The organism is Frankia sp. CpI1-P (genome assembly GCF_001421075.1).
Classification (GTDB): domain Bacteria; phylum Actinomycetota; class Actinomycetes; order Frankiales; family Frankiaceae; genus Frankia; species Frankia torreyi.
Window position 1 is genome coordinate 91,971 of the sequence record NZ_LJJX01000007.1, and the last position, 56,504, is coordinate 148,474.

Sequence of the window (56,504 nt, forward strand, 5' to 3'; positions counted from 1 at the left end):
TCCCGTTCGCGCAGCGCCCGCCAGGCCGGCTCGACCAGCGCGCGCGCGGCCTCGAGGGTCCGCCCGGCCGGCGGCAGGTCGAACAGGTTCTCCAGGACCGAGTGCACGACGGTCCCGCGGCTGGCCGCCTCGCTCGGCGGTTCGGGCAGCCGGTCGATGACGCGGAATCGGTAGCGCAGCGGGCAGTTGACGAAGTCCGCCGCCCGCGACGGCGACAGCGACCCGATCAGCGGCCGCTCGGCATCCCGCGGCCCGCCCGGCGCTGCGGGGTCGACCGCCGGCACGGAAGCCTCGCTGGATGCCGCGGAACCAGGCGGCGGCGTCGTGGTCATGACCCGACCCTAGAACCCGCCACCGACAGTCCCGCGGGTCGGTCCCGGCCGGCGGCGAGGGACGTCCCCGGCGACGGTCCCGCCCTCGCCGGAGACCCCCGGCACCCNCGCTGGTCACAGGCGTNGACAGGGCCGGCAGACGCGGCCGGATCTGGTCCGTAGCATCGGTTCCATGACGGATCAGCACGGTGGCACCGGCTCGGATGCCCATGGCGGCACGGGTGGTGCGTCGCGNCATCCGGGTGAACGGCCGCCGGGGGTCGTCATCGGGCGCATTCGTGGCGTCCCGATCATGGTGTCGCCGCTTGCGTTGATCTTCGCCCTCCTGGTGGCCTACCTGCTCTCCGGCTCCATCCGGGACNGGCTNCCGACGGCGTCGGACGGCCAGGTCCTCGCGATGGCCACGGTGATCTCCGTCGGCTTCCTGCTCTCCCTGCTGGTCCACGAGATCGGCCACTGCCTGGCCGCCCTCGCCTTCGGCCACACCGTCCGTTCGGTGACGCTGCACGGGTTCGCCGGGTTCACCGAGTTCGAGCCCGAACCCCGCAGTCCCGGCCGCGAGTTCCTCATCGCCTTCGTCGGTCCGGCGGCCAACGGTCTGCTTGCCGGGCTGTGCTTCCTCGGCCTGCTCGGCATCGGCGACGACACCAANGTCGGGGTGGTGCTGCGCGATCTCGGGGTCATCAACCTGGCGCTGTTCGTGTTCAACCTGGCCCCCGGCGTGCCGTTGGACGGCGGGCGGGTGGTCATCGCCGCCGTGTGGGCGGTGACCGGGGACAAGCTGCGCGGGCTGCGGGCCGGCGCCTACGGCGGCTTCGTGGTGGCCGCGGGCATGGTCGTCTGGGGTACGACGATCTCCGGCGACAGCTTCGGCCTGTTCTACACGTATGCTCTGGCGGCGTTCCTGGCCTTCGCGGCCTTCCAGTCCTTGCGTGCGGCCCAGTTGCGCGGTCGGCTGCCGGGGCTGTCCGCCGGCCGGCTGGTGCGCCGGACGCTGCCCGTCGAGGGCGCCGTGCCGCTGGCCGAGGCGTTGCGGCGGGCCCAGGAGGTCGGCGCCACCGCCGTCGCGGTGATCGACCGAGACGGTAATCCCATCAAGATCATGAATGGCTCGGCGGTCGACGCGCTGCCCGAGCATCGGAGGCCGTGGATGTCCGTGGACGAGGTGAGTCGGGCGATCTCGCCCGGGATGGTGCTCGACGCCGACCTGGAGGGCGAGGACCTGCTCGCCGCCGTGCAGAGCATGCCCGCCTCGGAGTACCTGGTGCTGCAGCACGGCCGGCCGGTCGGTGTGCTCGCGATGGTCGACCTGGTCGCCCGCCTCGACCCGGCCGCCGCCGCGCGCATGGTGGCGCAGCGGTGACCGAGCCCGATCTTCGCCCCGGCCCCACCGGCGCGGCGCACCGCCGCGGGCCCTTCACCAAGGGCGACCGGGTGCAGCTCACCGACCCCAAGGGACGCAAGCACACCGTCGTCCTGGAACCGGGCAAGCAGTTCCACACCCACCGCGGCGCCGTCGAACACGACGCGCTGCTCGGCCGGCCCGAGGGCATCGTCGTCACCAGCACCGGCGGCACCGACTACCTGGCGCTGCGCCCCCTGCTCGTGGACTTCGTGCTGTCGATGCCCCGCGGGGCGACCGTGGTCTACCCCAAGGACGCGGCCCAGATCGTCACGTACGCGGACATCTTTCCGGGCGCGCGGGTGCTTGAGGCCGGCGTCGGCTCGGGCGCGCTGTCCTGCTCCCTGCTGCGCACCATCGGGGATGCCGGTCGGTTGATCTCCTACGAGCGGCGGGAGGACTTCGCCGCCATCGCCCAGCGCAACATCGAGACGTTCTTCGGCGGGCCGCATCCGGCGCACACGGTGATCGTCGGCGATCTGGCCGAGACGACCGAACGGGACGTCGACCGGGTCGTCCTCGACATGCTCGCGCCCTGGGACGTCGTGGACGCCGTCAGCGCGGCGCTCGTTCCCGGCGGGGTGGTCTGTGCCTACGTCGCCACGACGACGCAGTTGTCCCGGGTCGTGGAGGCCCTGCGGGCCCACGGCACGTTCGCCGAGCCCGCCGCGTGGGAGACGATGATGCGGGACTGGCATGTCGAGGGCCTTGCGGTCCGCCCCGGCCACCGCATGGTCGGCCACACGGGCTTCCTGGTCACCGCGCGTCGCCTCGCCGACGGGGTCACGCCTCCGGTCCGCCGTCGACGCCCGGCAAAGGGCGCCCTCGGGGATCCGGCCGGCGCGGATCCGGCCGAGGCGGGTGCCCTTCTCGCCGAGCCGGCCGCGACGGCCCTCGCCGGAGCTGCGCCCGAACCCGTCGTGGATGCGGTGCCCGAACCCGTCGTGGATGCGGTGCCCGAAGCCACGCGTGGGAGCTGACTCCACCAGCGACGTGGCGTACCCCCCAGAAGCCCCCTCTCGTCCTGCTGTCACCTTCCGTGACGTTAGGGGGTGTGGCTGAGGCGCGTCGCGAAGCGGGCTACGGCCCGTGCGCCAGCGGCGGATACGGGGAGAGCGCCTACCTGTTTCTTCTGGGGGGTTCGGCGTCCGATTCGTCCCCCCAGAAGGAACAGGTTGCCCCGTTCCCCTGCACACCCCCGCCTCGCGAGGCGGTGTGGAGGGGTGGCGGTGGGCCGTTCGATGGCGAGGCGGGTGCAGTCCGACATCACGCTTCGTCACCGAACGCGGGATGAGGAACTGGTGAGCGGCTGCACGAGGCCGAGCCGACCAGGCAGGCCCGGGGCCTGACCCGCGCGGACCAGGACACGCGGACCAGGAGAGGCCACGGCGGCCCCACGGTCGGGTCGATCGGGACCGAGGCGGCAGGGCGGTCGCAGTTGCAGAAGGCCAGTGACCTCTCGCCGCCCTTGGGGCGTCATCGACCTCCTGTAAACCCTCTCGCCGACGGAGGGGTCTCTCGCCGATGGAGGGGTCTCGTCGACGGGGGGTCTCTCGTCGACGGGGGGTCTCTTGCCGATGGAGAGGTCTCGCGGCGATGGAGGGGCTCGGCGTGATGGAGGCGTCAGCCGAGGGGGCCGCCGGCCTCCAGGGTGCCGTCCGGGCGTTCCACGTAGATGCACGTTCCCGGGCACTCGTCGGNCGCGTCGACGACCGCGTCCACGACGGGGAGGGGTACCGGCACGTACGCCCCGTCGGTCGTCTGGAGCTCGCCGGCGTCGTCCTTGACGTAGGCCAGCCCGTCGACGTCGAACTCGAAGATGCTGGGGGCGAGCTGGACGCACAGACCGTCGCCGGTGCAGGCGTTCTGGTCGACCCGCACGCGCAGGCCCGCCGAAACGCCCGGCTTCGCTGGAGTTGCCACAGGGCTCCGATCTTCTGTCACCATGGCACCGTAACCCGCTGTTTACGGCAAAGCCCGGTCGTCCTTGCGCGACCGGCCTGCCAGCGGCGGTCACAACGGTAGTGTGGGTGCGTCCCGGTCAGCACGGGGGNGGNGGAGGCGCAGTGTCCGGTCCCCGTTCGGGCTCTGGCTCCGGTGGGAGCACGGGTCGTCCAGGTGATGCCGAATCACGGCGGTCGGCGTACGAGAAGGAAGCACANGAGCTCACGACGCAGGTCGCCTTCCTGGAAGAGGAAGTGGCCATGCTGCGGCGTAGGTTGTCCGAATCGCCCAGGCAGGTCAGGGTGCTGGAGGAACGCCTCGCGGAGATACAGGCCGAGCTGTCGTCCGCCACGGGACAGAACGACAGACTCGTCGCCACTCTCCGGGAGGCGCGCGACCAGATCGTCACCCTGAAGGAGGAGGTCGACAGACTCGCGCAGCCGCCAAGCGGCTACGGGATCTTCGTCTTCCGGTATGACGACGGCACCGTCGACGTGTTCACTCAGGGCAGAAAGCTCCGGGTGACCGTGTCGCCGAGTGTCGACGTCGGCTCGCTCTCGCCCGGCCAGGAGGTCATGCTCAACGAGGCCCTCAACGTGGTCGAGGCGCGCTCGTTCGAGCGGCAGGGTGAGATTGTCCTGCTCAAGGAAGTCCTCGAAAGCGGTGACCGAGCACTGGTGATCGGTCACACCGACGAGGAGCGGGTGGTCATGCTGGCCCAACCGCTGCTCGACGGTCCGATCCGCGCGGGGGACTCGTTGTTGATCGAGCCCCGCTCCGGGTACGCCTTCGAGCGGGTCCCGAAGTCCGAGGTCGAGGAGCTTGTCCTCGAAGAGGTCCCGGACATCGGGTACGAGCAGATCGGCGGGTTGAAGAGTCAGATCGAGTCGATCCGCGACTCGGTGGAGCTGCCGTTCCTGTACAAGGAGCTCTACCGGGAGCATCAGCTCAAGCCGCCGAAGGGTGTGCTGCTCTACGGCCCACCCGGCTGCGGCAAGACGCTGATCGCGAAGGCGGTCGCCAACTCGTTGGCCAAGAAGGTCGAGGCGATCACCGGCCAGGGCAACGGCCGGGCCTTCTTCCTCAACATCAAGGGCCCCGAGCTGCTCAACAAGTTCGTCGGCGAGACCGAGCGGCAGATCCGGCTGGTGTTCCAGCGGGCGCGCGAGAAGGCGTCCGAGGGAATGCCGGTGATCGTGTTCTTCGACGAGATGGACTCGATCTTCCGGACCCGCGGCTCGGGTGTGTCCTCGGACGTGGAGAACACGATCGTTCCGCAGCTGCTCAGCGAGATCGACGGCGTCGAGCAGCTCGAGAACGTCATCGTGATCGGCGCGTCCAACCGCGAGGACATGATCGACCCGGCGATCCTGCGGCCGGGGCGGCTCGACGTCAAGATCAAGGTGGAGCGGCCCGACGCCGAAGCGGCCCGCGACATCTTCGCCAAGTACGTCGTGCCCAGCCTGCCGCTCTACCCGGAGGACCTCGCCGAGTTCGACGGCAATCGGGAGGCCACGGTCGCGGCGATGATCCAGCGCGTCGTCGAGCGGATGTACGCGGAGAGCGAGGAGAACCGTTTCCTCGAGGTGACCTACGCCAACGGCGACAAGGAGGTCCTGTACTTCAAGGACTTCAACTCGGGCGCGATGATCGAGAACATCGTCGCCCGCGCCAAGAAGATGGCGGTCAAGGCGCACATCGAGGGCGGCCTCAAGGGTCTGCGCATGCAGTACCTGCTCGCCGCGTGCCTGGACGAGTTCAAGGAGAACGAGGACCTGCCGAACACGACCAACCCGGACGACTGGGNCCGGATCTCCGGCAAGAAGGGCGAACGGATCGTCTACATCCGCACGCTCGTCACCGGAACGAAGGGCACCGAGGCCGGACGCTCCATCGACACCATCGCGAACACCGGCCAGTACCTGTAACGACCGGCGGAACACTCACCGCAGTTCCGTCGCGGTCGCGCTAGGTACGGCGACCGCGGCGGGGCGGCCTGCTCCGTACCGCGGCGCCCGGGACCGAGAAGGTTCCGGGCGCCGCGGCATGCGTGCGCCGAAAACCCGCCCAGTCCGCGGGGCCTGCGCCCGCCACGAGGGCTCTCACCGAGGCGCGCCGCCACCGGCATGGGCGACACCCGCGTGCCGGTCGCGCCGCGATCCGGGCCCGGCCCCGGGTGCCCCCGATCGGGGATCCCCGGGCCTCGGGAGGGTCCGGCTCGGGGGCTCGCCGCACCGATCCGCGTCGGGCGGAACGGGTCCGTGCGGACCGCCCAGAACAAACAAGGCGGACGTCCGGCCAACCGACCGCCCGCGCAGCACNTACGCTTGCAGAGTGAGCGCGCGCCGGATCATGGGAATCGAGACCGAGTACGGGGTGTCGGTGCCCGGTCAGCCGAACACCAACCAGATGTTGGCCTCGTCGTTGGTGGTGAACTCCTATGCCAACAGAACGTCGTCCTCGGGCAGCCGTGCCCGGTGGGACTTCGAGGAGGAGTCGCCGCTGCGGGACGCGCGAGGCTTCGAGCNCCCCCGGGAGCCGGCGGTCGACCCGAGCGCGCCGGCCAACGAGGACGACCTGGGCCTCGCCAACGTCATCCTGACCAACGGGGCGCGGCTCTACGTCGACCATGCCCATCCGGAGTTCTCCTCGCCCGAGGTCACCAACCCGCGTGACGTCGTGCTGTGGGACAAGGCCGGTGAACGGGTGATGGCGGAGGCGGCCCGCCGCGCCCTGACGGTGCCCGGCTCCAAGCCCGTGAACCTGTACAAGAACAACACCGACAACAAGGGCGTCTCCTACGGCTGCCACGAGAACTACCTCATGGCCCGGTCGACCCCGTTCGGGGAGATCGTCCGCAACCTCACCCCGTTCTTCGTCTCCCGCCAGGTCGTCTGCGGAGCCGGTCGGGTCGGCCTCGGCGTCGACAGCCGTGAGGCCGGCTTCCAGATCAGCCAGCGGGCGGACTTCTTCGAGGTCGAGGTGGGCCTCGAGACGACGCTGAAGCGTCCGATCATCAACACCCGCGACGAGCCGCACGCCGACCCGGAGAAGTACCGCCGGCTGCACGTCATCATCGGCGACGCGAACATGAGCGAGGTCGCCACCTACCTGAAGGTGGGGACGACGGCGCTGGTTCTCGCCATGATCGAGGACGGCTGGTTCAGTGTCGACCTGTCCGTGGACGGCCCGGTGGCCGCGCTGCGGGCGATCTCGCACGACCCCTCGCTCAAGCATCTCGTGACGCTGCGCGATGGTCGGAAGATGACCGGCGTGCAGTTGCAGATGGAGTACTTCGAGCAGGCCCGCAAGTACGTGGAGAACCGGTTCGGCTCGGACGTGGACCCGCAGACCGCCGACATCCTCTCCCGCTGGGAGTCGGTCCTCGGCCGCCTCGAGGTCGACCCGATGAGCTGCTCCCGGGAACTCGACTGGGTCGCCAAGCTGTCGATCCTGGAGGGGTACCGCTCGCGCGACGCCCTGGCCTGGGACTCGCCCCGCCTGGAGCTCGTCGACCTGCAGTACCACGACGTGCGGCCGGACAAGGGCCTGTACAACCGCCTCGTCGAGCGCGGCCGGTTCGATCTGGTCGTCAGCGAGGACGAGGTCACCAGGGCGATGACCGAGCCGCCGGAGGACACCCGGGCGTTCTTCCGCGGCCGCTGCCTCGCCCGCTACCCGCAGCAGGTCGCCGCGGCGTCGTGGGACTCGGTCATCTTCGACATCGGCCGGGATTCCCTGCAGCGGGTGCCGACCCTGGAGCCGTTGCGGGGGACCAGGGCGCACGTGGGCGAGCTGCTCGACCGCTGCGCCACCGCCGCGGACCTCGTCGACGCGCTGGCCGGCCGCTGAGCCCGACCGGCGGCGCTGGCCGCTCGCCGGGCCGCCTGGCGGCGCTGCCCGGTCGGTGAGCCGAGCGGCCCGTCCTGGCCCACCGTCGGGCCGAGTTGCTCCCCGGCTGACCTGCGCGCGTTGCGCCCTGGGCGGACGTCGCGACGAGACGGTCAGTTCGTGATGGAGTGGACCTCTCACCGATCCGTCTGATGGTGTCGGTGGGGCGGGATAGTGTCGCGCCAGGCGATCGAAGGAGGGCTTCATGGCCACCAGGGACAGCGGCGGCGGGCAGCAGCACACCAACCGGCAGGCCGACGAGGTCGAGGAGGTCGCGGCCGAGGGCAACGAGGCCAGCGACCTCAAGGAGCGGCACGAGAAGCTCTCCNAGGACGTCGACTCGCTCCTCGACGAGATCGACGACGTCCTCGAGGAGAACGCCGAGGAGTTCGTGAAGGGCTACGTCCAGAAGGGCGGCGAGTGACCGCGCAACCCCGGCGTCGGCGGGGCTGAGCCCGCGCCACGCACCGGCTCCGGGCGCGCTCGGGGCACCGAAGGTGCCTCCCGATCGTGGCGGTCGCCCTGTGTCGCCTGACCGCCGTCGGCCGGGTCGCCCACCCGCGCTCCGCGTGTCGCCCGTCGGTTCCGCCGGCAGGTGAGGCAGGGTCGTGGATGGTCCGCCGGGCCCGGGAACCGCGTTTTCGCCCGTCTACGCGCCGCGCCGCTGCGGTTCGCGGGGTGCGGATCGTCGCTGGTCGCGTCGGCGGCCGTCCGGGCGTGCCCGGACGGCCCTGATCCGGCCCGCGGCGCGGCGCCGGGTGCGGTCGGGTGCTGCGGGCGGGTCGGCCGGGGGCTGGCGGAGGCCCTGCGGACGGTTCGTGGGGCCGGTTCGGGGCCGGGGCCCCCCGCGGGCGGATCGCCGTCGATCGCCCGGCCGGTCGCCCTGGCCGACCGCACCAGGAGGCGATGGCCCTATGTTGTGCTCATGCGCACGTCGCCCGCGGTTCCCGGAGACGATCGGGACGCCGCGGACCGTGTGACCGTCTATCGGAAGGGGGATGCGTGGCTGATCCAATGGGTGGCGCCGGGCGCCTACCGGCTGTGTTCATGACACCGGGAACGTCGTCGTTCACCGATTTCCTGTCGCAGTCGGCGCCGCACCTGCTGCCGGGGGCCCGGGGTGGCCTGCCGGGGCCGGTCACCGAGGTGGCGCANGGCACGACGATCGTGGCGGTGACGTTCCCCGGTGGTGTGATCATGGCCGGTGACCGGCGGGCGACGCAGGGGCACATGATCGCCCAGCGGGACGTCGAGAAGGTGCACCACGCCGACGACTTCTCCTGCGTGGGCTACGCGGGCACGGCCGGGGTCGGCGCCGAGCTGATCCGGCTGTTCCAGGTGGAGCTGGAGCACTACGAGAAGATCGAGGGCGCGACCCTGAGCCTGGACGCCAAGGCCAACCGGCTGGCGGCCATGGTCAAGGGGAACCTCCCGATGGCCCTGCAGGGCCTCGCCGTGGTCCCCCTGTTTGCCGGCTACGACCCGGACCTGGACAAGGGCCGGATCTTCTCCTACGACATCGCCGCGGCGAAGTCCGAGGAGCGGACGTACGAGTCGATCGGTTCCGGCTCGGTGTTCGCGAAGGGCTCGCTGAAGAAGCGCTTCCGTCCCGACCTGACCCAGGACGACGCGGCGCGGATCGCCGTCGAGGCCCTCTACGACGCCGCGGACGACGACTCGGCGACCGGCGGGCCGGACACGATCCGCAAGCTGTATCCGATCGTCGCGTCGGTGACGTCCGACGGGTACCGGCGCTACGGCGACGACGAGGTAGAACCCGTGGTGACCGCCATCATCGCGGACCGTTCCACGAGCGCGGGAGGCTGACGTGACCATGCCGTTCGGATACGCGAGCCCCGAACAGCAGGTCCGCGACAAGTCCGAGTACGCGCGCAAGGGCATCGCGCGCGGGCGCAGCGTCGTCGTCATCACCTACGCGGACGGGATCCTGTTCGTCGCCGAGANCCCCTCGGCGACCCTCCACAAGATCAGTGAGATCTACGACCGCATCGCGTTCGCCGCTGTGGGCAAGTACAACGAGTTCGAGAACCTGCGCACGGCCGGCATCCGCCTGATGGACTCCCGCGGCTACATGTACGACCGGCGCGACGTGACCAGCCGCGCCCTCGCCAACGCCTATGCGCAGACCCTCGGTGCGATTTTCACCGAGAGCGTGAAGCCCTACGAGGTCGAGATCGTGGTGGCCGAGGTCGGCCCCACCACCGACGACGACCAGATCTACAAGCTGACGTTCGACGGGTCGATCGCCGACGAGCGGGGGTTCGTCGCGATCGGCGGCGCCTCCGACCAGGTCACGACCTCGTTGAAGGAGCATCACCGGGACGGCCAGCCCCTCGCCGACGCCCTGCGGGTCGCGGTGCAGGCGCTGACCGTCAGCGTCCCGCCGGGGCTGCCGCAGAACGGCGAGCGGGTGCTCACCGCGGCCAACCTGGAGGTCGGGATGCTCGACCGGACCCGCGCCCGGCGGCAGTTCAAGCGGATCGCCGGCACGGCCCTCGCCGAGCTGCTCGCCCAGACCGCCACCTCCTCCTGACCGACCGCGCTCCTGACCGGCCGCGTCGGCCGGTCCGATCGGTGCCGCTGCGGCGACCGTCGGACCGGCCGAACGGCGGGTCGGCGTAGTGCTCAGTGCAGGTGGTGTCTCAGTGCGGGTGGTGTCTCAGCGCGGATGACGTCTCAGCGCGGGCGAACATGCTCGTCGAGGAAGGCGAGCGCGCGAGACCAGGCGTCCGCCGCGGCAACCGGGCGGTACACCGCCTCCCGGTCGTCGCTGTGGAAGGCGTGTCCCGCGCCCGGGTAGCTGACGAGTTCCGTCGGCGCGCCGCTGCGGGAGGCCGCGGCCCGCAGCGCGGCGATCTCGTCGGTGCTGATCAGATCGTCCTCCTCGCCGTAGAGACCGAGCCACGGCACGCGCAGCGTCGGGGCCGCCTCCACCAGCGGCGGCACACCCGGCCAGTACGGCGTGCTCACCCCGCCGCCGTAGAACGACACCGCCGCTGCCAGCGGGTGGCGGGTGGCGGTGTGCAGCGCAACGGTGCCGCCCATGCAGAACCCGACGATGGCGCTCTGCCCGGCGTCGAAGCCGGAGTCGGCGAGATGGGTGAGCGCCGCGTCGACGTCGGCGTCGATGCCCGTCCCCGTCAGCGCCTCCATCGCTGGGATCGCCCCCGGCCAGCCGCCGGCCGGGTCGACCTCGTCGCGTCCGTCCCGGTGGTACAGGTGCGGCGCCACAGTCAGCCANCCGGCCCCGGCCAACCGGTCGCACACGGACACCAGGTAGGGCGTGATGCCGCGGGCGTCCTGCACGACGACCACGCCACCCCGGGGCGGATCGTCCGCCGCGGGGGCCACGATCGTCAGCGGGACCGAACCCCGCCGGGCGACCTCCGCCCGCAGGTGGCTCTTCAGGGTGCCGTTGCGGTGGGCCTGGCTGGACGTCGCGTCGTTCGTTCCGGTTGTCATGGCGGCCATCCTTCCCCGTCGCAGGCTTCGTGACCGCATGGCCTGCGTCGGACCTGCCACCGTCGCGGCAGGGGGCGCGCGGGCGCATCGCGTCGATCCCCACGCGGTGGCCCACCTGAGCGCCCCCGTGCTTCCCCGCCGGGGGCCGCCGGACGGCGGCGGGAACCGCCGGGTGACGACGGGTCCGTCGCGAAACGCCGTGCCGCGACACGCCGCCGGACGGGCCGCGACACCGTGAAGGCGTCACGCTACTCCCCGTAGCGTCCCGGCGGGCTCCGCCGGACAGAGGGGAGGATGCGGTGAGCAGACCGCTGCCGAACAGGACGGCGAGTGTGCGCGCGACGGCGGACTCGCGGGGTACGGCGGGCGCGGCGCGGGCCGGCGTGACCGGGACAGCGGTCCCGTGGTGACCGGCGGCAGGCACCAGGAGGGCGACCACGGCCCCCTGCCTGGGCAACGTCACCAACCCGGCCCGCAGTCGGACGGCGTCCTCGAGCCGAACACCGAGCCGGACGTCCATCGCGAGCCTGTCGGCCCTGGTGGTGCCGACGGCCCTGGTGGTTCGGGCGGTCTGCACGGTTCAGGCGGTCTGCACGGTTCGGGCGGTCTGCGCGGTTCGGGCGGCGAGCGGGGTCCGGCCGGCATGCGCGATCCGGCCGGGGTCGATCCCGCCGTCGGCTGGCACGCCCATCCCGGTTACCCGCCGCACGACCACGGGCCGGGCGACACCGGCCCGCCGGACCATCGACCGGCGTACGGCCACCGCCATGCCGCCGACGGCAGCGTGCTCCCGACCTCGGACGGCAGCGTCCCTGCCGGCGACACCCTGCCGGGCGCGACCGCGACCGCTGGCGCTGGCTCGGCCGGTGCGCCTGGTTCGACAGGGGTGCCCGGACCGGCCGGCATCCCTGCTGCGGGGGAGGCGATCGCCGGTGCGGGCGAGGTGCCCGCCGGTCTCGTCCCCGGCGTCCATCGTGACGCGGTGGCGGGCCGGTGGAGGCCGGGCGCCCCGGCGCAGCAGCGTCCCGGCCGTGACCCGCTCGGCCTGCGCGCTGTGCGGCGGGCCGGTGCCATCACGGTCGGGATGGCCGTGCTGATGGGGATTCTCGTCTGGCTCTACGGGACGTCGGTGACCAGCCTGCGGCCACGGGACCTGCCGATCCTCACCGTGGGTCCGGCGCCCGCGGCGACCGCGCTCGCCGACCAGATCAGCCGGGTCGAACCCGGCGCGCTGACCGTGCACACCGTGCCGACCGTCGCCGCGGCCGACCAGGCTCTGCGCGACCGCGACGCCTACGCCGCGATCGTCATCGGCAACGACGGACTGACGCTGCGGGTCGCCTCGGCGGCCAGTCCCGCGGTAACCGAGGCGATCACCCGGGGCATCCGGGTGTTCATGCCCGGTCTGGAGATCCCGGTCGTCGACGTGGTCGCGAACGCGTCCCGGGATCTGGCCGGCGGGGGACTGGCCGCCGGATACCTGCCGCTCGTGCTCGTCATCGCCGCCGCGGGAGTGCTGCTGACCCGGCTGGTCCGCTCCCGCGCGGTCCGGCTGGCCGGCATCGCGGTACTCGCGGTGCTCTCCGGGTTCGCCGGGACGGTGGCGCTGCAGGGCGCGCTGGACGTCCTGCCGGGTTCCTTCCTGACGACGATGGCGGTGCTGACCCTGCTGGCCCTGGCGGTCGCGGGGCCGATCGTGGGGGTCGGCGCGGTGGCCGGGACGCCGGNCCTGGTCGGCGCCGTCCTGGTGACGGTCGCGGGCGCCGCGCTGTCGGCGGTGCAGTCCGCGCCGGAGATGCTGCCCCGCCCGTGGGGGGACATCGGCCAGTTCGCGCCGCCCGGAGCGGGGGCGACCCTGCTGCGCTCCACCAGCTACTTCGAGGGCGCGGCTGGTGGCCGACCGGTGGTCGTGCTGGCCGTCTGGCTGGTCGTCGGCCTCTGGCTGGCCTTCGTGGGGGAGCGCGGCGCCGCCCCGTCGTTGTACCCGGGTGCCCGGGGGACCCCCCGGTCGGGCCAGGGGGCCCAACGACAGGGGGCCGGCATCGCCCCGGCCGGCACACCTACGACGGGCACGGTGCCGGCGGGCGGGGCCACGATCCCGGCAGGCGCAGGCGCAGGCGCAGGCGCCACGGCCGGTTCGGGCTCGGGCGCGGCGGGCCCGGGGGTGGCGGGCCCGGGGGTGGCGGCGGCGGTGCCCGCACGAGCCGGCGCGACCACAGCGGACGAGGCGTGGGCGCTCCAGGAAGCGGCCGACGGCCCTGCGCTCCCCGGCGGCCCTGCGCTGCCCGGTGGGGCGGTGGTGGACCAGGCACCGGCGGCGCGCGCGGGAAGCACGCCCGGTGGCCCACCGGCTGCGGTCGCGGCGCCCCTGCCGACGTGGCGCTCGCCGCTGGAGCGCACAGTGCCGATCGAACCGTCGGGCGGAGGCGTCCGGCTGGTGCCCCCGACCCGCCCTGGCGACCCGCCACCAGGGCGTGGGGGAGGTCCCGCGGGGGGTGCGACGGCGGGCGGATCGGAATCCCGGTGACCTCGAGCCCGAGCGTCTGGCCACGCCAGGGTGGCATCCGAGCATAGGGTCACAGACGTGGATCGCCGCATCTTCGGACTGGAGAACGAGTACGGCGTCACCTGCGTGTTCCGGGGGCAGCGGCGGCTGTCCCCGGACGAGGTGGCGCGGTACCTGTTCCGTCGTGTCGTGTCATGGGGACGCAGCAGCAACGTGTTCCTCAAGAACGGCGCCCGCCTCTACCTCGACGTCGGGAGCCATCCGGAGTACGCCACTCCGGAATGCGACTCCGTCCCCGACCTCGTCACCCATGACAAGGCCGGCGAGCGGATCCTGGAGGGTCTGCTCGTCGAGGCCGAACGGCGGCTGCGGGAGGAGGGCATCGCCGGCGACATCCATCTGTTCAAGAACAACACCGACTCCGCCGGCAACAGCTACGGCTGCCACGAGAACTACCTCGTCGGCCGGCACGGCGAGTTCTCCAAGCTCGCCGACGTGCTGGTGCCGTTCCTGGNCAGCCGGCAGATCCTCTGCGGGGCCGGCAAGGTGTTGCAGACCCCGCGCGGCGCGGTCTACTGCATCTCCCAGCGCGCCGAGCACATCTGGGAGTCGGTGTCGTCGGCGACCACCCGGTCCCGCCCGATCATCAACACCCGGGACGAGCCGCACGCGGACGCCGAGCGTTNCCGCCGCCTGCACGTCATCGTCGGCGACTCGAACATGAGCGAGACGACGATGCTGCTCAAGCTCGGCTCCACCGATCTGGTGCTGCGCATGATCGAGGCCGGCGTCATGCTGCGCGACATGACGCTGGAGAACCCGATCCGGGCGATCCGCGAGGTCAGCCACGACATGACCTGCCAGCGGAAGATCAAACTGGCGAACGGCCGCGAGGTCAGCGCGCTGGACATCCAGCGGGAGTACTACTCGAAGGCCGTCGAGTTCGTCGAGCGCCGGGGCGGCGACGAGGTCGCCAAGCGGGTGCTCGACCTGTGGGGCCGCACGCTGCTCGCGATCGAGACCGACGACCTCGAGCTCGTCGCCCGGGAGATCGACTGGGTGACGAAGTACGTGCTCATCGAGCGGTTCCGGCACAAGCACGGCCTGTCGCTGGCCTCGCCGCGGGTCGCCGAGCTCGACCTGAAGTACCACGACATCCACCGCGATCGCGGGCTGTACTACCGAATGGAGCGGGCGGGGCTCGTCGAGCGGGTGACCCGCGACCTCGACGTGTTCGAGGCCAAGTCGCGGCCGCCACAGACCACCCGCGCCCGGCTGCGCGGCGAGTTCATCAAGCGGGCCCAGGAGAAGNGGCGCGACTTCACGGTCGACTGGGTCCACCTCAAGCTCAACGATCAGGCGCAGCGTACGGTCCTGTGCAAGGACCCGTTCCGCTCCGTCGACGACCGGGTCGACAAGCTCATCGCCAGCATGTGAGGACCCGCTCCCTGTGATGTCCGCTCCGCGGCGTGCCCGCGCCGCCCTGACTGCCCTGACCGCCCTGCGCGTGGTCGCCCCGCTCACGCGAGCCGCGAGCCGTCGCCGCCTGCTCGCCGGCGTGGTGCTGCCCGCAGTGCTGGTCGTCCCGGTCCTTGCGGGCTGCTCCGCCTCGGACGCCCCCGACGGCACGGGCGCCGCGCCGGCGCCGACCGTGACCGCCGGGCCCCGCCTGCCCGCGGTGCAGAACGCCACCGACCTGACCCGTAAGCCGCTGTCCGCGGCGGGGTCGGGCACCCCGCCGACCACGCTGGTCACCGACGACCTCGTCACCGGCCACGGGACGCGCGCCTCGGCCGCCAGCACCGTCGTCGTCCAGTACTCCGGCGTGCTGTGGCGCAACGGCAAGGAGTTCGACACCACCTGGGGCAGCGGGCAGACCGCCACCTTCCCGCTGGACAGCACGATCGCCGGCTTCGGGCGCGGCATCGACGGGATGCGCGTCGGCGGCCGCCGGCAGATCGTCATCCCGCCCGACCTCGGCTACGGGCCGGCGGGCGGCCAGCCGCCGACCATCCTCGCCGACGACACCCTGGTCTTCGTGGTCGACCTGCTCGCCGTCCAGGGCGGCGGCGGTGCCGGCGGTGCCGGCGCGGGCGGGGCGACCGTCCAGCCCTAGCCGAGATCGTCCGAACCCGAGCGGGGCCGGCTGCGGTGCGTTGTGTCCGGTCTGAGCCCTGGGATCGTGCACAACGCACCGCAACGCCTGGCCACGCGCCCGGATCGATCCCGGCCCGTCCCGACCNTCGCTCGGATCCGGGCGTCCGTCCTCCGGCGGTGGGACAACGGGTCGTGGTGGGGGCGGTGCCGGCCCGGCGTTGCAGGTCGACTACCGTGTGACGATGTGTCCCGGCGACGGGTGGAGCGCCTGCTGAACCTGACGATGTGCCTGATGGCGACATCGCGCTTTCTCACCGTGTCCCAGCTCGGTGAGCTGGTGGAGGGCTACGAGCCCGGCGTCACCGGGGAGGAGCAGGAGGCCTTCCGGCGGATGTTCGAGCGCGACAAGGCCTACCTGCGCGAGATCGGCATCCCGTTGGAGACCGGGGCGGACTCGGCGTTCAGCGACGAGGTCGGCTACCGGATCCGCCGCGGCGACTACGCCCTGCCCGACATCGCCCTGGCGCCGGACGAGGCCGCCGCGCTGGCGCTGGCCGGGTCGCTGTGGTCGACGACGGCGCTGGCCGGGCCGGCGGCGAGCGCCCTGCGCAAGCTGGCCGCCGGCAGCGCCGCGGTCGGCGACGGCGGCCTCGACCCCCTTACCGGCCTCGACACTCTCGCCGGCCTCGACACTCTGGACGGCTTCGAGCCGCGGGTCGACGCGACGGATCCCGCGTTCGAACCGTGCCTCGCCGCGGTGCAGGCCGGCCGGGCGATCCGCTTTCCCTACCGCAAGGTCGGCGAGACCGACGTCGCCGAGCGGCACGTCGAGCCGTGGGGCGTGCTGTCCTGGCGGGGCCGCTGGTACCTGGCGGGCCACGACGTCACCCGCGGCGCCCCGCGGGTGTTCCGGCTGTCCCGGTTCGCCGGGCCCGTGCGGCCGGTCGGACCCGGCGGGGCCGTGCGCGTCCCGCCGGACGTCGACCTGCACGCCATGGTCTCCACCCAGGCCCCGCCGGACCGGGTGCGCACCGCGACGCTCGCCGTGCGCCGCGGCACCGGCCACGCGCTGCGCCGCGGCGCCCGCCCCGTCCACGCCGCCTGCCCGCCGACCGAGCTGCCGCCGGACCTGCTCACCGGCCCGCCGGCCGAGGTGGGATGTCGGCCGGCCGAGGCGGGGCGGCGGCCGGTCGTGCCGGCGGACATGGACCTGGTGGAGCGGGAGTTCGCCGACACCGAGCGCTTTGCCCGCTGGATCGTCGGGTCGGGGCCGGACGTGATCGTGCTGGGGCCGCCGGAGCTGCGCGCCGCCGTGGTCGCCCGGCTGCGGGCGGCGGCCGCGGGCACCGCCGGCGCGCGCGAGGCCGCCGCGGTTCCCGGCGGGCGATGAGCGATGAGCGCCGCGACCGACCGGTTGAGCCGGCTGCTCGCCCTCGTCCCCTGGCTGCGGGCGCATCCCGGCATCCCGCTGCCGGCCGCCGCGGAGGCCTTCGGCATCACGCCGCGGCAGCTACGCGATGACCTGGACCTGCTGTTCGTGTGCGGACTGCCCGGCGGGGCGCCGGGCGACCTCATCGACCTGAGCTACTCCGGCGACCGGATCACCGTCGCCGATCCGCAGACGCTTGACCGGCCGTTGCGCCTGTCCGTGGACGAGGCCACGGCGTTGGTCGTCGCCGCCCGCGCGCTCGCCGATGTGCCGGGGCTCGCCGGCCGGGAGGCCCTCGATCGGGCGCTGGAGAAGTTGGAGAAGGCGGTCGGTGCGGCGGGCAGCGTCGCCGGCCAGGTGCGCGTCAGCCTCGACACCCACGCCGAGGTGCTCGCCGCGGTGCAGCGGGCGGTACGGCAACGTCGCCGGGTGCACCTGCGCTACCTCGTATGGTCCCGCGACGAGTTGACCGAGCGTGACGTGGACCCGATGCGGGTGCTGGTCCGGGAGGGCCACTGGTACCTGGAGGGCTGGTGCCACCGGGCGGAGGCGGTGCGGTTGTTCCGGCTGGACCGCATCGACGGGCCGGGCGGGGTCGAGGTGCTCGACGTTCCGGCCGCCCCGCCGCCGGGCGCGGTGTCCCGCGACACCAGCGAGGGGATCTACCGTCCCGGCCCGGCCGACGTCCGGGTCGTCCTCGAACTCGCCTCGCCGGCCCGCTGGGTCGCCGACTACTACCCGGTCACGGGGGTGCGGGAGCTGCCCGGCGGTCGCCTGGAGGTCACCCTCCACGCGCGGGAGACGTCCTGGCTGCACCGGCTCGTGCTCGGCCTCGGCGCCGACGTGCGGGTCGTCGAACCGCCGGGGCTCGCCGCCCAGGTGCACGCCCTGGCGCGTCGGGCGCTGGCCGCCTACGGGCTCGACGCCCCCGCCGGCGGCGCCGGCGGCGAACGGTAGGGTGACCGGCATGCTCTGGACGCTCGTCTACCTCGTGCTCATCCTCGGCGGGCTCGTCCTGCTCGCCCTGTGCGCCTGGCGGGTGTGGCAGAAGGTGCGCGGCGTGCGCCGGGCTCTCGGCGAGCTGTCGACGCGGGTGTCCGGTCTTGCCGCCGACACCGCGGAGCTCTCCGCCCGGCTGAACCATGCCGAGGTCACGGCCCGGCTCGCCGAGCGCACCTCCTGATCGGCCCGACCGGGCCGGATGCGGGGCGCGAGCGGGCAGCTCGGGTGTGGTCCCATCGTGATCCATCGTGATCCGCGAGGAGCGATCGGGGGATTCGGTTTCGTAACGNAGGGTCACATTGTGGTCGACGCGGCGCGCTTTCGTGATGACTGTGGGAAACATCGGGCGGTGGTGGTGTGGATTCTCGCGTGCGAAGCGTTCCGGAACAGCTACAATTCGTCCGGCAGACCCGCTTCGTTGCGCAGCCGTCATCTCCGAGATACCCGTATGCCTTCTATCGCCTCCTAGGCTGGCGGACGTAGCATCGATCGCACCGGTCGTGGGACCGGGCCGGTACCGCTCATCGGAGGACGCAGACCATGCCAAACCTGGGCACCACCGAGATCATCATCATCGCCCTCGTCGTGCTGGTGCTGTTCGGATCGAAGAAGCTCCCCGACGCGGCGCGTTCCTTCGGCCGCTCGCTGCGCATCTTCAAGGCCGAAACCAAGGGCCTGCGCGACGACGAGCACCCGGCCCCGGCCGCTCAGCCGGCCCCGCTGCCGATCGAGGCCCCGGCTGCGGCCCCCGCCCAGGCGGCCCAGTCCAGCGCGTCCGTGAACGGCTCCGCCCCGGCGGCGGACCGGCGCTGACCCCACGTCCCGGCCGGGCGCCGCAGCGTCCGGCCGGTGGATGCCGGTCGCCGTCGGCGGTCCCTCGCGGCCTCGACCTGACCCCTCGACCCCCTGACGCTGCCTGACCCTCGAGGCTGCCTGACCCTCGACCCTGCCCCCTTGACCAGGAGACGCCGACGTGCCAGGGATCCCCACGCCGCGCAGGCTCTTCGCCTCGGTGCACCAGCGGCGGACCCGCACGGTCGAGGACAGCCGGATGCCCCTCACGGAACACCTTCGTGAGTTGCGGAACCGGATCGCGATCGCGCTCCTGGGGTTCGCGATCGCCGCGGTCGTGTGCTTCATCTTCGAACCGCACATCTTCAACTGGCTCAAGGCGCCCTACTGCGACCTNCCGGCCAGTAAGCGTTTCAGCCCCGACGGCGCGGCGTCGACCAACTGCACGCTGTACTTCTTCGGCATCCTCGACGCGTTCACCATCCGGCTGAAGATCTCGATGATCGCCGCGGCGGTGGTGTCCTCCCCGGTGTGGCTCTACCAGCTCTGGTNGTTCATCACCCCTGGTCTGCACCGGCACGAGCGGCGCTGGTCGCTCACGTTCGTCGGGATCTCGCTGATCCTGTTCGCCACCGGCGCCGTCTTCGCCTACCTGACCCTGTCCACGGGGCTGAGCCTGCTGCTCGGGTTCGGCGGCAACGGCCTGGTCAGCGTCCTCGACGGCAACAGGTACCTCAGCTATGTCCAGGCGATGCTGTTGATCTTCGGGCTGTCGTTCGAGATTCCGCTGCTCGTCACCATGCTGAACCTGGCCGGTGTCGTCACCACCGCCCGGCTGCGGTCCTGGCGGCGCGCCGAGATCTTCCTCGTGTTCGTCTTCGCCGCCGTCGTCACGCCCAGCCAGGATCCGTTCACCATGCTGGCGCTGGGTCTGCCGATGGTGATCCTCTACGAGGTCGCGCTGATCGTCGGCTGGATCAACGATCGGCGCAAGGCCCGCCGCGGCGACGACTCCCCGTACGCCGACCTCGGCGACGACGAGACCTCGCCGCTGGACTACGACGACGCCCCGCCCCGCGCGCCCGGCGCCGCCCGGCCGGCCGAGGCGACCCCGGCGTCGCCGGTCGGCGCGGGGACCGGCTCCGCGGCCCCCGGCGGCGATCCGTCGCACCTCGACATCACCTGACCTCGACATCACCTGACGTGCCCCGCTCCCACCTGCCGTGGCGGTCGGTGCGGGGGCGCNGCGTCCCGTAGGGTGGCACTGTGTCCTCCACGCCTGAGGCTCTCGTGGAGTTCGCTGCCAGCCTCCCCTTCGGGTTCGACCCGTTCCAGCTCGAGGCGCTCTCGGCGCTGGCGGCCGGTGAAGGGGTCCTGGTCGCGGCGCCCACGGGAGCGGGCAAGACGGTCGTCGGCGAGTTCGCCGCCCACCTCGCCCTGAGCACGGGAACGCGCTGCTTCTACACGACGCCGATCAAGGCGTTGTCCAACCAGAAGTACACCGATCTTGTCGCCCGTTACGGCGCCGACAAGGTCGGCCTGCTGACCGGCGACACCTCTCGCAACGGCTCCGCGCCGGTCGTCGTCATGACGACCGAGGTGCTGCGCAACATGCTCTACGCCGGCCCGGTCGGCGGNGGCGGCCTCGACACCCTCGCCTACGTGGTCATGGACGAGGTGCACTACCTCGCCGACCGCCAGCGGGGCGCCGTCTGGGAGGAGGTCATCATCCACCTGCCGGCGCACGTCCGGCTGGTGTCGCTGTCGGCGACGGTGAGCAACGCCGAGGAGTTCGGCGAGTGGCTCGTCACCGTCCGCGGGCACACCCGCGTCATCGTCAGCGACCACCGGCCCGTGCCGCTGTGGCAGCACGTCCTCGCCGACCGCACCCTGCACGACCTGTTCCTCGAGGACGGTTCCGGCGCGCCGGCGCCGTCCGCCGGGGCGGCACTCGCCCGGGCGGTGTCCGAGGAGGAGCTCGCCCGGCCCGGCTGGGGGGCCCCGCCCGCCGCCGGGTCCGCCCGCACGGTCCCGCCCGCCGCCGGGTCTGCCCGCACGGTCCCGCCCGCTTCCGGGTCCGTCCCCGCGGTTCCGGCCGGCGCGGGCGGGCGGTCCGGGGACCGGGGCCGCGGTGGGGAACGCGGCCGGCGCCGCGACGGGCGGGGGCGCGCTGCCGACGGCACTCGGGCCCCGTCGCAGACGGTGCCCGCGGCACGCGTCGGCGGCGACGGCCCGGCCCGCGGCGCGACGGCCAAGGTGGGCGGCCGGGTGGTCAACCCGGACCTGGTCCGGCTCGCCCGGGAGGAGAACCGGGCGATGCCCGGCGGCTACGGCCGGGGCCGCGGCGGCCCCGGCGGCCCCGGCGGCCCGCGTCGGCGGATGTGGGTGCCGGGCCGGCCGGAGGTCGTCGAACGCCTCGACCGGGACGGCCTGCTGCCCGCGATCGTGTTCGTGTTCAGCCGGGCCGGCTGCGACGACGCGGTCACCTCCTGCGTGCGTTCCGGGCTGCGCCTGGTCGGGCCGGCCGAGCAGCAGCGCATCCGGACGATCGTCCGCGAGCGCACCGTCGGGATCCCCGACTCCGATCTCGGCGTCCTCGGCTACTGGGCCTGGCTGGAGGGCCTGGAGCGGGGCATCGCCTCCCACCACGCCGGGATGCTGCCCACGTTCAAGGAGATCGTCGAGGAGCTGTTCGTCCAGGGGCTGGTCCGGGTCGTGTTCGCCACCGAGACCCTGGCGCTCGGCATCAACATGCCGGCGCGCACCGTCGTCCTGGAACGGCTGACGAAGTTCAACGGCGAGAGCCGCGTCGACATCACCCCGGGGGAGTACACGCAGCTCACCGGCCGCGCCGGTCGCCGCGGCATCGACGTCGAGGGCCACGCCGTCGTGCTGTGGCAGCCGGGGCTGGACCCGCTGGCGCTGGCCGGNCTCGCGTCCACCCGCACCTATCCGCTGCGCTCGTCGTTCCGCCCCTCCTACAACATGGCGGTCAACCTCGTCGGCCGGCTCGGCGCCGATCGGGCCCGCACCGTCCTCGAATCGTCGTTCGCGCAGTTCCAGGCCGACCGGGACGTGGTGGGTCTGGCGCGGGTGGTGGCGCGCAACACCGAGGCGATCGACGAGATGCGCGCGCAGGTGAGCTGTGACCGCGGGGACGCCGCCGAGTACGACCGGATCCGCCGCGACATCCGCGAGCGGGAGGCGGCGCTGTCCCGGGAGGGTTCGGCGCGCCGACGCGCCGAGTCGGCGGCGGCGCTGGGTCGGCTGCGCACCGGTGACATCGTGCGGGTGCCCGCCGGGCGGCGCAGCGGGCTCGCCGTCGTCCTCGACGCCGATGCGGGCGCGGTCGGCGCCGAGGGGCCCCGGCCCGTCGTGCTGACCGCGGACAAGCAGGTGCGGCGGCTGTCGCTGGTCGACTTCCCGGTCGCGGTGGAGCCGCTCGGACGGGTCCGGGTGCCGCGGTCGTTCAACCCGCNCTCGCCGCAGTCCCGCCGGGATCTGGCCTCCTCGCTGCGGGCCGCGGACGTCGACCCCGACGGTCCGCCCAGCCGGCGGGCCAAGGCGCGCTCCGCGGCCGCGGACGACGCCGAGCTCGCCCGGCTGCGCCGGGCCCTGCGCGCCCACCCGGTGCACGACTGCCCGCGCCGCGAGGAGCATCTACGCTCGGCCGAGCAGGTCAACCGGCTCGCCAAGGAGACCGCGGCGATCTCGCGAAAGGTCGAGGGCCGCACGAACACGGTCGCGAAGACGTTCGACCGGGTCCGCGCGGCGCTGACGGAGCTCGGCTACCTCGACGGCGACACGGTCACCGACGCCGGCCGGGTGCTGGCGCGCATCTACTCCGAGCAGGACCTGCTCGTCTCCGAGTGCCTGCGCGCCGGCATCTGGGAGGACCTGACCGCGCCGGCGCTCGCCGCCGCCGTGTCCAGCCTGGTCTTCGAGCCGCGCGGCGACGACGTGGGCGTCCCGGCGCTGCCCGGCGGCGCGGCGCTACGCGACTGCCTGGACGAGATGGGCCGCCTGGCGTTCCGGCTCGCCGCGACCGAGCAGGGCCACCGCCTGGCGTTCCTGCGCCCGCCCGAGCTCGGCTTCGTCCCCGCCGCCCACGACTGGGCGGTGGGCCGGCCGNTGGAACGGGTCCTCACCGACAGCGGGCTGGAGCTGACCGCCGGCGACTTCGTCCGGTGGATGCGCCAACTGCTCGACCTGCTCGACCAGATCGCCAAGGTGGCCCCCGACGACTCCCGGGTGCGCCGCACCGCCCGCTCTGCGATGGACGCGCTGCGCCGCGGCGTCGTCGCCTACGCGACCAGTGTCTGAGCCGGTGCCGGTGCCGGTGCCGGTGTCCGGGGCGGTGTCGGTGTCCGGGGCGGTGTCGGTGGGTGGTACGGCAGGGCGGCGCGCGGCGGCGCGCGCCGGTGGGCTGGTGCTCGGCGCGGCCCTCGACGCGCTGCTCGCCGATCCGACGCGGCTGCACCCGGTCGCCGGCTTCGGGCGGGCCGCCGTCCGGCTGGAACGGCTGGACTACCGGGACGGCCGCGCCGCCGGCGTGCTGCACACCGCCCTGCTGCTGGCCGCCGTCGCCGTTCCGGCCGCCGCGGTCGAGCACGCGTGGGGACGTCCCCGGGCGGTGCCGGCGCGGTCCACCGTGGAGGACCGGTCCGGCGGCGGGGAGCGTGTTGGCCGTTGGGAGCGTGGCAGCGCAGCGGTCGCGATGACCGCCGCGGGGACCTGGGTGGTGCTCGGCGGGGCGTCGTTGCGCCGGCAGGGCCGTCGGCTCGGTGCCGAGCTGCTCGCCGGCGACCTGGCCGCCGCCCGGGCGCGGCTGCCGACGTTGTGCGGACGGGATCCGTCGCTGCTCGACGAGGCCGGGATCGCTCGCGGCGCCATCGAGTCGATCGCCGAGAACACCTGCGACGCCGTGGTCGCGCCGCTGTGGTGGGGGACGGTAGCCGGGTTGCCGGGGCTGGTCGGCTACCGGGTGGTGAACACCCTCGACGCGATGATCGGCCATCACAGCGACCGCTACGAACGGTTCGGCTGGGCGGCGGCCCGCCTCGACGACCTGGTGAACCTGCTGCCGGCCCGGCTGTGCGCGCTGGCGGCCTGCGTGTGCGCGCCGGTTGTCGGGGGCAGCGCCGCCGATGCGTTCTGGGTGATGCGCCGCGACGGCCGATCGCATCCCAGCCCGAACGCCGGGATGGCCGAGGCCGCGTTCGCCGGGGCGCTGGGCCTGCGCCTCGGCGGGGAGCTGCGTTACCCGTACCGGGTCGAGCATCGGCCCGAGCTGGGGTTCGGCCGCCCGCCGCGGGGCGCCGACGTCGCCGCCGCCGCCCGGCTGTCCGGCGCGGTCAGCGTGCTGTGCCTCGCGGTGACGGCGCTGGTCGGCGGCGCGGCGGGCGCGCTGCTGGCCAGCGGCCTGCGCCGGGTGCGCCGCGTCGGGGTCGAAGGGGGGCCACGTCGGTGAGCGGGGGACTGCTGGTCGCCGGGACGGCGTCGGACGCCGGCAAGAGCGTGCTGACCGCCGGCATCTGCCGGTGGCTGGCCCGGGAGGGCGTGCGCGTCGCGCCGTTCAAGGCACAGAACATGGCGCTGAACTCCACCGTCACCGCGGACGGCGCGGAGATCGGCCGGGCGCAGGCGATGCAGGCCGCGGCGGCCGGGGTGGAGCCGGAGGCGGCGATGAACCCGGTGCTGCTCAAGCCGGGCGGCGACCGCCACAGTCAGCTCATCGTGCTGGGCCGCCCCGTCGCCGAGGTCGACGCGCTCGGCTACCGCCCGTACAAGGAACGGCTGGCGAAGATCGTCCTGGACTGCCTCGACGACCTGCGCGGCCGGTTCGACGCGGTGATCTGCGAGGGCGCCGGATCGCCGGCGGAGATCAACCTGCGGTCCACCGACATCGCGAACATGGGCCTGGCCCGCGCCGCGAACCTGCCGGTGATCGTCGTCGGCGACATCGACAAGGGCGGGGTCTTCGCCGCCCTGTTCGGCACGCTGGCGCTGCTCGACCGCGCCGATCAGGCTCTCGTCGCCGGCTGGGTGATCAACCGGTTCCGCGGCGACGCCCGGCTGCTCGAACCCGGGCTGCGCCAGATCGAGGCGCTGACCGGCCGGCCCGTGCACGGCGTCGTCCCGTTCCGCTCCGGGCTCTGGCTCGACGTCGAGGACTCCCTCGACCTGGCCTCCTACCCCGACGCCGACGCCGACGCCGACGCCGACGCCGACCCCGACGCCGAGCCAGCGGGGGAGGATGGATCGGCGGGGGAGGGTGTGCGGCGGGAGAGCCTGCGGGTGGCCGTGGTCCGGCTGCCCCGGCTGTCGAACGTCACCGACCTCGACGCGCTGCGCGCCGAGCCCGGCGTCGTGGTGCGGCTGGTCACCGGTCCGGCTGAGCTGGCCGACGCCGACCTGGTGGTGCTGCCCGGCACCCGCTCGACGGTGGAGGACCTGCGCTGGCTGCGCCGCCGCGGCCTCGCCGACGCCGTCGCCGCCCGCGCCGCCGCCGGCCGGCCTGTGCTGGGCATCTGCGGCGGCTACCAGATGCTGGGCCGGCGCATCCACGACGACGTCGAGTCGGGTGCGGGGGAGGTCGCCGGCCTCGGCCTGCTGCCGGTGACGACCACCTTCGAGGCGTCGAAGCTGCTCGGCCGCCGCGCGGCGACCGACGCGGACGGCCGGCCGGTGACCGGCTACGAGATCCGCCACGGCCGGCTCACCGTCGCCGGCCATCCCCGGGCCGAGCCGTTCGCCGCCGACGGCGTGCGGGTCGGCGCGGTCGCCGGTACGAGCTGGCACGGCCTGCTGGAGAACGACGAGTTCCGCCGCGCCTACCTCGCTGACGTCGCCGGTGCGGCCGGGCGGGCGTTCGTTGCGGCCCGCACCCGCTTCGCCGACGTGCGCAGCCGCCGCCTCGACGTCCTCGGCGATCTGGTCGCCGACCATCTCGACACCGCCGCACTGCGCCGCCTGCTCGACGGGGGAGCCCCGCCCGGCCTGCCCTTCGTCCCGCCCGGCGCGCCGTGACGCCGCCGACGTCCCGTGACGTCGCCGACGCCCCGTGACGCCGCCGGTGGTCTACAACCGGTTGCGCAGGAGCTGCTTGCCCTGCTCGGCGCCCTTGCGGCTCTCGGTCTGCGCCCGGCGGAACAGGTCGTGCAGCTCCCGGTCCCCGTCGCGCTCGGCGTCGGCGGCGTAGGTCTCCAGCCGCAGCGCGTTGTTCAGGCAGATCTCGGTGAACCACAGCAGGTCGTACTGGGCGTCCTTCGTCCCGGTGATGTTCCCGTGCTCCACGGTCGTGGTCATGATGGGCGACCTCTCCTCTGGGCGTCGTGCCCTCTGAGCATCGTGATGCGGTCCAGCCCCGACTCCGCTACGGGCATGGCATCGGGGGACCGGCGGCCGCGATCCCGCGCCGCCGCGAGCCGGTGGCGCGCCGCGGTCGCTGAAGGTGCCTATGCCCGTACCGAACGTTCCTACCCGTCTCATCCAACCGCTCGGATCCGTCGCGGGAAGAGCCGTCACGGGAAGAGCCGCCGCGGTCGACGGGTTCCTACCCGGTTGAGGAGCATGGCCGGTTGAGGAGCAGGGCCGCTTCGACAGGAACGGCCCCGCTGTCGGGCACGGTCCCTGCCAGGACAGGCGAGAGGAGAACGCACGTGGACGAGGGCACGGTCCTCATCACCGGGGCGACCGACGGGCTGGGCGCCCACCTGGCCGAACGGCTGGGCGGCGCGGGCTGGCGGGTGCTGGTGCACGGCCGCGACGCCGACCGCGCCGAGCGGGTGGCCGGCCGCATCCGCGCGGCCGGCGGGCCGCGGCCCGAGGTGCTGCTCGCCGACCTCGCGGATCTGGGCGAGGTCGACGGCCTCGCCGCCGCCGTCGAACGGCACACCGACCGGCTCGACGTGCTGGTCAACAACGCCGGGGTCGGGTTCGGCACGCCGGGCGCCGTCCGCGAGACCAGTGCCGACGGCATCGAGCTGCGCTTCGCCGTCAACTACCTGGCCGGCTACCGGCTGACCCGCCTGCTGCTGCCGCTGCTGACCCGCTCCGCCCCGGCGAGGATCGTCAACGTCGCCTCCGCCGGGCAGGAACCCCTCGACTTCGCCGACCTGCTTACCACTCGGGACTACTGCGNCATTCGCGCCTACCGCCGCAGCAAGATCGCCCAAATCATGGGAACGTTCGACCTGGCCGAACAGCTGGCCGGCACCGGCGTCACCGTCGACGCCCTGCACCCCGCGACCTTCATGGACACCACGATGGTCCGCCAGGCCGGCTCCCCCGTGAGCAGCACCGTCACCGAGGGCGGCGACGCCACCCTGAACCTGATCACCGGCCCCGCAGCCACCTCGGGCACCGGCCGCTACTTCGGCGGCCAACGTGAGGCCCGCGCTCTCGCCCAGGCCTACGACCCCGCTGCCCGCCGCCATCTCCGCCAGGCCACCGACGAGCTGCTCGTCGCATCCACCCGATCCTGACCACTGCTGCCTGCGTGCCGGAGGGGCAGACCTGGCTCCCGTCGGCCCGCGGCCACGGCACAACCAGCGGGCCTGGTTCGGCTCATGGGGTGGCCTGCCCGCACTGGGGCTCGGCCGTCAGGTCAGGGAGCGGGCGAGTGCCTCGGAGTCGAGCAGCAGGCGGCGGACGATCGCGTCGAAGCGGTCACCCTTGGCCTTCGGTGACAGGCCCTGGAGCGACTCGGCGACCTTGTACTCGATCATGCAGGCCGCGCGCCACTTGGACAGGACCGAGTAGTAGCCGATCGTCGAGACGTCGCGGCCGGTCTGCTCGCCGTAGTAGGCGATGACGTCGTCGCGGTGCGGGAAACGCCCCGGCGTGAAGTACCGCATGGCGCCGTCGTCCTCCTCGGCGGTGACGAGGTTGTTCGCGAACGCGGCGAGGTCGAGCAGGGGATCGCCGATGGTCGCGGTCTCCCAGTCGATGATCGCGGCGAGTCGGGCCGGCGGCCGGTGGTGGAACAGCGCGTTGTTCGGCGCGTAGTCGGCGTGGATGAGCGCGGGACGCGAGCCCGCCGGGACGTTGTCCCGCAGCCAGTCCGCCACGTACCGTAGCCCGGGCAGGTCGCGCGGCTCGTACTTCGGGTAGCGCCGGCGGTAGCCGTCGACCTGGCCCAGCCACCGGTCCGGCTGGCGCTCGAGGAATCCCTCGGGCCGGCCGAAGCCGCCCAGCCCGACCGCCTCGTAGTCGAGGTTGGCCAGCGCGACCAGCCCGTCGGTCATCGCCCAGCAGATGTAGTGCTGGTCGGGGCCGCCGTCGAAACCCGCCGGCCAGATCGTCTCGTTCTCGGCGGTGATGGTGGCCGCCCAGCCGTCGACCAGCTCCATGACGTAGAAGCTGACCCCGAGCAGGGAGTCATCCGCGCAGAAGCCGAGGAACTCCGGGCTCGGGACGTCGGTCCCGGTCAGCGCGCGCAGGACGGTGGCCTCGCGCTGGATCGTGCGCGCACCCTGCGGGCTGCCCTCGAGCGGCGGGCTGCGGAAGATCGCCTTCCGGCCGCCCCGGTCGAGGCTCAGGATCAGGTTGGTCGACCCGCCCGAGACCAGGGCCGTCTCCAGCGGCCCGTCGCCCAGGCTCGGGACGTGCTCGTCCAGCCAGCCGGACAGCGCCGCCAGATTGATCACCTTGTTCGCATCCGTCACAGATGCAGGTTTCCACACCTTCGACGACGACGTTGACGCGTGCAGGGACCCACCCGGTCGAGGGCCTGCCGGCCGGGTCGGCCCGCCGGGCGCCCGGCGGGACTCCCGCGACTTCAGCGCCCGCCGGTTCGACCTCCCACGATCACGTACAGCACGACCGCGGGCACTCACTCGTCGACGAGGCTCAGCGCCCGCTCCGGGCAGGCGGCGACGGCGTCGCGGGCGCGCTTCTCCTGGCCCGCCGGAACCTCCGGGTCGGTCACGGCGACGTAGCCCAGGTCGTCGAGGGGGAAGAGATCGTCGGCGGTGGCGTTGCAGCGGGCGTGGCCCGAGCAGCGCCCGGTGTCGACCACGATTCTCATCGGTCGTCCTTTCGCCCGGGCCGGGATCCGAATCCCGCCAGGGGCAGGGAGAAGATGCCGTGGACATTGCCCCAGTACGCCCGGGGCGTGGCGCCGTCGCGCAGGGCGTAGTCCGGGATGACGCGGTGCCAGCCGGCGAGCGCGACGGTCATCTCGATCCGGGCGAGGTGTGAGCCCAGGCACCGGTGGGGGCCCGCGCCGAACGCCAGGTGCGGGGCGGGCTGTCGCGAGGTGAGGTCGAGGGCGTCCGCGCCGGCGACGAGCGCCTCGTCCCGGTTCGCGGAGACCAGCGGGAAGAGCACGAGGTCACCGGCCCGTAGCTGCTGGCCGCCGACCTCGATGTCCTGGGTCACCTTCCGGCCGATCTCGGGCACGGCGTAGAACCNCAGCAGCTCCTCGACGACGCCGTCGATCGGCTCGCCGGCGGCGGCCAGCCCGGCGACATAACGCCGGTCGGCCTCATGCGTGGCGAGGTGGTGCATCGCGAAGGACAGGCTCATCGCCACGGTGTCGAGCCCCGCGAGGAAGAGCAGCAGGCAGCAGTTGACCAGCGCGTCGTCGGGAGCCGGCGCGCCGTCGAGCTCCCAGCCGAGCATCGCGCCGAGCAGTCCCTCGCCCCGCTCGCCGCTCTCCCGCCGACGAGCGATCTCGGCCTGGAAGTNCCCGACGACCGAGAAGATCCCGCCGATCTGCCGGTCCGGGTCGAAGACGCCTTCGTCGGTCGGGGCGAGCGCCTGCTTCTCCCACTCCAGGAAGGTCGGCAACTCGTCGATCGGCAGCCCCATGAGCTCGAGGAAGACCACCGTCGGCAGCTCCAGCGCGAAATCCTCGACGTAGTCGCATTCGCCCCTGGCGCGGATCGCCGCCACGAGCTCGGCGGTGCGCTCCTCCAGACGCGGCCGCAGCAACCCCATGGTGCGCGGGGAGAAGTACTGTGCCAGCAGCCGCCGCCACTGCGTGTGCTCCGGCGGATCGAGCTGGATGGGAATCATTGCGAACGGCGGGTCCGGGCTGAGCGGGGTGATGACCTCGCTGGAGAAGACCGCCGGATTCTGCAGGCATTCGCGGACGAGATCGTGGTCCAGCACCATCCAGTACGACAGGGCGGGTTCGGTCACCCGCACGACGCGGTGTAAGGCACGCAGCGCGTCGAAACGGTCGCCTGCTTCGCCGACCGCGCCGACTCCCACGAGTCGGTGGTCGGTGACCTCGGTGGTGGGCGTTGTCATCGCAGATTCTCCTCAGCTATCCCGGGCCGTCGGCTGTCCGGGGCCGTCGGCTGTCCCGGGCTGTCGGCTGTCCCGGGCTGTCGGCTGTCCCGGGCTGTCGGCTGTCCCGGGCTGTCAGCGGACGGTGAAGCCGGCGTCGAGGGCCCACTGGGTCCCGGTGATGAACGTCGCCTCGTCGGAGACCAGGTAGGCGACGGCGCCCGCGATGTCCTCGGGCTGCAGAATGGGGATGGGCAGGGCGTTCTGCATCGCGGAGACGTTGCTGTCCGCCTTCGCCATCGCCGCCTGCATCGCGGCGTTCATCGTCATGCCCGAGACGACACCGGTCGGGTGGATGGTGTTGACCCTGATCATCTCGGCGGCGTACTGGGTGGCCAGCACCTGCATGTAGCCGACGAGGCCCCGCTTGGCCGCCGTGTAGGCCTGGGCACTCGGCTCCTCGCTGGCGGTGCCCTTCAGCCCCGCGCTCGAGGAGGTGATGACGATCGAGCCACCGCGCCCACCCGCCCGCAACCGCGGCAGGGCCACCTGGACGGTGTTGAACGTGCCGGTGAGCAGGATGTCGATGGTGTCCTGCCACTCGCGCTGCGGGTCGACGCTGTCGCCGACCCGCAGGATGCCGGCGTTGGCCAGGATGATGTCGACCCGGCCGAACGCGGCGTATCCCTCGTCGAAGACGGCCCGAAGCGCAGGCTGGTCACGGACGTCGGCCTTGCCGATGACCGCCCGGCGGCCTTCCTTCTCGACCAGGTCGGCGGTCTGCTGAAGCTCGGCCCAGGTGCCGCACGGGTAGTTCATCGACGGGATGTCCGCACAGATGTCGACGCCGATGATGTCGACGCCGTCCCGGGCGAGGCGAACGGCGTGCGCGCGGCCCTGGCCACGGGCGGCGCCGGTGATGAACGCGACGCGCCCTTCGAGCTTTCCGGTCATTGTTCCTGTCCTGTCTCGCGAGCCGATGAGAAGCCGGTGCCGCTGAGCGGCCAGGGCCGCTGAGCGGCCAGGGCCGCTGAGCGGCCAGGGCCGCCGAGAAGCCGGTGCCGGTGAGGTCGGCCGGTGCGGTCAGACGGCGATGCCGACGCTGCGGATGCGGAGGAACTCCTCGATTCCCTCGCGGCCGCCCTCCTTGCCGACCCCGGAGAGCCCGAACCCCCCGAACGGCCGGCCGACCTTGAGGTTCGTCGCGCCGTTGATGAGCGTCTCGCCGGCGTCGAGTTCGGCGGCGACCCGCAGCGCCCGCTGCAGATCCCTGGTCTGGACGTAGGAGGACAGCGCGTACCGGGTGCCGTTGGCCAGGGCGACCGCCTCCTGCTCGGTCCGGAACCGGAAGATCGTCAGCACCGGTCCGAAGACCTCGGTCTGGGCGAGCTCGGAGTCCGGGTCGACGTCGGTGAAGACCGTCGGCTGGAGGTAGAAGCCGGCCCGGTCGATCCGGCTCCCGCCGGTCAGCAGGGTCGCGCCCTGCTCGGAGGCCCGCTCGATCATCCCGAGGATCCGCTCGACGGCCGCCTGGTTGACGACCGGACCGGAGGCCANGGCGGGATCGAACGGGTCACCGACCGGGATGTTCTGCGCGATCAGCTTCGCTCGCGCGACGACCTCGTCGTACACGTCCTCGTGGACGATCATCCGGGTCGCGAAGGCGCAGCCCTGGCCGGAGAGCGCGATCAGGGAGAACGTCGTCCCGAGCTGGCAGGCCACGTCGAGGTCGGCGTCATCGAAGACGATGTTGGCGGACTTGCCGCCGAGTTCGAGGACGGCGGGCTTCATGCTGGGCGCGCACGCCTCGAGGATCCTGGTCGCCGTGGCCGGGCCACCGGTGAAGGTGACCTTCCGGACCAGCGGGTGGGAGACGAGCTGGGCGCCCNCCTCGGCGGTGCCGGGCAGGACGTTGACGACCCCGGGCGGGAACCCGGCCTGCTCGACGAGGTCCATGAACAGTTCCCCGCTGAACGGGGTGAGCTCGGAGGGCTTGACCACCACGGTGTTCCCGGCCGCGACCGCGGCCGGGATCTTCATGGCCAGCGAGATGAGCGGGCCGTTCCAGGTGATGATGATCCCGATGACGCCGTACGGCTGGGCGAGGGTGTAACCGAGCTCGGAGTCCTGGACGGGGTTGCCGGTCAGGTCGCCGTGGATCTTGTCGGCCCAGCCGGCGTAGTAACGGGTCCACTCCGCCGAGAGCACCGGGAAGGCCGCTCCGACGGACAGCGGCGTGCCGTTGTCGAGCGCCCCGAGCCGGGCGAACTCGTCCGCGTGGGCCTCGATCAGGTCCGCGAGCCGGTGGAGCAGGGCGCGGCGCTGGGCGGGCGGGGTCCGCTTCCAGGTCTGGAACGCCTCGTGCGCCGCGGTGACGGCGAGGTCGATCTCGTCTTTGTCCGCCAACGGAATCTGCGCGTCGACCTCGCCGGTGGCCGGGTTGACGTGACCGTAGGTGNCGCCCGATCCGGACGCACGCTTCTCACCGTTGATGCGGAGATGGACCCTCGGTGGGGTGCGGTCGATGTCTGGCATGGGGCTCCTCGGGACGTTCTCGCGCGCACGACGGAGTGGATGGGCGGATCGGAGGCGGGCGGATCAGAGGCGGGCGGATGGGAGGCGGGCCGCTCGGAGGTGCGCCGCTCGGGGCTGAACAGTGAGGTGACTGAGTGACCTTAGTGAACTGTGGTGGTCGTCACGTGTCAAGGAATCGGACAAAGTCGTCCGTAAATCCTTGCGCGGAGTTCGGCTCCGCAGGCCCCGCTGCTCGCCGCTACGGTGAGGATCAGCTCGCGGACGCGGCGGAGAGGAGATCCATGGGTGACGGCGCGACGGCCGCGCGACGATCCCCCGGCCGGCCTCGCAAGGCCGACGCCGAGCGGCGCATCCTCGACGCCGCCATCGACGAGTACCTCGAACGCGGCGCGACCGGCTTCACCATCGACGCCGTCGCCCGGCGCGCCGGGGTCGGCAAGTCCACGGTCTACCTGCGCTGGCCCGACCGCGACACGCTCCTCGTCGACAGCGTCCTGGCGCGGTCCCGCGCGATCGAGGACGTCGACACCGGATCACTGCGCGACGACCTGATCGCCCTGAGTACGAACATGCTGCGATTCCTGCTCGACCCCGTGGGGTTCGCGACGCTGCGCCTCGCGGTCGAGGCCGTGGCCAGCCGCGCCGCCCCCCAGGTCACCATCGATGTGGCCGAACGCCATCGCCGAGCCGCAGGCGTGGTGCTCACCCGGGCCGCCGAGCGCGGCGAACCCATCAACCCGATCACCCGGGCCCGTGTCATCGAGTGCCTCTACGGCGCGATCACCCTGAAGGCGCTGGCTCATGGTCTCGAGACGGACACCACCAGCGACGCGGAGACCGTCGCGGCCTGCACCGAGCTCGTCGACCTCCTCCTCCCGCTGCTGCTGGAGCACGGCCGGCCCCCGCCGGACTCGGTCCGGTGAAGGCCCGTCGTACACAAGATAATCAACGTTGTTGACGAAACGGGAGCAACATAAATGATCTTGGATGGCTGGTGGAAGCCGGCAGCGGATCAGACGCACCGGACTGATGCCGCCTGGGGAGCCGCCCGGGGATTCCACCGACGAAGACCGGCCAGCTCGACCGCGACCGGGCCGTCTCGACGCTGATCGCTACCAGGCTTCGGCGAGAGGGCTTCCGCCTTTAGTCGGGAGGTGAATCGCCGTGTATTCGGGTAGAATTACAGCCATGCCCCGGTCGGTTCACGTCGCCCGTCTGTACCCGGATTCGGGTCAGGCAGGGAAACTGGACGGGCAGGGTCATGCGGCGCGGGGGTTGTGGAATCTGCTACACGAATGGCACACGACGTGCCGCGAGCATCGCCGTCCCATGCTCGCCGTGGCCGAGGTTGATCGGCAGATGCGGGAAGCGCGGAAGAATCTACCGGAAGGCTTCGAGTGGCTTTCCGTGCTGCCTGCGCAGGCAGGCCAGCAGGTGTTGAAGCAGTATCAGACCGCGTGGAAACGCTGCTATTCGGGGTTGGCTCGTCCNCCGCGTTTCAAGTCCCGGCGGCGTGNCCGCCTGGCGGTGGATGTTNCGCAGGCGCGCGGGCTGAACGTGGCCCGTGTGAGCCGCCGGTGGGGTGTCCTGTCGGTGCCGGGTGCCGGTCGGGTGCGGTTCCGGTGGACCCGGCCGCTTCCCGGGGTGTCCCGTGGGGTGCCGGGCCGGCTGACGGGTGCCCGNCTGGTCCGTGAGGCCCACGGCTGGCATGTGGTGTTCCGCCTCGAAACCCCCGACGTGCAACCGGAACCCCACGGCGGACCGCCGGTCGGAGTCGACCGTGGGGTGACCCGAACACTGGCCCTGTCGGATGGGACGTTCCGGGACCTGCCTGTTCTGCTCTCGGCGGGCGAGGCACGCCGTCTGCTCCGCCTGGAACGCAAAGCGGCCCGGCAGCGCCGGGCCCGGCCGCGGGGCGCCCCGACGTCGAACCGGCTGACCAGAACCTACGACCAGATCGCCAGGGTGCGCGCGAGAACCAAACGCCGCCGCGACGACTGGGCACACAAGGTGACAACCGGGATCAGCCGGGAGTTCGGGCTGGTCGTCATCGAGGACCTGCGCGTCGGGACCATGACCCGCTCGGCCCGGGGTACCGTCGAGACCCCCGGGCGGAAGGTGNGGCAGAAAGCCGGGCTGAACCGGTCGGTTCTGAACGCCGCATGGGGACGCGTCGGCGCGCATCTCGCCTACAAGACGGCCCGCGTGGGTGGGGTGCTGGTGAGGGTTCCGGCGCCGTACACGTCGCAGCGCTGTCACGTCTGCGGGGTCGTCGACCGGGTGTCCCGCCCCGACCAGGCAACATTCCTGTGCACGTCGTGTGGCTGGTCGGGGAACGCGGATACCAACGCAAGTCTGAACATCAGGGCGGCTGGACTGTCGTCCATGGACGTGGAGATCTCCGGGTTGCCGGGGACGGTGAAGCGTCAACCACCCGGGAAGGCGGCATGATCCCCACCGGGAGTCCCCCTCGTTCACGAGGAGGAGGAAGCCAAAATTGGGTTGACTGGACTGTCGTCGACCCTCCGGTATGTGCAGGACTCCGCCGGGGACGCTGGTCAGGCGTGCGCGCCCGGGCGCCACAGCACGTCCCCCTGCGGGTTTGCCACCCGGGCGAGGATGAACAGCAGGTCCGACAGGCGGTTGAGGTACTTGGCGGCCAGCGGGCCGGTGCGCTCGGGCTCGGCGTCGAGCAGGGCCCAGACGGAGCGCTCGGCGCGGCGGGCCACGGTGCGGGCGGTGTGCAGCAGGGCCGCGCCCGGCGTGCCACCGGGCAGGATGAACGAGTCGAGCTTCGGCAGGTCGGCGTTGAAGCGGTCACACGCCTCCTCCAGCCGGTCGACGTACGCCGCGGTGATCCGCAGCGGGGGATAGGCCGGCTCGGCCACGACCGGCGTGCACAGGTCCGCGCCGACGTCGAACAGGTCGTTCTGGACCTGCCCGAGCACCGCCCGCACGTCGTCGGCCAGCCCTCCGAGGGCGAGCGCCACGCCGATCGCCGCGTTCGCCTCGTCGACGTCCGCGTAGGCGGCCAGCCGCGGATCCGTCTTCGCCACCCGGGACATGTCGCCCAGCGCCGTCGTGCCGTCATCCCCGGTGCGGGTGTAGATCCGGGTGAGGTGTACCGCCATGCCCCCACTCTAGGGAGCGGCCCCCCGTCAGGCGTCGCGCCCGCGCTCCCTCGCCGCCCGCGCCCCCGCGCCTTCACCGGCGAAGCACCCCGTGAGATCGATTGCGGTGCGTCCTGCACGGTCTGAGGCCCGGAAGCGTGCACAACGCATCTCGGACACCGGAGCAGCTCCGGTTCGCGGCCAATCAAGCTGTTGCGGGTTGCCACAGAACCGGCGGCACCCTCACGCGGCGCCGCCGGGACATGACCCAGCCGGAGGCGTGTGCGGTGGGGTTGGCGGTTGCTGCGGCGCTGTCTCACGCGCACGCCCGCGGGGTGCTGCACCGTGACATCAAGGCCGACAACGTGCTGTTCCGGGCTTGGGGAACATCGGTACAGCGGCTGGCGCTGAGAACGATCTTGAGTAGTGGGCGGTGAACTTCCAGCCCGGGTGGTCTGCTTCCTGGGGCCCTTCGGCCAAAGATCCATGGTCTGTAGCGGCGGGTGGTTGGCTCCGCCGCCTGCCGGTGGAATTTCCGACGGATGACCAGGCCGAGGCGTACGGGAAGTTCGTCGGAGGAGCCGACGCGCCCGGAGTTGGAGCGCTTCTTCTTCCTGGACGACGTGGACCGCGATCTGATCGCGCTGCGCCGTACGCAGTACCACCAACTGGGCTTCGCGCTACAGATGTGCACGGTGCGCTACATCATGACCCCAGGGGTCAGCCCGGGCCGCGAAGCCCTGACCCGCTCCCGGCTGGTCCACGTAGACCAGTACTACCTGCTACTACCTGCGCGCGGACACCATCGCCACGGCCAACGCCGCCCTGATCGAGGCCCAGGCGAAGGTGCCGCAGTCCCGCCCAGAGGGTGAAGCTGGGAAGGTGATGACGACCTGCGGAGAGTGCGGGGCGTGGGAGTGCCGCAAGGTCTTCGGTCTCGCCACCGCGGAAGTTCGCCTGGCATGACCTGCTGCCCGTCAGTCCGACAGCCAGTGCAGCTCGTGCGCCAGGGTCTTGGCGACGGCACGGACGCGGCGGTGTAGTGGCGACTGTTCGCGCGGAAGGACCAGGTGGATCGTCAGGCTGGGTGCGCCGTGCAGCGGTCGCCAGGTGATGCCGGGCGGTGGTGCCGTGACGGCGGCCTCGCCGGCCGGGGCGAGGGTGAGCCCGTCGCGCAGGTCGCGCTGTGACATGTCGAAAGCGACTGTGGGCGTGTGGAATCGGGGATGTGGCCGGGTATCGCGGAACAACGCGGCCAGCTGGTCGTGGATCACGGGGTTGGCCGCACGGTCGGGGAGTCGCAGCGGATACGCGGCCGCGGCGGCGATCTCGATCTCCGGGTGTTCGGCCAGCGGATGGTGCTGCGCCAATTGGACGCCGATCCGCTCACGCCGCAGCAGGTACCGGCGCACGCCACGGCCCGGCTGTTCACCGCGGGTGATCCCGGCATCGATGCGGCCGTCGGCGACCGCGGGGGAGATCTCCGGTGTCGCCATCGGGACCGCGCCGACCTCGAGTCCGCTGTTGCCGCGAATCAGCCTGTCCACCAGGGCCGGTGCCGTCTCGGCCCCGGCGCTGAGGCTGTATCCGATGCGCAGCGTGCCCAGTTCACCGGCCGCCGCGCTCCGGACGGTGTCCCATGCCCGATCCAGCGCCGCCAGCGCGGGCGGCGCGGACTCCGCCAAAGCCGCGCCGGCCGTGGTCAAGACGACGCTACGCGTGTTGCGGACCAGCAGGGCCGTACCGAGTTCCGCCTCCAATCGGCGCATCCGGGCGCTGAGCGCGGGCTGTGCGATACCGATCCGTGCGGCCGCGCGGGTGAAGTTCAACTCCTGCGCCAGCACCAGGAAGTACCGCAGGCTCACCGTATCCGGCGCCACGTGCCCTCCCTGCCGATTGATAGCGATCCGTTCTGAGCCTATCCCGTACCGGTATTTCCCTCGACCGCACGCCAAGCCCTAACCTGCGCATATGACGATTCAACTGACCGCGGTCCTGGACATCGCACTCACGCGGCCCGCCGACCCTGATCTGGACGGAGGTCGTCATGCATAAGTTGGTGGTCCTGTATTCCAAGCCCGCCGACCCTGACCACTTCCGCGACTACTACGTGACCAACCACCTTCCACTGGTCATGAATTGGCCCGGCCTGCTTGCGTGGCGCTACAGCTTCGACGTGGCGGNGACCACGGGAGAAGCGCCGTATTTCGCGGTCTTCGAGGGCGACTTCGCTGACGCCGCCGCCATGGCCGCGGCGCGGGCGTCGCCGCAAGGCCAGCGGGTAGCCGCCGATGTCGCCAACTACGCCACCGGCGGTGCGGTCATCATCCACTATCCGGTGCAGGACGGCACCGGCTGACGTCGCCAACGCCAACAGCACCGGCTGCCTGGCCGCCCACCTGCTCGACACGACAGGGGCACAGACGGTCGCGATCGAGGTGGAGCANGGCGACAGCCTCGGTCGACCGGNCAGCGTGCTCGCTTCGGCCCGACGCGGGCCGGCGGGCATCACGACCCGGGTCGGCGGGTTAGCGGTGGTCCGCGACGGACACCGAGGCGACAGCTAGACCGTCCTCTTAGCGGTTCGCCGGACTCGAAGGACCCCACCCCGTCGCCGAGCCCGTCGGCGACCCGGCCGGCCGAGAAGCCGCCGTCGTCGACCTTCGCGTCGACGGCGAGCGCGCGGCCGCCCGCGGTGACCGCGCCGGTCGTCGTGCTGAACAACTCGCGGATCAGTGGGCTGGCCGACTCTGCGGCCCGGCAGGTGGAGGCGGTCGGCTTCCCCATGTCGCGGACGGGTAGCTACCTGTCGATCTACAACGTGCCGGTGTCCACGGTCTTCTACGACGACGCGCACCGTGACGCCGCCCAGGCGCTCATGGACACCATCCCCAAGATCAAGGAAATTCTGCCCCGCTCGCAGGCGCAGATCGTCGCCTCCGACCCCCTGATCCTCGTCGTCACCCGCTACTGGCCGGCGGACTGACGCTTGCGAGGGCCGTTAGTTGTGGGCCAGTGGGCCCGGCGAGCAGGCGCCGCGCCACGCCGACGACTGAACCCGGGCGCCGGCCGATTGTCGTTGCTGACCGCACCGCGGGAGGCGCACCGCACCGCGGGAGGCGCACCCCCGGGGTGTCGGCGGTTCCCTCGGGAGAGGGGTCTCAGAGGCGGGCGTAGATCGCGGACGCGTCGTCGCTCACCCCGAAGCGGGGGAAGCGCGAGCAGCTCGGGTCGGCGCGCTCCGCCGCCCGCAGCCGGTCGAGCAGCTCCGCCTCGCGGCCCGCGGCGATCTCGTCGAGCAGCTCGGTGTCGTCGCGAACCAGGCCGAAGGGCCGGACGGCGCGGGCGAATCCGTCGGACATCGCCACCAACTCCGTCCCCGGGGCCACCGCGAGCGTGGTGGCGTACGCATGCTCGGCCGCGGCCGGCACGTCCGACAGCATCCAGGAGCCCCGCGGGGTGTTGCGCCACCGTCGACGTTCCCGGTTATGGGCGTGGGCGCGGGCGTAGGCGTCGGCGGCCGTCTCGCCGCGGTCCAGCTCGGTGCGGACCCGCTCGAGCAGCGCCTCCTCCACCCCGGCGAACTGCGGATCGACGAACTCGATCACGGTGGCGCCGGGCGGGCGCAGCAGGACCGGACTGTCACCGAGCAGGCACAGATCGAGTCGGCCGTCGCGGACGCGGGCCAGGCTCAGCGTCGCCGTCGGGAAGCCGTCGGCGGGCAGCCCGGCTCCACGCCCCTCGGCGCGGACGTGGCCGACAAGGTCTCGCAGCACCGCCCGCAGCGGACGACCCTCCCAGGGCACCTGGGCCAGGAACGCGTCGGCCACCGCGCTGAGCCAGGCCGCCGGGGAACGACCGTCCACCTGGACCTCGTCGCCCAGCGGGGTCGCGCCGTCGATCACCCACAGCCCGTCCGGACGGCAACCGGCCGCATCCTCGTTATCCGGCTTGTCCGACCGACTGATGGACCGCAGCNCCCGCNCCCGTCGGCCCCCACCCGGTCATGAGAAAACCCGCCGTCACGAGTATCACCCCGACGATCGCGGGGGCCAGCCGACGCCAGACCGACCCGCTGCCGCCCGCCGTCCCCGATGCGCAGGGCGTACTCGGCGCCGGTCGAGTCCTCGTCCTCGATCGCCCGCGCAATGCTGGCGCGGGCGGTGGTGAACGCGCCCCGCAACGTGGCGATCCTGGCGTGGGTGGCGTGGTAACGGNCGTACCGACCGTCGCTGAGCGCGATGGCTTGGCGGACGTGCCGTTCGGCGTCCAGAAGCAGGCGCGGGTCGCTGTCAGGATCACGCTCATGACGGTCCGCGATGACTTCGGCGGCCAGGTGCAGTACACCAGGAACACTCGCCAACCGCTCGACGGCCTCGACGGCGAAGGTCAACGCGGCATCGAGGTTCGCGGGGTCGTCGCCGAGTGCGGCGTAGTACTCGGCCTGCAGGTAGAAGAACATCGGGTGCCGGCCGAACCGAGACTGGTAGCGGTCGGTGTTCGCGCGGTGTCTGCGGTGGTCCTTGCGTCGCCAGGCTCGTACCTGCAGGCAGTAGAAGGCGTTGAACCGGGTCTGCTCGGGCAGGTCGGCGCCCTCGATGATCGCGGTGAGGGCTTCGTCGCCCGCGTCCGGCCCGGCCAGCAACGCTCGAGCGGCGGTGCCGAACCCCGGATCGGTCTCCGGCGGCAGGTCCGCCAGCCGCTGACGGAGACTGTCGCTCACCCCGATTTCCGTGGTGCAAAGAGTACGTTCCGCACATGCATTCGGTGAGCGTAGCCGGAGTGACACTCCACGAGAACGGGTCGATTCTGTGTATCCGGCGTAGGGACACCGGAGCCTGGCAGATTCCCGGCGGAGTCCTTGAACGCGGCGAGACCATCCAGGCCGGGCTGTGTCGTGAGGTTGCCGAGGAGACCGGCGCGTTTGTCCGGCCGGTCCGCTTGACGGGGGTCTACCTGAAGCCCTGGCCGGGCGGGGGGAGCCGTTCGTCCGGGCTCATGACGGGGTGTCCGTGGTGGGGGCGGACGGATCGGGATGAGGCGAGCGCGCAGGGTGGTGGGGGTCAATCCGGTGGGTGCCGGTGAAGATCTTTGCGCCAGGACCTAGCATCGAGGTCCGTGGAGCGCTTCGTCGTGACAGGCGGCACCCGACTGGCCGGCGAGGTAGCCGTCCCGGGCGCGAAGAACTCGGTTCTCAAACTGATGGCCGCGAGCCTGCTGGCCGCCGGTCGCACGACCCTGACCGCCGTTCCCGACATCCTCGACGTCACCGTGATGTCCGAGGTGCTGGTCGGACTCGGCGCGACGGTGGAGCGGGATGTCGGCGGTGGCCGGCTCGGCATCGACGTTCCCGAGACGCCCGGGTTCTCGGCCGACGGGGAGCTCGTCCGGCGGATCCGGGCGTCGGTGGCGGTACTCGGCCCACTGGTCGCCCGCTGCGGGGAGGCCCGGGTCGCCCTGCCCGGGGGGGACGCGATCGGCTCGCGGGCGCTCGACATCCACGTCAACGGGCTGGCCAAGCTCGGGGCGCTGGTGGACGTCGAGGGCGGCGCGCTGGTGGCGCGCTGCTCGGGTCGGCTACAGGGGGCGTCGATCTGGCTGGACTTCCCCAGCGTCGGCGCCACCGAGAACCTCCTCATGGCCGGCGTCCTCGCCAAGGGCACGACCGTGATCGACAACGCCGCCCAGGAACCCGAGATCGCCGACCTCTGCGCGATGCTGACGGCGATGGGCGGGCGCATCGACGGTGCGGGTTCGTCGACCCTGGTGATCGACGGTGTGGACGCGCTGTCCCCGGTCGAGCACCGGACGGTGCCGGACCGCATCGTCGCCGGCACGTACGCGATCGGCGCGCTGATGACCGGCGGCGACGTCATGATCCGGCACNGCCGGGCCGGGCATCTCGGGATCGTGCTGGAGAAGCTGGTGCAGGCCGGCGCGGAGATCGACGTCCGTGACGACGGGTTCCGCGTGGTCGGCCGGGACCGCCCGCGTTCGATCGACGTCGTGACCNTGCCCTACCCCGGGTTTCCGACGGATCTGCTGCCGCAGATCATCGCGCTGGAGGCGATCAGCAGCGGGACGTCGCTGATCACCGAGAACGTCTTCGACAGTCGCTTCGTGTTCTGCCGCGAGCTGCACAAACTGGGCGCTGACCTGCGCACCGACGGCCATCACGTCATCGTGCGGCCCGCGGACCGGCTGACGGCGGCCCGGGTGATGGCGTCGGACGTGCGGGCCGGCGCGGGCCTGGTGCTTGCCGCCCTCGTCGCCGAGGGCGAGACCGAGGTGACCGACGTGTACCACATTGATCGTGGCTATGCCGGCTTCGTGGAGAACATGACCGCGCTCGGCGCCGACATCCGGCGGGTCTCCGACCGGGCGGTGGCCTGAGCGGCAGCCTGAGCCGCCTCAGGTCTGCCGAGCCGCCTCAGGTCTGCCGAGCCGCCTCAGGTCTGCGAGGACAGCCCGCCGGGTGGGGTGGCCAGGGCGCGGGCGGCCCGGGCCGCGTCGGCGCCGAAGACGAGCACGTGCCGGCGCTGCCGGGGTCGGGACAGGATGTTGCCGGCGGCGTCGATGTGCAGCGGGGTCATCGCCATCGCCCAGGTGGAGCGGATGCCCCGGGTGCGCAGGGCGGCCCGGGCCCGGCTCACCTCGGCCGGCGTGTCGACGACCGCGACGGGGACGAGCAGCCCGAAGTCGTGACCGAGCACGACCCCGCGGGGCAGTGCCCGCAGCGGGGTGGACGCCCAGCGCGCCATGACCATCAGCAACCCCACGGTCAGCATCGCCAACGCCGGTTCGACGAAGTACTGCGCCGAGTTCACGGCCACCTGGCACCTCCGAATCACCGCGCCGCAACCGGGTCACGGGGGCGCGCGGGAGCCTCGGACNGAGCTCCTCGCCCGTCGACATCCGGTCTCCATGGTCCCAGACGCACGGCGGATCGGCAGGAGTTCCCGCCCCGATCCGTCCTGATCCCGTCGCGGAATCCGACAGAGGAAACATCGCGCCGCGATGGCTGGGATCATCGAGGTAACCGGCCCCGACCCCCCGTGGCCGAGCGACGACGGTTCGGACGAGGCGAGAGGGCGTAAGGCGGTCCGTCATGCGCGGAACCGCACCTGGGTGCTACCCGCGGTCGACGCGGATAGCTGGTAGCGCCGGCGTCACGGTGAGCGGGGGTGCCGGGCGGCCGGGGACGGGAGACCACATGAACAACGACGTGAACGTGGTGCACATGTACGGTCCGCGCGGGGCGGGCGGCCGCTGCGGGCAGGCGGTGCGGCTGGTGGGCAGGGTGGACGTGCGGACGGTGGGCGCGTTGCGGTCCCTGCTGCACGCCGCCATCGACAACGGCAGCGGGCCGCTGCGCGTCGATGTCGCCGGGTTGGAACTCGGCGACCATGCGGCGCTCGGGGTGCTGCTCGGCGGGGCGCGCCGGGCCAGGGCGGCGGGCCGATCCATGGTGCTCGTCGACGTGCCGAGCGCGCTGGGCCGGATGTTCGCCGCCAACCGGCTCGGGCGGCTGCTGCGGTTCGAGGAGCCGACCGAGCTGGTGCACGTCGGGCACGCCTGAGCCGCCTCGCGCCGCCGCCCTCGCGGCCGGCGACCGGGCGAAGCGGACCGAACCTGGGTGGATGCGCACCGTCATCCCGGGCGCGCCCGCGTGCCTACTGGACGTCCGATGCGGCATGCTTGCCGGGTACCTGCTGATCGGGTACTGCTTTCGGGTCACTGGCCCGGCTGATGACATGGTGGACGCCGGACGGAGGTCTGCAGGACGTGGAGGTGCCCGCGCGGGTGGATATCGCCGGCGAACGCAGTGCGCGGCCCGCGGGGCTTCTCGGCGTGCGTGAGGTGCGGCCGGTCGTCGCGGTCGCGGCGTTCCTCGTCGCGGTCCTGATCGGCGTGGCCATCGGCTACGCCACCGCCGACCGCGGCTCGGGCGACGGCACGACGGTCAACTCGTCCGGCCAGCCGGCGCCCGAGCTCACCCCCGCCCTGCGCACCGCACCGTGGGAGGGCACCCGCCAGCCGGGCCGGGCGCACCAGATGCGGGTCGACGACGAGCCGAACCCCACCGCTCTTCGGCTGGCCCTGTCCTGGACGGTCGCCGAGCAGATCAGGGCCGCGGGCAACAGCACGATCACCGCGGCTCAGGTCACCGTGCCGCAGGGCATGTTCTTCGGCGCCGTCGAGGGCGTCGACGCCGCGCACGACGCGTACTGGGCGATCGGCCGCATCGAGGTCGCGGGCGTCGCCAGCCGGCCGCCCGACCCGTACGTGTGGCGGCGGATCGGCACGGGGCCGTGGACGATCGTCAGGAACGGCCCGAACGCCTGCACGGCGATTCCCCCGGTCCTCATCCAGGAGTGGAAGGGCCAGCCCGCCCCCTGCGCGGGCTGAGCGTGCGCCGCGCCGACAGGCGGGGCTCGGTGGGTCGGCCTAGTCTCTGACTCGTCGCCCGCGGTCCGCGCGGGCTGAGGCCGGCGTGATGACCCCGCCCGCGCCTGCCGTCGGTCGGTCCCCGGCCCCGGCGCAGCGCCCCAGAGAGGCGGCGGCGATGACGGACCTGTCAACCCGCTCGGCGAATCCGCACGGCACCCGCACCCCGCAGTCGTCCTCCCGCCCCGAGGCCGGCGCCAACCGCCCCGCAGACGCCCGTTCCGACGCCGACACCGGTGCCGGCGCCGGGCGCGGAGCCCGGGATCGGGGCTGGATCATCCGCACCTACGCGGGACATTCCAGCCCCGCCGAGAGCAACACCCTGTACCGCCGCAACCTCGCGAAGGGCCAGACCGGCCTGTCGGTGGCCTTCGACCTGCCGACCCAGACCGGCTACGACCCGGATCATCCGCTCGCCCGCGGCGAGGTGGGCCGGGTCGGCGTGCCGATCGCGCACCTCGGTGACCTGCGCGATCTGTTCGACGGAATCCCGCTGGCCCGCACCAACACGTCGATGACGATCAACGCCACCGCCATGTGGCTGCTCGCGCTCTACCAGGTCGTCGCGCAGGAGCAGGGCGCCGACCCGGCCGAGCTCGCCGGCACCACGCAGAACGACATCATCAAGGAGTACCTCTCGCGGGGGACGTACATCTTCCCGCCGGGGCCGTCGCTGCGGCTGGTGACCGACCTGATCGCCTACTCGGTGGCGGAGCTGCCGCGGTGGAACCCGATCAACATCTGCAGCTATCACCTGCAGGAGGCCGGGGNGACCCCGGTGCAGGAGCTCGCGTTCACGATGTGCTCGGCGATCGCCGTGCTCGACGCCGTGGCGGCCACGGGGACGATCCCCGCCGCGCGGATGGGGGAGGTGTGTGCCCGGATCTCGTTCTTCGTCNACGCCGGGGAGCGTTTCGTCGAGGAGATGTGCAAGATGCGGGCGTTCGGGCAGCTGTGGGACGACCTGCTGCNCACCCGGTACGGGGTGAGTGACCCGGCGGCGCGCCGGTTCCGCTACGGCGTGCAGGTCAACTCGCTCGGGCTGACCGAGGCCCAGCCGGAGAACAACGTCATCCGGATCGTGCTGGAGACCCTGGGCGTCACCCTGTCGAAGGACGCGCGGTGCCGGGCGCTGCAGCTCCCGACCTGGAACGAGGCGCTCGGCCTGCCCAGGCCGTGGGACCAGCAGTGGTCCCTGCGCGTCCAGCAGATCCTCGCCCACGAGACCGACCTGCTGGAGTACGACGACCTGTTCACCGGCTCGCCCGTCGTCGAGGACCGGGTGCGCCGGCTGGTGGCGGACGCGACCGCCGAGATCGACCGGGTCCAGGCGATGGGCGGGGCGGTGGCCGCCGTCGAGAGCGGCTACCTGAAGTCGGCGCTGGTCTCCGCCCAGGCGGGCCGCCGCGCGCGGATCGAGAGCGGCGAGGATGTCGTCGTCGGCGTGAACCGGTTCACCGAGACCGAGCCGAGCCCGTTGCTCGCCGAGCTCGACACGGCGATCCAGACGGTCGACCCGGCCTTCGAGCCCGCGGCCCGGGAATCGCTCGCCGCCTGGCGGGCCGGGCGTGATCCGTCCGCCGTCCGGGAGGCGCTGCTCGGGCTGCGCACCGCCGCCGGCACCGAGGTGAACCTCGTCCCCGCGACGCTGGCCTGTGCACGGGCGGGCGTCACCACCGGAGAGTGGGCCGACACTCTGCGAGAGGTGTTCGGCGAGTACCGCGCACCGACCGGGGTGAGCGGCGCCGTCGGAGTCGGCGGGGATGGGGGNGGGACCGGGCTCGAGGAGCTGCGTGCCCTGGTGGCTCGCACGGGCGCGCAGCTCGGGCGGCCGGTGAAGATGCTCGTCGGCAAGCCCGGCCTCGACGGCCACTCCAACGGCGCGGAGCAGATCGCCGTGCGCGCCCGCGACGCCGGCTTCGAGGTCGTCTACCAGGGGATCCGGCTGACCCCCGGGCAGCTCGTGGCCGCCGCGGTCGAGGAGGACGTGCACGTCGTCGGGCTGTCGGTGCTCTCCGGGGCCCACCTGGACCTGGTGGGCGAGGTGCTCGGCGGGCTGCGTACCGCCGGCGCCGGGGAGGTTCCCGTCGTCGTCGGCGGCATCATCCCCCCGGCGGACGCGCGGGAGCTGGCCCGCCTCGGCGTGGCCGCGGTGTTCACGCCCCGGGACTATGAGCTCAGCGCCATAATTCGCGGCATCGTGGAGGTCGTACGGTCGAGGCATGCCCTCGACCACCCCTGACGCGGCCGAACCCGGCCGGCCCGGCCCGGCGCCGAGCAGCTCGAGCGCCGGTCCGAGCGCCGGTCCGAGCGCCGGTCCGAGCGCCGGTCCGAGCGCCGGTCCGACCCTGGATGACGCCATCGCCCTCGCCACCCGGGTCCATACCGGCCAGATCGACAAGGGCGGCGAGGAGTACATCGGCCATCCGCTGCGCGTCATGGCGACGGTCGCCCGCACCGCCGAGGCCGCCGGCGTGGACCCGCACACCGCCCAGCTCGCCGCCGTTCTGCACGACGTCGTCGAGGACAGCGACACCACGCTCGCGGACCTCACCGCCGCCGGCTACCCCGCGCCGGTCGTCGCCGCCGTCGACGCCCTGTCGCACCGTCCCGACGAGTCGATGCAGGACTACCTGGCCCGCGTCGCCGCCGACCCGCTCGCCGTCGTCGTCAAGCGAGCGGACATGCAGGACAACTCCGACCCCGCCCGCCTCGGCCGCCTGGCTCCCGACCAGGCCGAACGCCTTGCCACCCGCTACGCCGGCCGCCGCGAGCTCCTCGACGACCTCGTCTCCGCCCGCAACATCCGTCCCGGCNGGAGGTGAACACCGGCGGCCACCGGACGGCGGGGCGGTCAGGGGGGTCGCGATAACGTGACGTCATGCGGCTTGTCATCGCTCGGTGCAGTGTCGACTACGTCGGACGTCTTACCGCCCATCTGCCGAGCGCCGTCCGACTGGTGCTCGTCAAGGCGGACGGGTCGGTGTCGATCCACGCCGACGGGCGAGCGTACAAGCCGCTGAACTGGATGAGCCCGCCCTGCGTCATCGCGGAGGAGACGGGGGTCTGGCGGGTGACCAACCNGGCCGCCGAGCAGCTCGTCATCACCCTCGAGGAGATCCTCCACGACTCCAGCCACGAACTGGGCATCGACCCGGGGCTGCGCAAGGACGGCGTCGAGGCTCACCTGCAGGTCCTGCTCGCCGACCGGCCGGACGCGATCGCCCCGGGGCTCACCCTGATCCGCCGCGAGTACGAGACCGGGATCGGGCCGGTCGATCTGCTCTGCCGCGACAGCGATGGATCCACCGTGGCCGTCGAGATCAAGCGTAAGGGTGAGATCGACGGGGTCGAGCAGCTCACCCGCTACCTCGTCCGGCTGGATGCGGACCCGGCGCTGCCGCATCCGGTGCGGGGCATCCTTGCCGCGCAGTCGATCACCCCGCAGGCCCGGCTGCTGGCTGCCGACCGCGGACTGGGCTGTGCCGTCGTCGACTACGACGAGCTGCGCGGGCTGGAACCCTCCATTCCGACCCTGTTCTGACCGCCCGTCCCCGCCGGCCCGTTCCCGCCGGCCCGTCCCCGCCGGAAATCCGTTCGAGGCGGCCGGCGCGCCATTCCGGAGTATCGGTTCTTCCGGGGCCGGCCGCNGAAATTCCTGACGGGTCATCGCGGCATTGCCGGCGGTCTCGTCTTTCGTCGCTCTTTTCCCGGGCTGGAAGAAGATGTTTCAGGGGCGAGGGATTCGTCACTCCGGTGAACTCCGACTGATCTCGGGCCGGGCGGTGGAAAGGCTGGGAGAATCGACGGGTCCGCGGTTGGATACCGTGCGGCCCGCGATATCGGGCACATTTTCGTCGGGCTGTCGCGACGACTCTGAGGAGTCAGGGCATGGCCGAAAGAGCCCGGCGGGGAACGCATGCGCACGACAGGTCGGAAAACGCCTCCCGCACCGGCGGCGACGTCGCGACGGTTTCGGCGGATGGGCGGCCCGCCTCCGACGGGGGCCCGCGGTGGCGGCGGGTCGGGGTGGTGGGGCTCGGCACCATGGGGGCCGGGATCGCCGAGGTGCTGGCCAGGGCCGGGCTCGACGTCGTCGGCGTCGAACGGGACACCGAGGCGCTGGGCCGGGCCCGCGGGCGGATCGAGCACTCCCTGGACCGGGCGGCCCGCCATGGCCACCTGACCGACGACGTTCGCGGCGAGCTGCTCGGCCGGCTGAGCCTCGGCACCGAGCTCGCCGCGGTGGCCGGCTGCGACCTGGTGATCGAGGCTATCGATGAGCGGCTCGACGCCAAGACCGCGCTGTTCGCCCGGCTCGACGAGGTCTGCCCGCCGGCGACCGTCCTGGCGACGAACACCAGCTCCCTGTCGGTGACGGAGCTCGCCGCGGGTACCGATCGCTCGGCCCGGGTGCTCGGCATGCACTGGTTCAACCCGGCGCCGGTGATGGGCCTGGTCGAGGTCGTCCGCACGGTGGTGACCGACGCCGACGCCCTGGCCGCGGTCGTCTCGCTGGTGGGCGCGGTCGGCAAGACGGCCGTCGTCGCCGCGGACCGGGCCGGGTTCATCGTCAACGCGCTGCTGTTCGGCTACCTGAACAACGCGGTGCGGATGGTCGAGGCGCGCTTCGCCACCCGGGAGGACGTCGACGCGGCGATGCGGCTCGGCTGCGGTCATCCGATGGGCCCGCTGGCCCTGCTCGACCTCATCGGCCTCGACGCGGCGCACGCCATCCTCGCGTCGATGTACGACCAGACCCGCGATCACCTCCACGCCCCGGCGCCGCTGCTCGGCCAGCTCGTCGCGGCCGGCCTGCTGGGCCGCAAGACCGGCCGCGGTTTCTACACCTACCCGGAGACGGACTCCCCGGACGTGCCGTCCGAGGGCCCCGCCAGGGCCGACCCCGGCGCAGTCGAGGAGCCCGGCGGAGGTGTCGGCGGGGCGGCGATGCGGGTTCGGTCGGTCGGGATCGTGGGCAGCGGCACGATGGCGCGAGGCATCGCCGAGGTACTGGCCCGATCGGGCCATGACGTCGTCCTGCGGGCCCGGCGGCCGGATGCCGCCGACGCGGCGCTCGGCCGGGTCGAGGCGTCGCTGGCGGCGGCGGTCGCCAAGGGCCGGCTGTCCGACGACGACCGCGACGCCGCCCTGGGCCGGCTGCGCGTGACCACGGACCTCGGCGAGCTCGGCGGCTGCGACGTGCTGCTGGAGGCGGTCGTCGAGGACCTGGCGGTCAAGCGGGAGCTGTTCACCGACCTGGACAAGGTCGCCCGGCCCGGCGCCGTGCTGGCGACCACGACGTCCTCCCTGCCGGTCGTCGAGTGCGCCACCGCGACCCGGCGGCCCGAGGACGTCGTCGGCATGCACTGGTTCAACCCGGCCCAGGTGATGCGCCTGGTCGAGGTGGTACCCACGGTGCTCACCGGGGACGGGGCGACGGCGACGGTCCTGGCGCTGGCGCGGGCGGCGGGCCGGCACCCGGTGCGCTGCGCCGACCGGGCCGGGTTCATCGTCAACGCGCTGCTGTTCCCCTACCTGAACGACGCCGTGAAGATGCTGCAGGCGAACTACGCCACGATCGAGGACATCGACACGGCGATGACCGTCGGCTGCGGCCATCCCATGGGCCCGTTCGCCCTCGCCGACGTGGTCGGGCTCGACGTCACCCTCGCCATCACCCGCTCGCTGTACGAGCAGTTCCGCGAGCCGGGCTACGCCCCGGCACCGCTGCTGGAGCATCTCGTCCGGGCCCGCTTCCTGGGTCGCAAGACCGGCCGGGGCTTTCTCGTGCATCCACGCCGGTAGTCCGATCCGCCGGACGCGGAACCGGGGGTGCCGGGGCGGGGATCCCGCCGCCCGAGACACGGCGCCGGTGGGGTCGCCAGATCGAGGCGTCCCAGGCAGAACGTGGCACGCCGCGGGGGCGTCGTCCGTTGACAGGTGACGGCCGGCGCCGCGGTCGCCNGTGGAAGGTGCCGGATGCGGCACTAGGATGTCGCCGGTCGGCGGGAAGTCCTGGTTCGCACAAGAGGAGACGCCACGGGGATGGTCACGCTCGACAAGGACGCCGTGCGGCAGGTCGGTCGGGAGATAACGATGTTTCTCCCCGATCTGGTCATCATGCTGCGGCAGGTCGTCGCCGATCCACGGGTGCCGCAGTCCGCGAAGGTCGAGGCCGCGGCGGCGCTGGCGTACCTGGTGTCGCCGCGCAACCGGCTGACGAACATGATTCCCGTGGTGGGCCAGCTCGACGACGTCGCCATCGTCGCCTTCGCGTTCCGCCGGCTGGTCGTCGGCGCCGGCGAGCCGATCCTGCGCGAGCACTGGCGGGGCAGCGACCGCGGCTTCCAGGTGCTCATCGGCGCGTCCTCGGCCCTGGCGAGCCCGGCCGGGGCCCTGCGCAAGGCGAAGGTGGCCCGGTCGCTCGTGGCGGCCGGCATCGACCGGGTCCGCGGCGCCGCTCCGGGCGGAGCGGGGGGCGCCGGCGGGGTGGGTGATGCCGGCGGGCGGGCTGCGGGTTCTGCGGGCGCCACGGGTGCGGCCGGGCGCGCGTGGGGTCGCGGGCGCGGCGGCCGTGCTGGCGATCCGGCCGGAGATCCCGGCCGCATCGTCGACGGGGAGGTCGTGGACCGGGCCGAGTGGGTCGCGGCGCCGGATTCGGACGGCGGCCCGGCGGGGCCGCGGCCGCGGCGGCCGCGCTCCTGGGAGCCGGGCAGACGGGGTCGGTGACGCGTCGGGCGCGGCGCCGTCCCACCCGGGGTAGGGACGCGCGCGGGCAGAACGGGCGCGGGCGGCCGGTCGGGGCGTGGCTGCCCGATCCGGTGGTGGTGCTGCGCGACGGAGAGTGGGTGGTCCGCCCGGTCACCGGGGCGGCGACGGCGAAGGTCTACCGGTGCCCCGGGTGTGACCACGAGATCAACCCGGGCACCGCCCACCTGGTCGTCTGGCCGCCGGAGCGCGTCGAGGACCGCCGGCACTGGCATCGCCCGTGCTGGGATCGCCGCTGTCGGGCGGCGCGCCTGCGGTCGGAGGGCCCCGGCTGAAGGCGCGCCCGCCCGAGTCAGCCGCGGAGGTTCCGGCCTGGGCTCAGGCGCTGCGCACGCTGGCGGGCGCGGGCAGCACGGTCGTCTCCGCGCCGATCGCCTTGCGCTCCTCGACCGGCGCCGCCTCGATCGAGGCGATCGAGGCACTGGCGGCGGTGAGCTTGTCGCGCAGCGCGCCGAGCTGGGCCGTCACCTGCTCGCGCAGGGCGGCGAGCTGGGTGGTGACCTGCTCGCGCTGACGCTCCAGATCGGCCAGCCGGCGCTTCGACTCCTCCTCGGCCGCCGCCGCGGTGGACCGGGCGATCTCGACGATCCGCTCGGCCTCGGCACGCGCCGTCGAGACGATCGAGGCGGCCTGCTCGTCGGCCTCCCGCAGCGTCTTCTCCCGGGCGGCCTCGGCCTCGGTGACGATCCGGCGGGCCTCCTCGAGCTGGGCGTCGGCCTCACGGGTCCGCTCGGCGCGGACGGTGGCCGCCTCCTCCTCCGCGAGCTGCAGGATCTGGGTGACCCGGCCGCCGAACTCCTCCCACGCGGGACGGTTCGCGACCAGATCGTCGCGCACGCGGGCCGCCTCCGACGCCGCCTCGGACGCGGCGGCCTCGGCCGCGGCCCGGTGCGCCTCGGCCTCGCGAAGCTGCTCGACGAGCCAGTTCACGTGGTGGGTGACCTGACTGGGGTCGTAGCCACGGCGGACCAGATCGAAGGCTGGGGGCCCGTCGGTCTCGCCGGCCATCGGGATGAGATCCGTGTGTTCGGTCATAGGACCTCAGCATCTCAGACCGTCAATGCGAACGTGACGCCAGCCGGGCATCGGGTCCGTTGCGATTTCCCCGGCTACACGCCGCGGAACCGGTTGATTGCGGTCAGGTGGCGGGCGCGGAGCTCCTCGTCGCGGATCCCCAGCCCTTCGGCGGGTGCCAGACAGAGCACGCCGACCTTGCCCTGGTGGGTGTTGCGGTGCACGTCCTGGGCGGCCTGCCCCGTCTCGGTGAGCGGGTACACCCGGGAGAGGGTGGGATGGACCATCCCCCGGGCGATGAGCCGGTTGGCCTCCCAGGCCTCCCGGTAGTTGGCGAAGTGGGAGCCGACGACGTGCTTCAGGTTCATCCACAGGTACCGGTTGTCGTACTCGTGCAGGAAGCCGGTGGTGGAGGCGCAGGTCGCGATGGTGCCGCCACGACGGGTCACGTAGACGGAGGCGCCGAAGGTCTCTCGCCCGGGATGTTCGAGCACGATGTCCGGGTCGTCGCCGCNGGTGAGTTCGCGGATGCGCCGGCCGAACCGCTGCCATTCCCGCGGATTCTGCGTGCGTTCGTCGCTCCAGAACCGGTAGTCCTCGGCGGCCCGGTCGATGACGAGCTNGGCCCCGAGGGACCGGCAGATCTCCGCCTTCGCCGGCGACGACACGACGCAGACCGGGATCGCCCCGCCGTGCAGCGCGAGCTGGGTGGCGTAGGAGCCCAGCCCGCCGGAGGCCCCCCAGACCAGGACGACGTCGCCCTGCTTCATCCGGGCGCCGTTGGCGGAGACCAGCTGGCGGTAGGCGGTGGAGTTGACCAGCCCCGGCNCGGCCGCCTCCTCCCAGGTGAGATGGCCTGGTTTGGGCATGAGCTGGTTGGCCTTGACGAGGGCGAGCTCGGCCAGCCCACCGAAGTTCGTCTCGAAACCCCAGATTCGTTGCTCCGGATCCAGCATCGTGTCGTTGTGACCGTCGGCGCGTTCCAGCTCCACCGACAGGCAGTGGGCCACGACCTCGTCCCCCGGGGACCAGACGTGTACGCCGGCTCCTGTCCTCAGCACGACTCCGGCCAGATCGGAACCCACGACGTGGTAAGGCTGGTCATGGCGGGAAGCGAGGGGAGATGTCCGACCGTAGCGTTCGAGGAAGCCGAACGTGGACATCGGTTCGAAGATCGATGTCCACACCGTGTTGTAGTTCACCGAGGAGGCCATGACCGCCACGAGGGCCTCACCGGGGCCGACCTCGGGTGTGGGCACCTCGTCGACGTGCAGGGAGCGGCGCGGATCCTTGTCCCGGGACGGGACGCCGTCGAACATCCCGGTCTCCTCGCGGCNCACGACGACGCCGCGGTAGAACTCCGGGACCGCGAACGCGGCGAACTCTGCTCGCCGGTCGGGGGACGGCGGGCTCTGGGCGAGGATCGCTTCGAGGATGTCCTTCACGATCGGCCTCCGGCGGTGCGCGGTCGAGGGCGNGTGACGGGCGGCACAGGCAGTTGACGGGCGGCACGGGCAGTTGACAGGGCGGCGCAGGTAGGCGCAGGTAGTTGACAGGGCGGCAGAGGTAACCGATGGGTACGGAGACGGGGTCGCGGGATGTGGGGGCTGTCTGTTTCGTGTGCGACGCGATAGAACTTTCGGGACAACTTCGAGTGCTCGGTCCGCGTCCAACGTGGTGTGACCGCGCCCATGACAGTCGTGGAGGGGTGGCGGCCCGTGCCTGCGCGGAGCGACGCCGCCCGTAGCGACGTCGCGCGGGACGCGGACGCCGCCCTGACCGCCTTGTACTCCGAGCACTACCGGTCATTGGTGCGTCTTGCCGCGTTGCTGCTGGATGACGTGGGTCTGTGCGAAGAGGTCGTCCAGGACGCCTACATCCGCGTCCACGGGGCCTGGGGACGCCTACAGGACCGGGACAAGGCCCTGGCCTACCTTCGGCAGACCGTCGTCAATCTCGCACGTTCCACGCTGCGTCGTCGACTCGTCGCTCTCAAGCATGCCCCCAAGCCCATGCCCGATGCCGCCAGCGCCGAGGAGGGGGCCTACTCTCTCGTCGAGCGAGCCGCCGTCATCCAGGCACTGCGAGAGCTGCCGCGGCGCCAGCGGGAGGCGGTCGTCCTGCGCTACTACGCCGACATGTCCGAGGCGGACGCGGCGGCGGTGATGGGCTGCAGCGTCGGCTCCGTCAAGGCCTACACCTCCCGAGGGCTGTCCGCCTTGAGCGGCAAGCTGGAGGGCCTACGGTGAGCGCGTTGGAACCGGACGAGCTCACTCGGCTGCTGACCGAGGCGGTTGAGCCCGTCCGGCCATCCCCGGACGCCTACCGGCAGATCCGCGCCGGCATCGCCCGCCGACGCCGCTGGCGCATCCCCGTGTTCACCGTCGGCGGGATGGTGATGGCGGCGCTCATCGGGCTGGCGGTGGTGGCCATCCGGCCGAGCCCGTCGAACCAGGTCGTCGAGCCGGCTGCGCCGCCCGTCCTGCCGAGCACGTTCAGCGAGCCGAGCCGGGCGGCGACCGTGCCGTCGTTGGGCGGCGGCTCGGGTCACTCCAGCTCCGGTGGCGGCGGCGGGTCGGCCTCGGGATCGACCACCCGCCTGCCGACGAGCCCGCCGCCGACCCGGCCGACGGCATCCGCGTCCGCGCAGTCGGTGGCCCCCACCAGCCCGCAGTCGTCCGCCCCGTCGAACTCGACCGGCCCGGGCAGCCNGCAGCTACCCACGCCGGTGGCGAAACCGGCGGGCGTGAACGACGTCGACGGCGACGGCCAGCCCGACACGGTCGCCGTGGAGGGGACGAACCTGCGCGTGCGGTTCTCCCGGGACGGCCAGCAGGCCAAGGTCCCCCTCGGCAGCATCGTCACCCCGCTGAACAGCGCGGTCGTCGACATCGACGGCGACGGTTTCGGTGAGCTGCTCGTGNAGACCCAGGTGACCAACGGGACGAAGAGCTACGCCCTGCTGCGCTACGTCAGTCTCGACCAACTGGTCGTGGTGACGCCGCCGAGCGGACTGGCTCTCGGTGCCGGCGTCCACGGCAACNCCGGCATCGGNCTGCGCTGCGCCGACAAGACCCTGCAGATCAGCACCGGGACCTCGAACGACGGCACCCTGTTCAACGTCGTCACCACGACGCTGGGGTTCACCCCCGACGGCCTGACCGTCCAGGACTCCGCCTCCAGCACGGTGCGGCTGCCGGCGGATCCCTCCCCCTTCGTGGTGGCCTGCGGCGCGCTGTCCTGACCGGGGGCCGGGCGGCGGGGCCGGGGGTCCCGCCCGGCCGCCGCGGGGCGGCCCCGGCCGGTCACGGGGTGCGCCGCCGGGCCGGGCACCAGGAACAAGATCACGTTATCGTGGTGTTGCGGGTACCCGTGGGGTGAGCGCACCGACCGTACCGCCGTGACGTCGTCGCAGGGGTACGTGCGGCGTCGGCCCGTGGGAGGACGCCGGCGAGGATCTTCCCAACAGTGATGAGGAGGCAGCCATGCCTGGTTCCGTGATCGTGGCCGGCGCGCGGACACCGATCGGGAAACTGTCCGGGGCGTTGAAGAGCTTCACCGCGACGGACCTGGGCGGCATCGCGATCTCCGGTGCGCTGGAGCGGGCCGGGCTGTCCGGCGACGCGATCGAGTACGTCATCATGGGGCACGTGATCCAGGCCGGCACCGGTCCGATCACCGCTCGGCAGGCGGCCGTCGCCGCCGGCATCCCGATGACGGTGCCCGCGATCACCGTCAACAAGGTGTGCCTGTCCGGCCTCGACGCGATCGCCCTCGCCGACACCTACATCGCCAGCGGCGAGTTCGACCTGGTCGTCGCCGGTGGGATGGAGTCCATGACCGGGGCGCCGCACCTGCTGCGCTCGATGCGCGCCGGGGTGAAGTACGGCGCGGCCGAGGCGCTCGACGCCATCGACCAGGACGCTCTGTTCTGCGCCTTCGACCAGATCTCCATGGGCGCGAGCACCGAGCGTTACAACGGCGCGCTGAACATCTCCCGTGCCGAGCAGGACGAGTTCGCCGCCCGGTCGCACCAGCGGGCCGCCGCCGCCGCCAAGAACGGCCTGTTCGACAACGAGATCGTCCCCGTCTCGGTGCCGCAGCGCCGCGGCGAGCCGCTCGTCGTCAGCCAGGACGAGGGCGTGCGTGCCGACACCTCCGCCGAGGTGCTCGGCAAGCTGCGCCCGGCGTTCGGCAAGGACGGCACGATCACCGCCGGGTCCGCGTCGCAGATCTCCGACGGGGCGGCCGCGGTCATCGTGGCCAGCCGGGCCAAGGCCGAGGAGCTCGGCCTGCCGATCCTCGCCGAGGTGGGCCACCACGGCTTCGTCGCCGGCCCCGACACCTCGCTGCAGTCCCAGCCGTCCAACGCCATCCTCGCCGCCCTGGCCAAGGAGCGGCTCACCCCCGCCGACCTCGACCTCGTCGAGATCAACGAGGCGTTCGCCGCGGTCTCCATCCAGTCCATGCGCGACCTCGGGATCGGCTCCGACATCGTCAACGTCAACGG

Annotated in this window: 43 protein-coding genes and 42 pseudogenes (2 of these 85 cut by a window edge); 64 read left to right on the top strand and 21 right to left on the bottom strand. The window is 72.6% G+C overall.

Features of this window, described 5'->3' with window-relative positions; all coding sequences use genetic code 11:
• Positions 1-332, bottom strand: the beginning of a protein-coding gene (locus FF86_RS06775; protein ID WP_044885201.1) for a PD-(D/E)XK nuclease family protein. 619 nt of this gene lie to the left of the window's left edge; 332 of the gene's 951 nt are visible here — the first part of the coding sequence; its start codon is at positions 330-332; its stop codon lies off the left edge, out of view.
• A 367-nt stretch (positions 333-699) separates the two neighbouring features.
• Here FF86_RS06775 and FF86_RS42065 point away from each other — a divergent pair.
• The 3 genes and pseudogenes from FF86_RS42065 to FF86_RS06785 all read left to right on the top strand — a co-directional run.
• A pseudogene (locus tag FF86_RS42065) lies at positions 700-983 on the top strand (site-2 protease family protein); the annotation flags it as partial.
• Position 984: 1 nt separating this feature from the next.
• Positions 985-1,695: pseudogene (locus tag FF86_RS42070) on the top strand (site-2 protease family protein); the annotation flags it as partial.
• Positions 1,692-2,714 carry a tRNA (adenine-N1)-methyltransferase gene (locus tag FF86_RS06785; RefSeq protein ID WP_052681075.1) on the top strand — a complete coding sequence of 341 codons (1,023 nt, stop codon included), beginning with the start codon at positions 1,692-1,694 and terminating at the stop codon, positions 2,712-2,714. The pseudogene FF86_RS42070 and the gene FF86_RS06785, both read left to right, overlap by 4 nt.
• Before the next feature lie 643 nt (positions 2,715-3,357).
• Here the strand turns inward: FF86_RS06785 and FF86_RS42075 are convergent.
• Both FF86_RS42075 and FF86_RS06790 read right to left on the bottom strand, forming a co-directional pair.
• Positions 3,358-3,434 (bottom strand): annotated as a pseudogene (locus FF86_RS42075) (ferredoxin); the annotation flags it as partial.
• A 1-nt stretch (position 3,435) separates the two neighbouring features.
• Positions 3,436-3,681: pseudogene (locus tag FF86_RS06790) on the bottom strand (ferredoxin); the annotation flags it as partial.
• Positions 3,682-3,896: 215 nt separating this feature from the next.
• Here FF86_RS06790 and arc point away from each other — a divergent pair.
• From arc to prcA, 10 genes and pseudogenes are all read left to right on the top strand, one after another.
• Positions 3,897-5,484: pseudogene (gene arc / locus FF86_RS06795) on the top strand (proteasome ATPase); the annotation flags it as partial.
• Position 5,485: 1 nt separating this feature from the next.
• A pseudogene (locus tag FF86_RS61965) lies at positions 5,486-5,606 on the top strand (hypothetical protein); the annotation flags it as partial.
• 406 nt (positions 5,607-6,012) lie between these two features.
• Positions 6,013-6,205 (top strand): proteasome accessory factor PafA2 family protein (locus tag FF86_RS42080; RefSeq protein ID WP_396229798.1); only part of this gene is annotated, 193 nt, incomplete at its 3' end.
• 1 nt (position 6,206) lies between these two features.
• Positions 6,207-7,530 (top strand): annotated as a pseudogene (gene dop / locus FF86_RS06800) (depupylase/deamidase Dop); the annotation flags it as partial.
• A gap of 244 nt (positions 7,531-7,774) precedes the next feature.
• Positions 7,775-7,897 (top strand): ubiquitin-like protein Pup (locus FF86_RS42085; protein WP_242418337.1); only part of this gene is annotated, 123 nt, incomplete at its 3' end.
• A gap of 1 nt (position 7,898) precedes the next feature.
• A pseudogene (locus FF86_RS42090) lies at positions 7,899-7,993 on the top strand (ubiquitin-like protein Pup); the annotation flags it as partial.
• A gap of 578 nt (positions 7,994-8,571) precedes the next feature.
• A pseudogene (locus FF86_RS42095) lies at positions 8,572-8,723 on the top strand (proteasome subunit beta); the annotation flags it as partial.
• Position 8,724: 1 nt separating this feature from the next.
• Positions 8,725-9,396: pseudogene (gene prcB / locus FF86_RS06810) on the top strand (proteasome subunit beta); the annotation flags it as partial.
• Position 9,397: 1 nt separating this feature from the next.
• Positions 9,398-9,533, top strand: a pseudogene (locus tag FF86_RS42100) (proteasome subunit alpha); the annotation flags it as partial.
• A 1-nt stretch (position 9,534) separates the two neighbouring features.
• A pseudogene (gene prcA, locus FF86_RS06815) lies at positions 9,535-10,123 on the top strand (proteasome subunit alpha); the annotation flags it as partial.
• A 143-nt stretch (positions 10,124-10,266) separates the two neighbouring features.
• Here prcA and FF86_RS06820 read toward each other — a convergent pair.
• Together FF86_RS06820 and FF86_RS42105 are read right to left on the bottom strand one after the other, a co-directional pair.
• Positions 10,267-10,830: dienelactone hydrolase family protein (locus FF86_RS06820; RefSeq protein ID WP_242418306.1), on the bottom strand; the 564-nt coding region annotated here is incomplete at its 5' end.
• Position 10,831: 1 nt separating this feature from the next.
• Positions 10,832-11,052: pseudogene (locus tag FF86_RS42105) on the bottom strand (dienelactone hydrolase family protein); the annotation flags it as partial.
• Between the two features lie 2,584 nt (positions 11,053-13,636).
• Between FF86_RS42105 and FF86_RS42110 the strand changes: the two are divergent.
• From FF86_RS42110 to FF86_RS06875, 19 genes and pseudogenes are all read left to right on the top strand, one after another.
• A partial coding sequence (locus FF86_RS42110) for a proteasome accessory factor PafA2 family protein (RefSeq protein WP_255355722.1) occupies positions 13,637-14,072 on the top strand: 436 nt, incomplete at its 3' end.
• 1 nt (position 14,073) lies between these two features.
• A pseudogene (locus FF86_RS42115) lies at positions 14,074-14,243 on the top strand (proteasome accessory factor PafA2 family protein); the annotation flags it as partial.
• Between the two features lies 1 nt (position 14,244).
• Positions 14,245-14,869, top strand: a pseudogene (locus tag FF86_RS42120) (proteasome accessory factor PafA2 family protein); the annotation flags it as partial.
• Position 14,870: 1 nt separating this feature from the next.
• A pseudogene (locus FF86_RS42125) lies at positions 14,871-14,995 on the top strand (hypothetical protein); the annotation flags it as partial.
• A 13-nt stretch (positions 14,996-15,008) separates the two neighbouring features.
• Positions 15,009-15,674 carry an FKBP-type peptidyl-prolyl cis-trans isomerase gene (locus tag FF86_RS06835; protein WP_095212048.1) on the top strand — a complete coding sequence of 222 codons (666 nt, stop codon included), beginning with the start codon at positions 15,009-15,011 and terminating at the stop codon, positions 15,672-15,674.
• Between the two features lie 273 nt (positions 15,675-15,947).
• Entirely contained in the window at positions 15,948-17,045 is a 1,098-nt protein-coding gene (locus tag FF86_RS06840; protein ID WP_236706107.1) for a YafY family protein, read from the top strand.
• 3 nt (positions 17,046-17,048) lie between these two features.
• The gene (locus FF86_RS06845; RefSeq protein WP_044885209.1) at positions 17,049-18,041 is read left to right on the top strand and encodes a YafY family protein; all 993 of its coding nucleotides are present in this window, start codon (positions 17,049-17,051) and stop codon (positions 18,039-18,041) included.
• A 10-nt stretch (positions 18,042-18,051) separates the two neighbouring features.
• Entirely contained in the window at positions 18,052-18,267 is a 216-nt protein-coding gene (locus FF86_RS06850) for a hypothetical protein (RefSeq protein WP_044885257.1), read from the top strand.
• Between the two features lie 359 nt (positions 18,268-18,626).
• Positions 18,627-18,899, top strand: coding sequence for a Sec-independent protein translocase subunit TatA (gene tatA / locus FF86_RS06855; RefSeq protein ID WP_044885210.1), 273 nt, complete (start codon positions 18,627-18,629; stop codon positions 18,897-18,899).
• Positions 18,900-19,059: 160 nt separating this feature from the next.
• Positions 19,060-19,274 (top strand): twin-arginine translocase subunit TatC (locus FF86_RS42130; RefSeq protein ID WP_242418307.1); only part of this gene is annotated, 215 nt, incomplete at its 3' end.
• A 1-nt stretch (position 19,275) separates the two neighbouring features.
• Positions 19,276-19,429, top strand: a pseudogene (locus FF86_RS42135) (twin-arginine translocase subunit TatC); the annotation flags it as partial.
• A gap of 1 nt (position 19,430) precedes the next feature.
• A pseudogene (locus FF86_RS42140) lies at positions 19,431-20,064 on the top strand (twin-arginine translocase subunit TatC); the annotation flags it as partial.
• Positions 20,065-20,144: 80 nt separating this feature from the next.
• A partial coding sequence (locus FF86_RS42145; protein ID WP_242418308.1) for a DEAD/DEAH box helicase occupies positions 20,145-20,515 on the top strand: 371 nt, incomplete at its 3' end.
• A gap of 1 nt (position 20,516) precedes the next feature.
• Positions 20,517-21,808 (top strand): annotated as a pseudogene (locus FF86_RS42150) (DEAD/DEAH box helicase); the annotation flags it as partial.
• 1 nt (position 21,809) lies between these two features.
• Positions 21,810-22,356: pseudogene (locus tag FF86_RS42155) on the top strand (RNA helicase); the annotation flags it as partial.
• Between the two features lies 1 nt (position 22,357).
• Positions 22,358-23,009 (top strand): annotated as a pseudogene (locus FF86_RS42160) (RNA helicase); the annotation flags it as partial.
• A gap of 1 nt (position 23,010) precedes the next feature.
• A pseudogene (locus FF86_RS42165) lies at positions 23,011-23,201 on the top strand (hypothetical protein); the annotation flags it as partial.
• Between the two features lie 58 nt (positions 23,202-23,259).
• Positions 23,260-24,348 carry a cobalamin biosynthesis protein gene (locus tag FF86_RS06870; protein ID WP_052681080.1) on the top strand — a complete coding sequence of 363 codons (1,089 nt, stop codon included), beginning with the start codon at positions 23,260-23,262 and terminating at the stop codon, positions 24,346-24,348.
• A complete protein-coding gene (locus FF86_RS06875) occupies positions 24,345-25,907 on the top strand; it encodes a cobyric acid synthase (RefSeq protein ID WP_055865048.1) in 1,563 nt (520 codons plus the stop codon). Before FF86_RS06870 ends, FF86_RS06875 begins: the two co-directional genes overlap by 4 nt.
• Before the next feature lie 51 nt (positions 25,908-25,958).
• Here the strand turns inward: FF86_RS06875 and FF86_RS06880 are convergent, their stop codons facing one another.
• Positions 25,959-26,186 carry a hypothetical protein gene (locus FF86_RS06880; RefSeq protein WP_044885214.1) on the bottom strand — a complete coding sequence of 76 codons (228 nt, stop codon included), beginning with the start codon at positions 26,184-26,186 and terminating at the stop codon, positions 25,959-25,961.
• 353 nt (positions 26,187-26,539) lie between these two features.
• On the opposite strand from FF86_RS06880, the gene FF86_RS42170 reads away from it, so the two are divergent.
• Positions 26,540-27,020: SDR family NAD(P)-dependent oxidoreductase (locus FF86_RS42170; RefSeq protein WP_242418309.1), on the top strand; the 481-nt coding region annotated here is incomplete at its 3' end.
• A gap of 1 nt (position 27,021) precedes the next feature.
• A pseudogene (locus tag FF86_RS42175) lies at positions 27,022-27,364 on the top strand (3-oxoacyl-ACP reductase); the annotation flags it as partial.
• 117 nt (positions 27,365-27,481) lie between these two features.
• Here the strand turns inward: FF86_RS42175 and FF86_RS06890 are convergent.
• From FF86_RS06890 to FF86_RS42195, 7 genes and pseudogenes are all read right to left on the bottom strand, one after another.
• Positions 27,482-28,528 (bottom strand): phosphotransferase family protein, encoded by a 1,047-nt coding sequence (locus FF86_RS06890; RefSeq protein WP_242418310.1) that lies wholly within the window; start codon positions 28,526-28,528, stop codon positions 27,482-27,484.
• Between the two features lie 185 nt (positions 28,529-28,713).
• Positions 28,714-28,908: a ferredoxin gene (locus tag FF86_RS06895; protein ID WP_044885217.1), complete on the bottom strand. Its 195-nt coding sequence runs from the start codon at positions 28,906-28,908 to the stop codon at positions 28,714-28,716.
• A partial coding sequence (locus tag FF86_RS42180; protein ID WP_255355723.1) for a cytochrome P450 occupies positions 28,905-29,293 on the bottom strand: 389 nt, incomplete at its 5' end. The genes FF86_RS42180 and FF86_RS06895, both read right to left, overlap by 4 nt.
• A 958-nt stretch (positions 29,294-30,251) precedes the next feature.
• The gene (locus FF86_RS06905; protein WP_044885219.1) at positions 30,252-31,070 is read right to left on the bottom strand and encodes a mycofactocin-coupled SDR family oxidoreductase; all 819 of its coding nucleotides are present in this window, start codon (positions 31,068-31,070) and stop codon (positions 30,252-30,254) included.
• A 129-nt stretch (positions 31,071-31,199) separates the two neighbouring features.
• Positions 31,200-31,672 (bottom strand): aldehyde dehydrogenase (locus FF86_RS42185; protein ID WP_242418311.1); only part of this gene is annotated, 473 nt, incomplete at its 5' end.
• 1 nt (position 31,673) lies between these two features.
• Positions 31,674-32,004 (bottom strand): annotated as a pseudogene (locus tag FF86_RS42190) (aldehyde dehydrogenase family protein); the annotation flags it as partial.
• 1 nt (position 32,005) lies between these two features.
• Positions 32,006-32,574 (bottom strand): annotated as a pseudogene (locus FF86_RS42195) (aldehyde dehydrogenase family protein); the annotation flags it as partial.
• A 358-nt stretch (positions 32,575-32,932) separates the two neighbouring features.
• Between FF86_RS42195 and FF86_RS06915 the strand changes: the two are divergent.
• From FF86_RS06915 to FF86_RS65540, 5 genes and pseudogenes are all read left to right on the top strand, one after another.
• On the top strand, positions 32,933-33,574 hold the full coding sequence (locus FF86_RS06915; RefSeq protein ID WP_044885221.1) for a TetR/AcrR family transcriptional regulator: 642 nt from the start codon (positions 32,933-32,935) through the stop codon (positions 33,572-33,574).
• A gap of 265 nt (positions 33,575-33,839) precedes the next feature.
• Positions 33,840-34,141 (top strand): annotated as a pseudogene (locus FF86_RS65530) (hypothetical protein); the annotation flags it as partial.
• A 47-nt stretch (positions 34,142-34,188) separates the two neighbouring features.
• A pseudogene (locus tag FF86_RS65535) lies at positions 34,189-34,333 on the top strand (RNA-guided endonuclease TnpB family protein); the annotation flags it as partial.
• Position 34,334: 1 nt separating this feature from the next.
• Positions 34,335-34,772: transposase (locus FF86_RS35545; RefSeq protein ID WP_242418312.1), on the top strand; the 438-nt coding region annotated here is incomplete at its 3' end.
• 1 nt (position 34,773) lies between these two features.
• Positions 34,774-35,102, top strand: a pseudogene (locus FF86_RS65540) (zinc ribbon domain-containing protein); the annotation flags it as partial.
• A 107-nt stretch (positions 35,103-35,209) separates the two neighbouring features.
• Here the strand turns inward: FF86_RS65540 and FF86_RS06925 are convergent.
• A complete protein-coding gene (locus tag FF86_RS06925; RefSeq protein ID WP_044886700.1) occupies positions 35,210-35,782 on the bottom strand; it encodes a cob(I)yrinic acid a,c-diamide adenosyltransferase in 573 nt (190 codons plus the stop codon).
• 212 nt (positions 35,783-35,994) lie between these two features.
• On the opposite strand from FF86_RS06925, the pseudogene FF86_RS65545 reads away from it, so the two are divergent.
• Positions 35,995-36,147, top strand: a pseudogene (locus tag FF86_RS65545) (protein kinase); the annotation flags it as partial.
• Between the two features lie 134 nt (positions 36,148-36,281).
• Positions 36,282-36,468: pseudogene (locus tag FF86_RS65550) on the top strand (DUF4158 domain-containing protein); the annotation flags it as partial.
• A 270-nt stretch (positions 36,469-36,738) separates the two neighbouring features.
• On the opposite strand, the gene FF86_RS06935 reads toward FF86_RS65550, so the two are convergent.
• The gene (locus FF86_RS06935) at positions 36,739-37,641 is read right to left on the bottom strand and encodes a LysR family transcriptional regulator (protein ID WP_044886699.1); all 903 of its coding nucleotides are present in this window, start codon (positions 37,639-37,641) and stop codon (positions 36,739-36,741) included.
• Between the two features lie 167 nt (positions 37,642-37,808).
• Here FF86_RS06935 and FF86_RS63600 point away from each other — a divergent pair.
• The 7 genes and pseudogenes from FF86_RS63600 to FF86_RS42215 form a co-directional block, all read left to right on the top strand.
• Positions 37,809-37,944, top strand: a 136-nt coding sequence (locus FF86_RS63600) for an EthD family reductase (RefSeq protein ID WP_304438104.1), incomplete at its 3' end; no start/stop codon positions are given.
• Position 37,945: 1 nt separating this feature from the next.
• Positions 37,946-38,120: pseudogene (locus tag FF86_RS63605) on the top strand (EthD family reductase); the annotation flags it as partial.
• A 336-nt stretch (positions 38,121-38,456) separates the two neighbouring features.
• Positions 38,457-38,747: a LytR C-terminal domain-containing protein gene (locus FF86_RS42200; RefSeq protein WP_052681250.1), complete on the top strand. Its 291-nt coding sequence runs from the start codon at positions 38,457-38,459 to the stop codon at positions 38,745-38,747.
• Between the two features lie 1,772 nt (positions 38,748-40,519).
• On the top strand, positions 40,520-40,846 hold the full coding sequence (locus tag FF86_RS31665; protein ID WP_082122083.1) for an NUDIX hydrolase: 327 nt from the start codon (positions 40,520-40,522) through the stop codon (positions 40,844-40,846).
• A gap of 48 nt (positions 40,847-40,894) precedes the next feature.
• A partial coding sequence (locus tag FF86_RS42205) for a UDP-N-acetylglucosamine 1-carboxyvinyltransferase (RefSeq protein ID WP_242418313.1) occupies positions 40,895-41,647 on the top strand: 753 nt, incomplete at its 3' end.
• A 1-nt stretch (position 41,648) separates the two neighbouring features.
• Positions 41,649-41,773 (top strand): annotated as a pseudogene (locus FF86_RS42210) (hypothetical protein); the annotation flags it as partial.
• A 1-nt stretch (position 41,774) separates the two neighbouring features.
• Positions 41,775-42,154, top strand: a pseudogene (locus FF86_RS42215) (UDP-N-acetylglucosamine 1-carboxyvinyltransferase); the annotation flags it as partial.
• Between the two features lie 56 nt (positions 42,155-42,210).
• Here FF86_RS42215 and FF86_RS06970 read toward each other — a convergent pair.
• Entirely contained in the window at positions 42,211-42,594 is a 384-nt protein-coding gene (locus tag FF86_RS06970; RefSeq protein WP_082122082.1) for a hypothetical protein, read from the bottom strand.
• Between the two features lie 380 nt (positions 42,595-42,974).
• Between FF86_RS06970 and FF86_RS06975 the strand changes: the two genes are divergently transcribed.
• The 13 genes and pseudogenes from FF86_RS06975 to FF86_RS07010 all read left to right on the top strand — a co-directional run bounded on the left by FF86_RS06975 (position 42,975) and on the right by FF86_RS07010 (position 51,255).
• On the top strand, positions 42,975-43,340 hold the full coding sequence (locus tag FF86_RS06975; RefSeq protein WP_044886696.1) for an STAS domain-containing protein: 366 nt from the start codon (positions 42,975-42,977) through the stop codon (positions 43,338-43,340).
• A 206-nt stretch (positions 43,341-43,546) separates the two neighbouring features.
• Positions 43,547-44,170, top strand: a complete 624-nt coding sequence (locus FF86_RS06980; protein ID WP_242418314.1) for a hypothetical protein — start codon at positions 43,547-43,549, stop codon at positions 44,168-44,170.
• A 157-nt stretch (positions 44,171-44,327) separates the two neighbouring features.
• A partial coding sequence (locus FF86_RS42220; RefSeq protein ID WP_242418315.1) for a methylmalonyl-CoA mutase family protein occupies positions 44,328-44,979 on the top strand: 652 nt, incomplete at its 3' end.
• A 1-nt stretch (position 44,980) separates the two neighbouring features.
• A pseudogene (locus FF86_RS42225) lies at positions 44,981-45,107 on the top strand (hypothetical protein); the annotation flags it as partial.
• A gap of 1 nt (position 45,108) precedes the next feature.
• Positions 45,109-45,180: pseudogene (locus FF86_RS42230) on the top strand (hypothetical protein); the annotation flags it as partial.
• A 1-nt stretch (position 45,181) separates the two neighbouring features.
• Positions 45,182-45,979: pseudogene (locus FF86_RS42235) on the top strand (methylmalonyl-CoA mutase family protein); the annotation flags it as partial.
• Between the two features lies 1 nt (position 45,980).
• Positions 45,981-46,451, top strand: a pseudogene (locus tag FF86_RS42240) (cobalamin B12-binding domain-containing protein); the annotation flags it as partial.
• The coding region (locus FF86_RS06990) for an HD domain-containing protein (RefSeq protein ID WP_128423492.1) at positions 46,432-47,025 on the top strand (594 nt) is incomplete at its 3' end. The pseudogene FF86_RS42240 and the gene FF86_RS06990, both read left to right, overlap by 20 nt.
• Positions 47,026-47,090: 65 nt before the next feature.
• Positions 47,091-47,292, top strand: a pseudogene (locus tag FF86_RS42245) (endonuclease NucS domain-containing protein); the annotation flags it as partial.
• A gap of 1 nt (position 47,293) precedes the next feature.
• A pseudogene (locus FF86_RS06995) lies at positions 47,294-47,753 on the top strand (endonuclease NucS domain-containing protein); the annotation flags it as partial.
• Between the two features lie 503 nt (positions 47,754-48,256).
• Positions 48,257-50,017, top strand: coding sequence for a 3-hydroxybutyryl-CoA dehydrogenase (locus tag FF86_RS07000; protein ID WP_236706607.1), 1,761 nt, complete (start codon positions 48,257-48,259; stop codon positions 50,015-50,017).
• Between the two features lie 240 nt (positions 50,018-50,257).
• Positions 50,258-50,941: a YkvA family protein gene (locus FF86_RS07005; protein ID WP_044886692.1), complete on the top strand. Its 684-nt coding sequence runs from the start codon at positions 50,258-50,260 to the stop codon at positions 50,939-50,941.
• A complete protein-coding gene (locus FF86_RS07010) occupies positions 50,938-51,255 on the top strand; it encodes a hypothetical protein (protein WP_052681252.1) in 318 nt (105 codons plus the stop codon). Before FF86_RS07005 ends, FF86_RS07010 begins: the two co-directional genes overlap by 4 nt.
• Positions 51,256-51,298: 43 nt before the next feature.
• On the opposite strand, the gene FF86_RS07015 is transcribed toward FF86_RS07010, so the two are convergent.
• The 5 genes and pseudogenes from FF86_RS07015 to FF86_RS42265 all read right to left on the bottom strand — a co-directional run.
• Positions 51,299-52,015, bottom strand: a complete 717-nt coding sequence (locus FF86_RS07015) for a sugar-binding protein (protein WP_044886691.1) — start codon at positions 52,013-52,015, stop codon at positions 51,299-51,301.
• A gap of 74 nt (positions 52,016-52,089) precedes the next feature.
• Positions 52,090-52,508, bottom strand: a 419-nt coding sequence (locus FF86_RS42250; protein ID WP_242418317.1) for a zinc-binding dehydrogenase, incomplete at its 5' end; no start/stop codon positions are given.
• 1 nt (position 52,509) lies between these two features.
• Positions 52,510-52,616 (bottom strand): annotated as a pseudogene (locus FF86_RS42255) (hypothetical protein); the annotation flags it as partial.
• A 1-nt stretch (position 52,617) separates the two neighbouring features.
• A pseudogene (locus FF86_RS42260) lies at positions 52,618-52,822 on the bottom strand (crotonyl-CoA carboxylase/reductase); the annotation flags it as partial.
• A gap of 1 nt (position 52,823) precedes the next feature.
• A pseudogene (locus tag FF86_RS42265) lies at positions 52,824-53,330 on the bottom strand (alcohol dehydrogenase catalytic domain-containing protein); the annotation flags it as partial.
• 355 nt (positions 53,331-53,685) lie between these two features.
• Here FF86_RS42265 and FF86_RS07025 point away from each other — a divergent pair.
• From FF86_RS07025 to FF86_RS07035, 3 genes are all read left to right on the top strand, one after another.
• Entirely contained in the window at positions 53,686-54,243 is a 558-nt protein-coding gene (locus tag FF86_RS07025) for a SigE family RNA polymerase sigma factor (RefSeq protein ID WP_044886710.1), read from the top strand.
• 497 nt (positions 54,244-54,740) lie between these two features.
• The coding region (locus FF86_RS61970; RefSeq protein ID WP_255355730.1) for a VCBS repeat-containing protein at positions 54,741-54,917 on the top strand (177 nt) is incomplete at its 3' end.
• Between the two features lie 562 nt (positions 54,918-55,479).
• On the top strand, positions 55,480-56,504 hold the 5' portion of the coding sequence (locus tag FF86_RS07035) for an acetyl-CoA C-acetyltransferase (protein ID WP_044886688.1). 163 nt of this gene lie beyond the right edge of the window; the window shows 1,025 of its 1,188 coding nt (coding positions 1-1,025); its start codon is at positions 55,480-55,482; the stop codon falls past the right edge of the window.

Excerpts from the sequence above, each read along its gene's own strand:
- FF86_RS06880 (WP_044885214.1), bottom strand. The coding sequence starts at position 26,186 with ATGACCACGACCGTGGAGCACGGGAACATCACCGGGACGAAGGACGCC.
- FF86_RS06850 (WP_044885257.1), top strand. The coding sequence starts at position 18,052 with ATGCTCTGGACGCTCGTCTACCTCGTGCTCATCCTCGGCGGGCTCGTC.
- FF86_RS06975 (WP_044886696.1), top strand. The coding sequence starts at position 42,975 with ATGAACAACGACGTGAACGTGGTGCACATGTACGGTCCGCGCGGGGCG.
- FF86_RS07000 (WP_236706607.1), top strand. The coding sequence starts at position 48,257 with ATGGGGGCCGGGATCGCCGAGGTGCTGGCCAGGGCCGGGCTCGACGTC.
- FF86_RS07025 (WP_044886710.1), top strand. The coding sequence starts at position 53,686 with ATGACAGTCGTGGAGGGGTGGCGGCCCGTGCCTGCGCGGAGCGACGCC.
- FF86_RS06905 (WP_044885219.1), bottom strand. The coding sequence starts at position 31,070 with ATGACCGGAAAGCTCGAAGGGCGCGTCGCGTTCATCACCGGCGCCGCC.
- FF86_RS06915 (WP_044885221.1), top strand. The coding sequence starts at position 32,933 with ATGGGTGACGGCGCGACGGCCGCGCGACGATCCCCCGGCCGGCCTCGC.
- FF86_RS06925 (WP_044886700.1), bottom strand. The coding sequence starts at position 35,782 with ATGGCGGTACACCTCACCCGGATCTACACCCGCACCGGGGATGACGGC.
- FF86_RS06895 (WP_044885217.1), bottom strand. The coding sequence starts at position 28,908 with ATGAGAATCGTGGTCGACACCGGGCGCTGCTCGGGCCACGCCCGCTGC.
- tatA (WP_044885210.1), top strand. The coding sequence starts at position 18,627 with ATGCCAAACCTGGGCACCACCGAGATCATCATCATCGCCCTCGTCGTG.
- FF86_RS07005 (WP_044886692.1), top strand. The coding sequence starts at position 50,258 with ATGGTCACGCTCGACAAGGACGCCGTGCGGCAGGTCGGTCGGGAGATA.
- FF86_RS06845 (WP_044885209.1), top strand. The coding sequence starts at position 17,049 with ATGAGCGCCGCGACCGACCGGTTGAGCCGGCTGCTCGCCCTCGTCCCC.
- FF86_RS07015 (WP_044886691.1), bottom strand. The coding sequence starts at position 52,015 with ATGACCGAACACACGGATCTCATCCCGATGGCCGGCGAGACCGACGGG.
- FF86_RS31665 (WP_082122083.1), top strand. The coding sequence starts at position 40,520 with ATGCATTCGGTGAGCGTAGCCGGAGTGACACTCCACGAGAACGGGTCG.
- FF86_RS06840 (WP_236706107.1), top strand. The coding sequence starts at position 15,948 with ATGGCGACATCGCGCTTTCTCACCGTGTCCCAGCTCGGTGAGCTGGTG.